At 68.5% G+C, this 56,803-nt stretch carries 55 protein-coding genes, 1 pseudogene and 1 riboswitch (1 of these 57 cut by a window edge); of the genes and pseudogenes, 19 read left to right on the top strand and 37 right to left on the bottom strand.

Going from position 1 to position 56,803, the window contains the following annotated elements; translation table 11 throughout:
• Both NL1_RS13850 and NL1_RS13845 read right to left on the bottom strand, forming a co-directional pair.
• Positions 1 to 729 carry the 5' portion of a DUF2252 domain-containing protein gene (locus NL1_RS13850; RefSeq protein WP_067839018.1) on the bottom strand. The gene continues 663 nt to the left of window position 1, outside the view, so 729 of the gene's 1,392 nt are visible here — the first part of the coding sequence; it begins with the start codon at positions 727 to 729; its stop codon lies beyond the left edge, outside the window.
• A gap of 54 nt (positions 730 to 783) precedes the next feature.
• Positions 784 to 2,478: a GMC oxidoreductase gene (locus NL1_RS13845; protein WP_067839015.1), complete on the bottom strand. Its 1,695-nt coding sequence runs from the start codon at positions 2,476 to 2,478 to the stop codon at positions 784 to 786.
• Positions 2,479 to 2,606: 128 nt separating this feature from the next.
• Here NL1_RS13845 and NL1_RS13840 point away from each other — a divergent pair, with 128 nt between their 5' ends.
• The 7 genes from NL1_RS13840 to gcvP all read left to right on the top strand — a co-directional run bounded on the left by NL1_RS13840 (position 2,607) and on the right by gcvP (position 10,015).
• Positions 2,607 to 3,248, top strand: coding sequence for a CDP-alcohol phosphatidyltransferase family protein (locus NL1_RS13840; protein ID WP_373862556.1), 642 nt, complete (start codon positions 2,607 to 2,609; stop codon positions 3,246 to 3,248).
• A gap of 42 nt (positions 3,249 to 3,290) precedes the next feature.
• Positions 3,291 to 3,689, top strand: coding sequence for a glycine cleavage system protein GcvH (gene gcvH / locus NL1_RS13835; RefSeq protein ID WP_067839012.1), 399 nt, complete (start codon positions 3,291 to 3,293; stop codon positions 3,687 to 3,689).
• Positions 3,690 to 3,853: 164 nt separating this feature from the next.
• On the top strand, positions 3,854 to 4,339 hold the full coding sequence (gene odhI, locus NL1_RS13830) for an oxoglutarate dehydrogenase inhibitor Odhl (RefSeq protein ID WP_067839009.1): 486 nt from the start codon (positions 3,854 to 3,856) through the stop codon (positions 4,337 to 4,339).
• 145 nt (positions 4,340 to 4,484) lie between these two features.
• Positions 4,485 to 5,288, top strand: coding sequence for a transcriptional regulator FtsR (ftsR, locus tag NL1_RS13825; protein ID WP_156094836.1), 804 nt, complete (start codon positions 4,485 to 4,487; stop codon positions 5,286 to 5,288).
• A gap of 224 nt (positions 5,289 to 5,512) precedes the next feature.
• A complete protein-coding gene (locus NL1_RS13820) occupies positions 5,513 to 5,986 on the top strand; it encodes a bifunctional nuclease family protein (protein WP_067839003.1) in 474 nt (157 codons plus the stop codon).
• A 198-nt stretch (positions 5,987 to 6,184) separates the two neighbouring features.
• Positions 6,185 to 6,778: a MerR family transcriptional regulator gene (locus NL1_RS13815; protein ID WP_067839000.1), complete on the top strand. Its 594-nt coding sequence runs from the start codon at positions 6,185 to 6,187 to the stop codon at positions 6,776 to 6,778.
• 132 nt (positions 6,779 to 6,910) lie between these two features.
• Positions 6,911 to 7,009, top strand: a riboswitch (glycine riboswitch).
• A gap of 183 nt (positions 7,010 to 7,192) precedes the next feature.
• Positions 7,193 to 10,015: an aminomethyl-transferring glycine dehydrogenase gene (gene gcvP, locus NL1_RS13810; protein ID WP_067838998.1), complete on the top strand. Its 2,823-nt coding sequence runs from the start codon at positions 7,193 to 7,195 to the stop codon at positions 10,013 to 10,015.
• Between the two features lie 70 nt (positions 10,016 to 10,085).
• On the opposite strand, the gene NL1_RS13805 is transcribed toward gcvP, so the two are convergent.
• Positions 10,086 to 10,667, bottom strand: coding sequence for a TetR/AcrR family transcriptional regulator (locus tag NL1_RS13805; RefSeq protein ID WP_067838995.1), 582 nt, complete (start codon positions 10,665 to 10,667; stop codon positions 10,086 to 10,088).
• Between the two features lie 60 nt (positions 10,668 to 10,727).
• Here NL1_RS13805 and NL1_RS13800 point away from each other — a divergent pair, with 60 nt between their 5' ends.
• Both NL1_RS13800 and NL1_RS13795 read left to right on the top strand, forming a co-directional pair.
• A complete protein-coding gene (locus NL1_RS13800; protein WP_084510565.1) occupies positions 10,728 to 12,215 on the top strand; it encodes an ABC-F family ATP-binding cassette domain-containing protein in 1,488 nt (495 codons plus the stop codon).
• Entirely contained in the window at positions 12,202 to 13,065 is an 864-nt protein-coding gene (locus tag NL1_RS13795) for a virginiamycin B lyase family protein (RefSeq protein ID WP_067838993.1), read from the top strand. The genes NL1_RS13800 and NL1_RS13795 overlap by 14 nt, the downstream gene beginning before the upstream one ends.
• 363 nt (positions 13,066 to 13,428) lie before the next feature.
• Here the strand turns inward: NL1_RS13795 and NL1_RS13790 are convergent, their stop codons facing one another.
• From NL1_RS13790 to NL1_RS13770, 6 genes are all read right to left on the bottom strand, one after another.
• Positions 13,429 to 15,045, bottom strand: a complete 1,617-nt coding sequence (locus NL1_RS13790; RefSeq protein WP_245673239.1) for a VWA domain-containing protein — start codon at positions 15,043 to 15,045, stop codon at positions 13,429 to 13,431.
• Positions 15,046 to 15,226: 181 nt separating this feature from the next.
• Entirely contained in the window at positions 15,227 to 15,499 is a 273-nt protein-coding gene (locus NL1_RS13785; RefSeq protein ID WP_067838990.1) for a WhiB family transcriptional regulator, read from the bottom strand.
• Between the two features lie 23 nt (positions 15,500 to 15,522).
• On the bottom strand, positions 15,523 to 16,068 hold the full coding sequence (locus NL1_RS13780; RefSeq protein ID WP_067838986.1) for an HNH endonuclease: 546 nt from the start codon (positions 16,066 to 16,068) through the stop codon (positions 15,523 to 15,525).
• 92 nt (positions 16,069 to 16,160) lie between these two features.
• The gene (locus NL1_RS39915; protein ID WP_281180822.1) at positions 16,161 to 16,283 is read right to left on the bottom strand and encodes a hypothetical protein; all 123 of its coding nucleotides are present in this window, start codon (positions 16,281 to 16,283) and stop codon (positions 16,161 to 16,163) included.
• A gap of 126 nt (positions 16,284 to 16,409) precedes the next feature.
• Positions 16,410 to 16,955, bottom strand: coding sequence for a DM13 domain-containing protein (locus NL1_RS13775; RefSeq protein ID WP_067839119.1), 546 nt, complete (start codon positions 16,953 to 16,955; stop codon positions 16,410 to 16,412).
• Positions 16,956 to 17,027: 72 nt separating this feature from the next.
• On the bottom strand, positions 17,028 to 18,164 hold the full coding sequence (locus NL1_RS13770) for an acyl-CoA dehydrogenase family protein (RefSeq protein ID WP_067838983.1): 1,137 nt from the start codon (positions 18,162 to 18,164) through the stop codon (positions 17,028 to 17,030).
• A gap of 93 nt (positions 18,165 to 18,257) precedes the next feature.
• Here NL1_RS13770 and NL1_RS13765 point away from each other — a divergent pair, with 93 nt between their 5' ends.
• Positions 18,258 to 18,950 carry a winged helix-turn-helix transcriptional regulator gene (locus NL1_RS13765; protein WP_218024408.1) on the top strand — a complete coding sequence of 231 codons (693 nt, stop codon included), beginning with the start codon at positions 18,258 to 18,260 and terminating at the stop codon, positions 18,948 to 18,950.
• A gap of 25 nt (positions 18,951 to 18,975) precedes the next feature.
• Here the strand turns inward: NL1_RS13765 and NL1_RS13760 are convergent, their stop codons facing one another.
• The 5 genes from NL1_RS13760 to NL1_RS13740 all read right to left on the bottom strand — a co-directional run bounded on the left by NL1_RS13760 (position 18,976) and on the right by NL1_RS13740 (position 24,083).
• Positions 18,976 to 20,130, bottom strand: coding sequence for a hypothetical protein (locus NL1_RS13760; RefSeq protein WP_067838977.1), 1,155 nt, complete (start codon positions 20,128 to 20,130; stop codon positions 18,976 to 18,978).
• Between the two features lie 195 nt (positions 20,131 to 20,325).
• Positions 20,326 to 21,615 carry an acyl-CoA dehydrogenase family protein gene (locus tag NL1_RS13755; RefSeq protein WP_067838974.1) on the bottom strand — a complete coding sequence of 430 codons (1,290 nt, stop codon included), beginning with the start codon at positions 21,613 to 21,615 and terminating at the stop codon, positions 20,326 to 20,328.
• A 2-nt stretch (positions 21,616 to 21,617) separates the two neighbouring features.
• The gene (locus NL1_RS13750) at positions 21,618 to 22,256 is read right to left on the bottom strand and encodes a TetR/AcrR family transcriptional regulator (protein WP_067838971.1); all 639 of its coding nucleotides are present in this window, start codon (positions 22,254 to 22,256) and stop codon (positions 21,618 to 21,620) included.
• Positions 22,253 to 23,302 carry a zinc-binding dehydrogenase gene (locus NL1_RS13745; protein WP_067838967.1) on the bottom strand — a complete coding sequence of 350 codons (1,050 nt, stop codon included), beginning with the start codon at positions 23,300 to 23,302 and terminating at the stop codon, positions 22,253 to 22,255. The genes NL1_RS13750 and NL1_RS13745 overlap by 4 nt, the downstream gene beginning before the upstream one ends.
• Positions 23,303 to 23,342: 40 nt before the next feature.
• On the bottom strand, positions 23,343 to 24,083 hold the full coding sequence (locus tag NL1_RS13740) for an SDR family NAD(P)-dependent oxidoreductase (protein WP_084510564.1): 741 nt from the start codon (positions 24,081 to 24,083) through the stop codon (positions 23,343 to 23,345).
• Positions 24,084 to 24,348: 265 nt separating this feature from the next.
• Here NL1_RS13740 and NL1_RS13735 point away from each other — a divergent pair, with 265 nt between their 5' ends.
• The 6 genes from NL1_RS13735 (at position 24,349) to NL1_RS13710 (ending at position 31,104) form a co-directional block, all read left to right on the top strand.
• Complete coding sequence (locus tag NL1_RS13735; RefSeq protein ID WP_067838963.1) at positions 24,349 to 26,529, top strand: malate synthase G; 2,181 nt, start codon at positions 24,349 to 24,351, stop codon at positions 26,527 to 26,529.
• Between the two features lie 115 nt (positions 26,530 to 26,644).
• Positions 26,645 to 26,815: a ribbon-helix-helix domain-containing protein gene (locus tag NL1_RS13730; RefSeq protein ID WP_067838960.1), complete on the top strand. Its 171-nt coding sequence runs from the start codon at positions 26,645 to 26,647 to the stop codon at positions 26,813 to 26,815.
• Between the two features lies 1 nt (position 26,816).
• The gene (locus tag NL1_RS13725; RefSeq protein WP_067838957.1) at positions 26,817 to 27,158 is read left to right on the top strand and encodes a glyoxalase/bleomycin resistance/dioxygenase family protein; all 342 of its coding nucleotides are present in this window, start codon (positions 26,817 to 26,819) and stop codon (positions 27,156 to 27,158) included.
• Positions 27,159 to 27,163: 5 nt separating this feature from the next.
• Entirely contained in the window at positions 27,164 to 28,018 is an 855-nt protein-coding gene (locus tag NL1_RS13720; protein WP_067838952.1) for a class I SAM-dependent methyltransferase, read from the top strand.
• A 558-nt stretch (positions 28,019 to 28,576) separates the two neighbouring features.
• Entirely contained in the window at positions 28,577 to 29,491 is a 915-nt protein-coding gene (locus NL1_RS13715) for an ABC transporter ATP-binding protein (RefSeq protein WP_067838950.1), read from the top strand.
• Positions 29,488 to 31,104, top strand: coding sequence for an ABC transporter permease (locus tag NL1_RS13710; protein WP_067838947.1), 1,617 nt, complete (start codon positions 29,488 to 29,490; stop codon positions 31,102 to 31,104). Before NL1_RS13715 ends, NL1_RS13710 begins: the two co-directional genes overlap by 4 nt.
• 59 nt (positions 31,105 to 31,163) lie before the next feature.
• Here NL1_RS13710 and NL1_RS13705 read toward each other — a convergent pair whose 3' ends face one another.
• The 4 genes from NL1_RS13705 to NL1_RS13690 form a co-directional block, all read right to left on the bottom strand.
• Positions 31,164 to 31,451 carry a hypothetical protein gene (locus tag NL1_RS13705; RefSeq protein WP_156094835.1) on the bottom strand — a complete coding sequence of 96 codons (288 nt, stop codon included), beginning with the start codon at positions 31,449 to 31,451 and terminating at the stop codon, positions 31,164 to 31,166.
• A gap of 269 nt (positions 31,452 to 31,720) precedes the next feature.
• Positions 31,721 to 32,638 carry a DUF302 domain-containing protein gene (locus NL1_RS36470; protein ID WP_218024407.1) on the bottom strand — a complete coding sequence of 306 codons (918 nt, stop codon included), beginning with the start codon at positions 32,636 to 32,638 and terminating at the stop codon, positions 31,721 to 31,723.
• A gap of 18 nt (positions 32,639 to 32,656) precedes the next feature.
• Entirely contained in the window at positions 32,657 to 33,181 is a 525-nt protein-coding gene (locus tag NL1_RS13695) for a flavodoxin family protein (RefSeq protein ID WP_067839110.1), read from the bottom strand.
• A 383-nt stretch (positions 33,182 to 33,564) separates the two neighbouring features.
• Positions 33,565 to 34,194 carry a TetR/AcrR family transcriptional regulator gene (locus NL1_RS13690; RefSeq protein ID WP_067838941.1) on the bottom strand — a complete coding sequence of 210 codons (630 nt, stop codon included), beginning with the start codon at positions 34,192 to 34,194 and terminating at the stop codon, positions 33,565 to 33,567.
• Between the two features lie 352 nt (positions 34,195 to 34,546).
• Between NL1_RS13690 and NL1_RS13685 the strand changes: the two genes are divergently transcribed.
• Positions 34,547 to 35,338, top strand: coding sequence for a hypothetical protein (locus NL1_RS13685; protein WP_067838938.1), 792 nt, complete (start codon positions 34,547 to 34,549; stop codon positions 35,336 to 35,338).
• 45 nt (positions 35,339 to 35,383) lie between these two features.
• Here NL1_RS13685 and NL1_RS13680 read toward each other — a convergent pair whose 3' ends face one another.
• On the bottom strand, positions 35,384 to 36,355 hold the full coding sequence (locus NL1_RS13680; RefSeq protein ID WP_067839107.1) for an NAD(P)-dependent alcohol dehydrogenase: 972 nt from the start codon (positions 36,353 to 36,355) through the stop codon (positions 35,384 to 35,386).
• Between the two features lie 202 nt (positions 36,356 to 36,557).
• Positions 36,558 to 37,151, bottom strand: coding sequence for a hypothetical protein (locus NL1_RS13675; RefSeq protein ID WP_067838935.1), 594 nt, complete (start codon positions 37,149 to 37,151; stop codon positions 36,558 to 36,560).
• Between the two features lie 116 nt (positions 37,152 to 37,267).
• Between NL1_RS13675 and NL1_RS13670 the strand changes: the two genes are divergently transcribed.
• Positions 37,268 to 37,564, top strand: coding sequence for a chorismate mutase (locus NL1_RS13670; protein ID WP_218024406.1), 297 nt, complete (start codon positions 37,268 to 37,270; stop codon positions 37,562 to 37,564).
• Between the two features lie 137 nt (positions 37,565 to 37,701).
• The gene (locus tag NL1_RS13665) at positions 37,702 to 37,941 is read left to right on the top strand and encodes a hypothetical protein (protein ID WP_067838929.1); all 240 of its coding nucleotides are present in this window, start codon (positions 37,702 to 37,704) and stop codon (positions 37,939 to 37,941) included.
• 397 nt (positions 37,942 to 38,338) lie between these two features.
• Here the strand turns inward: NL1_RS13665 and NL1_RS13660 are convergent, their stop codons facing one another.
• The 17 genes and pseudogenes from NL1_RS13660 to NL1_RS13580 all read right to left on the bottom strand — a co-directional run bounded on the left by NL1_RS13660 (position 38,339) and on the right by NL1_RS13580 (position 56,135).
• Positions 38,339 to 39,064, bottom strand: coding sequence for a PaaI family thioesterase (locus NL1_RS13660; RefSeq protein ID WP_067838927.1), 726 nt, complete (start codon positions 39,062 to 39,064; stop codon positions 38,339 to 38,341).
• 89 nt (positions 39,065 to 39,153) lie between these two features.
• The gene (locus NL1_RS13655) at positions 39,154 to 39,789 is read right to left on the bottom strand and encodes a DUF305 domain-containing protein (protein ID WP_067838925.1); all 636 of its coding nucleotides are present in this window, start codon (positions 39,787 to 39,789) and stop codon (positions 39,154 to 39,156) included.
• Positions 39,790 to 39,791: 2 nt separating this feature from the next.
• Positions 39,792 to 41,366 carry an LVIVD repeat-containing protein gene (locus tag NL1_RS13650; RefSeq protein WP_067838922.1) on the bottom strand — a complete coding sequence of 525 codons (1,575 nt, stop codon included), beginning with the start codon at positions 41,364 to 41,366 and terminating at the stop codon, positions 39,792 to 39,794.
• Between the two features lie 516 nt (positions 41,367 to 41,882).
• The gene (locus NL1_RS13645) at positions 41,883 to 42,278 is read right to left on the bottom strand and encodes a MarR family winged helix-turn-helix transcriptional regulator (RefSeq protein ID WP_156094833.1); all 396 of its coding nucleotides are present in this window, start codon (positions 42,276 to 42,278) and stop codon (positions 41,883 to 41,885) included.
• A 102-nt stretch (positions 42,279 to 42,380) separates the two neighbouring features.
• On the bottom strand, positions 42,381 to 42,779 hold the full coding sequence (locus NL1_RS13640) for a DUF1330 domain-containing protein (RefSeq protein WP_067838917.1): 399 nt from the start codon (positions 42,777 to 42,779) through the stop codon (positions 42,381 to 42,383).
• A 162-nt stretch (positions 42,780 to 42,941) separates the two neighbouring features.
• A complete protein-coding gene (locus NL1_RS13635) occupies positions 42,942 to 43,994 on the bottom strand; it encodes an AraC family transcriptional regulator (protein WP_067838913.1) in 1,053 nt (350 codons plus the stop codon).
• A 24-nt stretch (positions 43,995 to 44,018) separates the two neighbouring features.
• Positions 44,019 to 44,402 (bottom strand): annotated as a pseudogene (locus NL1_RS13630) (AMP-binding enzyme); the annotation flags it as partial.
• Between the two features lie 248 nt (positions 44,403 to 44,650).
• Positions 44,651 to 45,733: a zinc-binding dehydrogenase gene (locus tag NL1_RS13625; RefSeq protein ID WP_067838907.1), complete on the bottom strand. Its 1,083-nt coding sequence runs from the start codon at positions 45,731 to 45,733 to the stop codon at positions 44,651 to 44,653.
• The gene (locus NL1_RS13620; protein ID WP_067839104.1) at positions 45,733 to 46,293 is read right to left on the bottom strand and encodes a 2,4'-dihydroxyacetophenone dioxygenase family protein; all 561 of its coding nucleotides are present in this window, start codon (positions 46,291 to 46,293) and stop codon (positions 45,733 to 45,735) included. The genes NL1_RS13625 and NL1_RS13620 overlap by 1 nt, the downstream gene beginning before the upstream one ends.
• A gap of 177 nt (positions 46,294 to 46,470) precedes the next feature.
• On the bottom strand, positions 46,471 to 47,697 hold the full coding sequence (locus NL1_RS13615; protein WP_067838904.1) for an NAD(P)/FAD-dependent oxidoreductase: 1,227 nt from the start codon (positions 47,695 to 47,697) through the stop codon (positions 46,471 to 46,473).
• Between the two features lie 79 nt (positions 47,698 to 47,776).
• A complete protein-coding gene (locus NL1_RS13610; RefSeq protein WP_067838901.1) occupies positions 47,777 to 48,565 on the bottom strand; it encodes a glucose 1-dehydrogenase in 789 nt (262 codons plus the stop codon).
• A gap of 68 nt (positions 48,566 to 48,633) precedes the next feature.
• Positions 48,634 to 49,488, bottom strand: coding sequence for a helix-turn-helix transcriptional regulator (locus NL1_RS13605; RefSeq protein ID WP_067838897.1), 855 nt, complete (start codon positions 49,486 to 49,488; stop codon positions 48,634 to 48,636).
• Between the two features lie 65 nt (positions 49,489 to 49,553).
• Positions 49,554 to 50,609, bottom strand: coding sequence for a 3-methyladenine DNA glycosylase (locus NL1_RS39430; RefSeq protein WP_245673245.1), 1,056 nt, complete (start codon positions 50,607 to 50,609; stop codon positions 49,554 to 49,556).
• A gap of 172 nt (positions 50,610 to 50,781) precedes the next feature.
• On the bottom strand, positions 50,782 to 51,846 hold the full coding sequence (locus NL1_RS13595; RefSeq protein WP_067838894.1) for a hemolysin family protein: 1,065 nt from the start codon (positions 51,844 to 51,846) through the stop codon (positions 50,782 to 50,784).
• Positions 51,839 to 53,224 carry a hemolysin family protein gene (locus tag NL1_RS13590; protein WP_067839101.1) on the bottom strand — a complete coding sequence of 462 codons (1,386 nt, stop codon included), beginning with the start codon at positions 53,222 to 53,224 and terminating at the stop codon, positions 51,839 to 51,841. The genes NL1_RS13595 and NL1_RS13590 overlap by 8 nt, the downstream gene beginning before the upstream one ends.
• A 264-nt stretch (positions 53,225 to 53,488) precedes the next feature.
• Positions 53,489 to 54,925 carry a GuaB1 family IMP dehydrogenase-related protein gene (locus tag NL1_RS13585; RefSeq protein WP_067838892.1) on the bottom strand — a complete coding sequence of 479 codons (1,437 nt, stop codon included), beginning with the start codon at positions 54,923 to 54,925 and terminating at the stop codon, positions 53,489 to 53,491.
• A 364-nt stretch (positions 54,926 to 55,289) separates the two neighbouring features.
• Complete coding sequence (locus NL1_RS13580) at positions 55,290 to 56,135, bottom strand: DMT family transporter (protein ID WP_067839098.1); 846 nt, start codon at positions 56,133 to 56,135, stop codon at positions 55,290 to 55,292.
• Positions 56,136 to 56,803 lie beyond the last annotated feature (668 nt).

The raw sequence follows: 56,803 nt of genomic DNA, 5'->3' as shown, positions 1-56,803 counted from the left end.
GCTGACGAATCGGTGCTTGCTGATATCGGTCTCGTGGTCGTCGAGGTGCCTGGTCCACTTGGCGGCGACCTTGGCGCTGGTGTTCTTGCGCGCCTTCTTGGCCGCCTTCTTGAAGTCGTCGAGCAGGGCGTCGGCCTTGGCCCTGCTGATCACGGATTCGTCGGGCAGGGCGGACCAGGACTCCATGAACGGCATGTCGGCGAGTGCGTCGACGGCGATCCGGTAGCTGCGGGCGGCGTCGCGCGCGGCCTTGCGGCAGTCGTCCTCGTCGGCGCCCGACTCGCGCCCGGCCAGCACCAGGCTGGCAGCGAGGCGCTCCAGATCCCACTCCCACGGCCCGGCGATGGTTTCGTCGAAATCGTTGATGTCCATGATGATTTCGCCGCGCGAGGTGCCGTAGAGGCCGAAGTTCGCGGCGTGCGCATCGCCGCACAGCTGCGTGTCGAGCCCGCTGACCGGCCCGCCCGCCAGATCGGCGGCCATCAGCCCGGCCGCGCCGCGGTAGAACGTGAACGGTCCGGACATCATGCGCCCCACCCGCAGCGGCACCAGGTGCGGGAGCCGGTCCGCGTGCGCGGCGCGCAGGAATTCGAGCACCTCCGGCCGCCGCGCGCCGGTGACCTCGCGGTCGCGTGCGGTCACCGGGACGCGCTCGCGCAGGGCGCGCCCCTGTTCCCGCACCTTCTCGGCGGAGACGTAGGAGCGCAGATCAACACCACTGTCCGACACAACGGATCACGCTAGCCTGCCGACGCCTGTTCCCGCGCATCGTCGGCACCGAGCTCAGTTCGCGGGCACCGGGGGATCGGCGGGCGTGATAGGCAAGTGCAGCGCGCCCGGCGCCGCGGCGGGCACGGCGGGCCTGGCGGGCGCGACCGGATCGATGCGCAGGTAGCGGTCGCCGAGCGCGGGGCGCGGATCGTGCTGGCCCTTGTTGGGCCAGAAGGCCATGGCCCGCTCGGCCTGGGCGGTGATGGTCAGCGAGGGGTTCACGCCGAGATTCGCGGTGACCGCCGACCCGTCCGCGACGTGCAGACCCGGATGCCCGAACACTCGCTGATACGGGTCGACCACGCCGGTCTCCGAGCTCTCGCCGATCACGCAGCCGCCGATGTAGTGCGCGGTGGCGGGAATGTCGAAGACGTCCATGATCAGGCCGTGGGTGTCGCCGTCGACCTTGTCGGCGAAGCGGCGGCCGACGTCGTGCGCGAGCGGGATCCAGGTCGGGTTCGGCTCGCCCGTGCCCTGCCTGGTCTTGAGCTGACCGCGCTTGCGGAACGAGGTCAGCGAGTTGTCCAGCGACTGCATCACCAGCAGGATCACAGACTTCTCCGACGCGTGCCTGGCGTTCAGGCTGCGCAGAAACACCAAAGGATGCAACAAGATCGCCAGCAGGAACCGCAGGAACCGGAACGCGCCGCCGTCCACGATCGGCACCGACATCGGGAACAGCGCGTTCTGTCCCTTGCCGTAATGGCAGACCTCGATGTGTGTGTCGGCCTCCGGGTGGATGGAGGAGGTGATCGCTATGCCCTCGGCGAAATCCCGGCGCGAGCGGCTCACCACATTGAGAATTGCCTCGGAGTTGCTGCGGGTGAGCTCGCCGAGTCGCGGTGAGAGCTCGGGCAGCACCCGTTCGTCGCGCATCCGGTGCAAGAGCTTCTGGGTTCCCAGCGCGGCGCCTGCGAACACCACCTGCTCGGCGGTGAACGTCTTGCGCTGCTTGCGGATCCAGCGATCCGAGCGCTCGGTCTGCACGGCGTAGCCGCCGCCGGAGAGCGGGCGCACCGCGGTGGCGGTGGTCAGCGGATGCACCTCGGCGCCCGCCTGTTCGGCCAGGTACAGGTAGTTGGTGGGGGTGGTGTTCTTGGCATTGTGCGGGCAGCCGGTGAAGCACCGCGCGCAGTGCACGCAGCCGCGCCTGCGCGGGCCCGCGCCGCCGAAGTAGGGATCGTCGACCTCGGTGCCGGGATCGGACTCGTTGAAGAAGACGCCGACGTTCGTGGCGTGGAAGGTGTCGCCGACCCCGAGATCGTCGGCGATCTCTTTGATCACCGCGTCGGCGGGCGTCATGCGCGGGTTGGGCGCGACGCCGAGCATGCGTTTGGCCTGGTCGTAGTAGGGCGCCAGTTCGGCCTGCCAGTCGGTGATGTGCGCCCACTGCTTGTCGGTGTAGAAGTTCGGCAGCGGCTCGTAGAGGGTGTTGCCGTAGATGAGCGAGCCGCCGCCCACTCCGGCGCCCGAGAACACCGCGCACTTGCCGAGGATGCTGATCCGCTGCGGTCCGGTCAGGCCGAGGCGCGGGGCCCAAAGGGATTTGCGCACGTTCCAATTCGTGCTCGGCAGGTCGTCGGGCGTCCAGCGCCGCCCGGCCTCCAGCACGCCCACCCGGTACCCCTTCTCGGTCAGCCGCAGGGCGCTCACGCTGCCGCCGAACCCGGAACCGATCACTACCACGTCGTAGTCGAATGCGGGCATGACATCCTCTCCTCATCTACTGATGATGAGATAGTTTCATAGTCATTCTTTCAGGGTGGGCGTTGTGGCGTAAACCCGCGGCGAGCCCGGATGGCGGCGCCGGGGGTTCGTGCGGTAAGCACTGGCGTGTGACAACGGAATCGGGGACGACCGAACCGGGCGAGCGCGCCGACACCGGCGGCGGGGTGTTCGACGACCGCATCCTCACCGTCCCGAACGTGCTGAGCGTGCTGCGGTTGATCGGTGTGCCGGTGTTCTTGTGGCTGCTGCTCGTCGAAGAGGCCGACGGCTGGGCTTTCGCGCTGCTCGTCGCCAGCGGCGTGACCGATTTCCTGGACGGCAAGCTGGCCAGGCTGCTCGACCAGGGCTCGCGCCTCGGCGCGCTGCTCGACCCCTTCGTGGACCGGCTGTTCCTGGTGACCACCTTGCTGGCCTTCGTGATCCGGGGGCTGCTCCCGTGGTGGGTCGCGCTGCTGCTCGTCGGGCGCGATCTGGCGCTGACCCTCACGCTCTCGGTGTACAAACGGCGGAACCTGGACCCGCCGGAGGTCATCTATCTGGGCAAAGCCGCCACTTTCGCGCTGATGTCCGCGCTGCCCTGGTTGCTTGCCGGACAGATGGATTGGGCACTCGACGGTTTCGGAAGGGCCTTCGGTGGGGCATTCTTGGTCTGGGGCACGGCGGTGTACCTGTGGACCGGCGTGCTCTACGCGGGCAAGGCCATTGCGGTGGCGCGAGCGATACCGGCTGTGGGGCACCGTCACCCATAACCGATAAGGTTGCGTGCAACGTTCACTACGAAAGGACGCCTAGTGCCCCTAACCCCCGAGGATCTGCGGTACACCGAAGAGCACGAGTGGGTGCGCCGGGTCGCCCCGAACCGGGTGCGGGTCGGTATCACCGACTATGCGCAGTCGCAGCTCGGCGACGTCGTGTTCGTGCAGCTGCCCGAGGTCGGGAAGGAAGCGAGCGCGCGCGAGGGCATCGCCGAGGTCGAATCGACCAAGAGCGTTTCCGACATCTACGCCCCGCTCGCCGCGAAAGTTGTTGCGGTGAACGAAGAACTCGCCCAGTCTCCGGAGCAGCTGAACACCGATCCGTACGGTGATGGGTGGCTGTTCGAGCTGGAGGCCGACGACGCCGCCGGGCTCGATGTCACGCTGGGTGAACTGCTGGATGCAGCAGGTTATCAAGGAGTTATCGGGGGCTGACGCGGCCTTCCCAGTTCCACCTGCACGGGCACGCCCCGGCAGGGTACGGTCAAAGCCAACAGATCTACCGGCATCCGGTGCCGGTGTTCTAGCGACACGACCTGTCGTGTCGGCGAAGCATCACCTGCTTGCATGGATAATCAGGTTCGAGGAGGAGAGAAACGGTGAGCGAGAACAAAGACCCGGGTTACCAGGAGACCGCGGCCGAGACGACGTCGGTCTTCCGCGCGGATTTCCTGAACGAGGTCGACGCGTCGCGCTCCGGTGAGCAGACCGGCGAACAGCCGGTCCAAGGGGTCGAGGGCCTGCCGGTTGGCGCCGCCCTCCTGGTCGTCAAGCGCGGACCGAACGCGGGATCGCGATTCCTCCTGGATCAGCCGACCACCTCGGCGGGCCGCCACCCTGACAGTGACATCTTTCTCGACGACGTCACCGTCAGCCGTCGGCACGCCGAGTTCCGGCAGGACGACGACACCTTCCAGGTGGTGGACGTGGGCAGCCTGAACGGCACCTACGTGAATCGGGAGCCGGTGGACTCCTCGGAGCTGCAGAACGGCGACGAGGTGCAGATCGGCAAGTTCCGTCTCGTGTTCCTCACCGGACCGCGCGCCTCGGTGAACGAGCCCTCGGCGGGTGCGGGCAGTCTATGAGCATTGGTTCGGATGGCGGCGTTCGCGGGTCCCTGCATGGTCACGCTCCGCTCCCGCCTCCGGGCCCGTCGCTCGCGCCGCGGGCGCCGAGGTGTGTGAAGGACTCGGCGCTGTGACGGGCGCGGCGCAGTGGGCGCGCGGAGGGATGTCGATCGGCTCCGTGCTCGACCTACTGCGACCCGATTTTCCCGACATCACCATCTCGAAGATCCGGTTCCTCGAGTCCGAGGGCCTGATCCGACCGGAGCGCACGCCGTCCGGCTACCGCAGATTCTCGATCGCGGACTGCGAACGGCTCAGGTTCGTGCTGACCGCGCAACGCGACCAGTACCTGCCGCTGAAGGTGATCAAGGAACAACTGGAAGCGATCGACAGCGGGGCGGCCACGCTCGGTGTGCGGGAAGCCCGCGCCCGGGCGCACTCCGGTCGCCCCGGCGGTGCGGAGTCGGGGCCGGTCACGGCCGCCGATTCCGGATCCGCCGTCGCGCAGGGCGGCCGCGTCTCGCGGCAGGCCGCGCCGCGCAGGCTCGGCGTGGTGCCCAGCGAGGTCTCGCCGGACGAGTTGCGCTTCGATCACGAAATCCGGCTCACCCGAGCCGATCTGCTGGAGCAGGCCGAGATCGATGAGAAGTTCCTCAACGATCTGATCCGCGCCAACCTGATCACCCCGGGTGCCGCGGGTTTCTTCGACGGCGAGGCGGTGACGTTGGCCAGAACCGCCCGCGCCATGGCCGAATTCGGCCTGGAGGCACGGCATCTGCGCGCCTTCAAGCTGGCCGCGGACCGGGAGGCCGCGCTGGTGGCCCAGATCGCCGCGCCGATCGCGAAGAGCCGCGACGCGGGCGCGCGAGCAAGGGCCGAGGAAACCGTGCGCGAACTTGCGGCACTGTCGCTGACTCTGCACACCTGCCTGGTGAAGGCCTCGGTACGCAACTCTCTCGGAAGCTGACTTCCGCACCTGTATTCCACCCCGGCAACACGCCGATTTCGGCTGTGCACACCGATCGCAGCACCGCTGGGGGTTCGCCTAGACTCGTGGTACGGCGAGCTCTGCAGCGGTCAGGTGGGGCGGCCGGCGAATATGGGAGGCAGTGCTATGAGCGAGCGCAGCGAGCGAATCATGTTTCAGCGTGCTTCGCGCATGCCGGGGCCGAGCGTTAGCGAGGCGCAGGCATGAGTGAAATGCGCGTGATCGGCATCCGCGTCGAGCAGCCACAGAATCAGCCTGTGCTGTTGCTGCGCGAGGCATCCGGGGACCGGTACCTTCCGATCTGGATCGGGCAGGCCGAGGCGACCGCCATCGTGCTGGAGCAGGAGGGGGTGACGCCCATCCGCCCGCTGACCCACGATCTGATCAAGATCTTGATCACCGAACTCGGACACACCCTCAAGGAAGTCCGGATCGTGGATCTGCAGGAGGGCACCTTCTACGCGGATCTGGTCTTCGACAACGAGCTACGCATCTCGGCACGCCCGTCCGACTCGGTCGCCATCGCTTTGCGGGTGGGTTGCCCGATCCATGCCGAGGAAGCGGTCCTCGAGGAGGCGGGTCTGGTGATGCCCGACGAACGCGAGGACGAAGTCGAGAAGTTCAAGGAGTTCCTCGAGTCGGTGTCGCCGGACGACTTCAAGGCCACCGACAGCTGAGGTTCCGAGAATCTTCTAGACCTCAACTACAGCTGAAGACTTTTACCGCGCGTCGCGTTTGGTCCGATGATGTCGCTCCCGAGACAATCAACGGGAGTAATCTCGATAGTTGGGCCACGTCCGGAATGACGGGTTGTTGGTCATCACGGAGCCGGGCCATCGATGAGGCGAGGCGTCTGCGGAGCAAGGGAGTGGTCAGTGGCAGAGCAATCGCAGGATGTGCGGCGGCCGGATGTTCGTCCGACCGAGGGCTCAGAGGTGCAGCCCGGCCTGTTCCCGGACGACTCCGTACCGGATGAACTCGTCGGCTACCGAGTGCCGAGCGCGTGCCAGGTCGCTGGGATCACCTACCGGCAGCTCGACTACTGGGCGCGGACGGGACTGGTCGTGCCGTCCATTCGCGGCGCGGCGGGTTCGGGTAGTCAGCGGCTGTACTCGTTCAAGGACATCCTGGTTCTCAAGATCGTGAAACGGCTGCTGGATGCGGGGATCTCGCTGCAGAACATCCGCATCGCCGTCGATCATCTGCGCAGCCGGGGCGTCCAGGATCTGGCGGGCATCACCCTGTTCTCCGACGGCACCTCGGTGTACGAGTGCACCTCGCCCGAGGAGGTAGTCGATTTACTGCAGGGCGGGCAGGGTGTCTTCGGTATCGCTGTCAGCGGCGCGATGCGCGAGCTGACCGGCGCCATCGCGAACTTCCCCGCGGAGCGCGCCAGCACGGCAACCGAGCGACCGGAGGACGAGCTCGCCTTCCGGCGCAAGGCGAGGATGAACAGAGCCACCGGCTGAGACCGGGCGGCATCCGGCCACCGTCACCCACGCGGGACGGTGGCCTTTCGCTGTCCGCGGAACGGAGTGACGAGGGCGACACCGGGGCGGAGGCGTCGTTTCGCGGACAGGCGACATAAACTGACGGTGCGTCGCCGCCGTGCGGGAGAGTTCCGGTCTCGAGCAGACCGGGCGCCGAAGGAGCAGCACCTCCCCGTCAATCTCTCAGGCAACAGGGACCGTACGGGCTTCGGCGCCTCTGGAAAGCGGTGGTCTGCGCTGTGCGCAGGGCCGCCCGCCCATGGGGAAAGGGAACCGGTTTCGGCCGGCGCCCGAATCTCTCAGGCACCACGACAGAGGGGGAGGGCTGGTAATCGTCGACACCGCGTCAACCGAACGACACGGCTCGACCCGCCCGACCATGGAGCTGCTGCCGTGACTCGATCATTCGCCGACCGTCATATCGGACCCGACCGGGACGAACTCGCCCGGATCCTGCCCGTCGTCGGCGTCGGATCACTGGACGAGCTCGCCACCGCCGCACTACCCGCGAGCATCCTCGACGACTCCGCCGCGGGCGCCCTCGCCGGGCTGCCGCCCGCGGCCAGCGAACACGAGGTGCTCACCGAGCTGGCCGCCTTGGCGCACGCCAACACCGTGGCCACCTCGATGATCGGCCTCGGCTACTACGACACCCTCACCCCGCCGGTGCTGGTGCGCAATCTGCTGGAGAACCCGGCCTGGTACACCGCGTACACGCCCTACCAGCCGGAGATCAGCCAGGGACGCCTGGAGGCGCTGCTCAACTTCCAGACCATGGTCTCGGATCTGACCGGGATGGAGGTGGCCAACGCGTCCATGCTGGACGAGGCCACCGCTGCCGCGGAGGCTATGACGCTGCTGCGCAGGGCGGGCCGGTCGAAGTCGGCGCGGCTGCTCGTCGACGCGGACCTTTTCCCGCAGACCCGCACCGTGCTGGAGACCAGGGCCGAGCCGCTGGGCATCGAGATCGTCGAGGCGGATCTGTCCACCGGCGTGCTTCCGGAGGGCGATTTCTTCGGTGTGCTGCTGCAGGCGCCGGGTGCGTCCGGCCGGATCGTCGACTGGACGGCTGTGATCGCAGCGGCGCACGAGCGTGGCGCGCTGGTCGCGGTGGGCGCCGACCTGCTCGCGATGACGCTGATCACCCCGCCCGGCGAGCAGGGCGCCGACGCCTGTTTCGGCACCACCCAGCGCTTCGGCGTGCCGCTCGGATTCGGCGGCCCGCACGCCGGGTACCTCGCGGTGCGCAGCCAGTTCGCGCGGCAGCTGCCGGGCAGGCTGGTCGGCGTGTCGGTGGACGCCGACGGCGACCTCGCCTACCGGCTCGCGCTGCAGACCCGCGAGCAGCACATCCGGCGCGAGAAGGCGACCTCGAACATCTGCACCGCCCAGGTGCTGCTGGCCATCGTGGCCGCGATGTACGCGAGCTACCACGGCGCGGACGGTCTGCGGGCGATCGCGCGGCGGGTGCACGCGCACGCGGCGGCGATCGCGGCGGGGCTGGACGGCGCCGTCGTACACGACACCTTCTTCGACACCGTGCTGGCGCACGTGCCCGGCGGCGCGGAAGCCGTGGTGGCCAAGGCGAAGTCGCGCGGCATCAACCTGCACCTGGTCGACGCCGACCACGTGGCCATCGCCTGCGACGAGGCCACCACCCCGGCGCACGTCGCGGCCGTGCTCGAATCCTTCGGCACCGCACGGTCTTTGGACACCGACGCCGCCGCCGAGCCCGCCGCCTCCATCGAGACGCGCACCTCCGGATTCCTGACCCACCCGGCGTTCACCAGCTACCACACCGAGACCGCGATGCTGCGCTATCTGCGGCGGCTGTCCGACAAGGACATCGCCTTGGACCGCAGCATGATTCCGCTCGGCTCGTGCACCATGAAGCTCAACGCGACCGCGGAGATGGAGCCCATCACCTGGCCCGGTTTCGCCAGGGTGCACCCGTACGCGCCGGTCGAGGACGCTCCCGGCCTGCTGAAGGTCATCACCGACCTGGAGAACTGGCTCTGCGAGATCACCGGCTACGACTCGGTGAGCCTGCAGCCGAACGCGGGCAGCCAGGGCGAGTACGCCGGTCTGCTGGCCATCCGCCGCTATCACCTGGACCGCGGCGACACCCACCGCGACACCTGCCTGATCCCGTCGAGCGCGCACGGCACCAACGCCGCCTCGGCGGCCATGGTCGGCATGCGCGTGGAAGTGGTCAAGTGCCGCGACAACGGTGACGTCGACCTGGACGACCTGCGCGCGAAGATCGCCGACCACGCCGACCGGCTGGCCTGCATCATGATCACCTACCCGTCCACGCACGGCGTGTACGAGCACGAGGTGGCCGAGCTGTGCGCCCTGGTGCACGACGCGGGCGGCCAGGTGTACGTGGACGGCGCGAACCTGAACGCGCTCGTCGGCCTGGCCCGCCCCGGCCGGTTCGGCGGCGACGTCAGCCACCTGAACCTGCACAAGACCTTCTGCATCCCGCACGGTGGTGGCGGTCCCGGCGTCGGCCCGGTGGCGGTGCGCTCGCACCTGGCGAAGTACCTGCCCGGCGACCCGCTGGAGCGCGGTTCGTACGCGGTGTCGGCGGCCGAGTACGGCTCGGCCTCGATCCTGCCGATCACCTGGGCCTACATCCGGATGATGGGCGCCGACGGCCTGCGTCGCGCGACGCTCTCGGCCATCGCCTCGGCCAACTACGTGGCGCGCAGGCTGGACGAGCACTTCCCGGTGCTCTACACCGGCGAGAACGGGATGGTCGCGCACGAGTGCATCCTCGACCTGCGCGAGATCACCAAGAGCACCGGCGTCACCGTCGACGATGTGGCGAAGCGCTTGGCGGACTACGGTTTCCACGCACCGACCATGAGCTTCCCGGTCGCGGGCACGCTGATGGTCGAGCCGACCGAGAGCGAAAACCTCGCCGAGCTGGACGATTTCATCGAGGCGATGATCGCCATCCGCAACGAGATCGATCAGGTCGGCGCGGGCGTCTGGCCCGTGCAGGACAACCCGTTGCGCGGCGCGCCGCACACCGCGGCCAGCCTGGTCGGCGACTGGGATCACCCCTACAGCCGCGAAATCGCCGTCTACCCACGGGGTCTCGCGCACGCCAGGGCCAAGGTGTGGCCGCCGGTGCGGCGCATCGACGGCGCGTACGGCGACCGCAACCTGGTGTGCTCCTGCCCGCCGCTGGACGCCTACGCCGACTGACACCTGATGAAGGCCGCCGCGCCGAGGACAGCACCTCGACGCGGCGGCCTTCGCGTACTCGGAAGCCGGCTCACCGGGCGCGGGCGGCGGCGAGGGCCGCGTCGGCGGCTTGGCGAGCGTCCTCGGCGGTCACCGGTTCGCGGGAGATGAACAGGCGGTAGAAGATCGGCGCGACGGCGAAGCGGACGACCTGCTCCGCGTCGATCTCGGGCGGGAGTTCACCGCGGTCGACGGCCCGCCGCACGATCTCGGCCGACTGCCGGTGGCGCGCCTGATAGAAGTCGTGCAGCGCGGTCGCGGCGGCGGGGTTCTGCATGGCGGCGGCGATGAACGCGGTCGCGATCGGACCCGCTTCCGGGTCGGCGAAGCCGGTCCGTACCAATTCGGTCAGCGCGCGCAGGTCTTCGGCGAGCGTGCCCGTGTCGGGAAGGGGCCACGGTTCGGCGGCGGCCAGGTCGAGCGCGTCCGCGATCAGGCCTTCGGGACTGCGCCAGCGGCGATAGACCGTGGTCTTGTGCACCCCTGAACGCTGGGCCACCGCGTCCACGGAAAGTCTCTCGTAGCCGTGCTCGGTGAGCTCAGCCAACGTGGCCGTGCGCACCGCGTCGCGGACCCGTGCGCTGCGGCCGCCCGGACGTTTCTGGGTCTCCAAAGACAACTCCTGTTGCGTTAGGGCGGATCGTTTGTTAGCTTAAAGCTACACAAGTAGCGATTGGAGTTCCACCTGACCACCCAACTGACCCTTCGGGGTGTTGCGAAGTCCTACGGCGACCGCCGCGTGCTCGACGACGTCACGCTGACGGTCCGGCCCGGTGAGCGAGTGGGCATCGTCGGCGAAAACGGTTCGGGCAAATCGACATTGCTGCGCGTCATGATCGGAGCCGAGCGCGCCGACGACGGTGTCGTAACCGTCGACGCGCCGGGCGGCATCGGCTATCTCGGCCAGACACTGGCGGGCGAGACCGTCGCCGACGCCATCGATCTGGCCCTCGCCGAACTACGCGACCTGGAGCGTCGGATGCTGGAAGCCGCTGCCGCGCAGGACATGGACGCCTACGGCGAGCTGCTCACCGCCTTCGAAGCCAGGGACGGCTACGACGCCGACTCCAGGGTCGACAAGGCGATGCACGGCCTCGGACTCGCGGGCATCGGACGTGAGCGCGCCGTGGCGAGCCTGTCCGGCGGGGAACAGGCGCGGCTCGGGCTGGCCTGCCTGCTCGCGGCCTCCCCGGAGATCCTGCTGCTGGACGAGCCGACCAACCACCTGGACGAAGCGGCCCTGACCTGGTTGGAAGACCGCCTGCGCACCCATCGCGGCACCGTCGTGGTGGTCTCGCACGATCGGATCTTCCTGGACCGCGTGGTGACCGCGATCATCGAGGTCGACCACGGCGGCGTCACCCGATTCGGCGGCGGCTACACCGGTTTCCTGGCCGAAAAGGCCGCGGCACGGCAGCGTTGGGAGCAGGCGTATGTGCAGTGGCAGAGCGAGATCCGGCGGCTCGAGGAATTCTCCGCGACCACCGCGCACCAGGTCGCGGCGGGCCGGAACATGAAGGACAACAACAAGATGGCCTACGACCGCAACGCGGGCCGGGTCCAGAGTTCCATCTCCTCGCGGGTGCGCCAGACGGCCGAGCGCTTGCGCAGGCTCACCGACGACCCGGTGCCGCCGCCACCGAAGCCGCTGCGCTTCCGCGGCAGATTCGGTGCGGCACAGGCGAAGTCGTTCGAGATCGGCGGGCTCACGCTCGGCCCGCGCGACCGGCTGCTGATCGACGGGCCCAACGGCTCCGGCAAGTCGACGCTGCTGGACGAGATCTACGCCGGCATCAGGGGACGAGTCGGCTACCTGCGCCAGGAGGTCGCGTTCGATCCGGCGCAGACCGTCGCGCAGGCCTACGGCCACGGCCGCGAGGCGCTGCTGTCGACCGGTCTGTTCCACCGCGGCGCGCTGGACGTCCCCGTCGGCGCCCTGTCGGAGGGGCAGCGCCGCAGGCTCGCGTTGGCTGGAGTGCTGGCGGGCGAGCACGATCTGCTGCTGCTGGACGAGCCGACCAACCACCTGTCGCTCGCGCTGGTGGAGGATCTGGAGCAGGCGCTCGGTGAATATCCGGGCGCGGTAGTGGTGGTCAGCCACGATCGGGCGCTGCGCCGCCGGTTCCGTGGTGAACAGAAGGGAGTGCATGAATTTGCCTGAGATCCGCACGACGATCGAGGCGCCGGGTGCGCCGTACGGCGTCACCGTCGACAAGGCGGGCGCGCTCTGGTTCACGATGGCCGCACAGGGTTCGGTCGGCCGGTGGGCGGGGGAGGGCATCGAGACCTTCGCCCTCGACCCGGCCGACGGGCAGCCGACGGTGATCGTCGCCGGTCCCGATGACGCGGTGTGGTTCACCGAGTTTCGCGGCAACCGGATCGGCCGGATCGGCGCGGACGGCGAGCTGTCGTTCGTCGCCGCCGACGCGCCGTACGGTCTGTGCGTTGGACCCGACGGCGCGCTGTGGTGCACCGAACTCCAGTCCGGTCACATCGGGCGGTTGTCCGGCGACGGCACCATCACCCGGTACCCGGTCGACGGCATGCCGTCGATGATCACCGCGGGGCCCGACGGCGCGCTGTGGTTCACCCTGAATCAGGCGAACGCCATCGGCCGGGTCACCACGGATGGTGCGATCACCACGTATCCGCTGCCGACCGAGCAGGCGAACCCGGTCGGCATCACCGCAGGCCCGGACGGCGCGCTGTGGTTCGTGGAGATCGGCGCAGGGCAGATCGGCCGAATCACCGTGGACGGCGCGATCGAAGAGTTTCCGCTGCCCGACCGCGCTGCGCGTCCGCACGCGATCATCGCGGGACCCGATGGGGCGCTGTGGTTTACGCAGTGGGGGAGCTCCCGGCTCGGCCGGATCACCACCGCGGGGGCGATCAGCGAACTCGACCTGCCCGGCGCGGAACCGCACGGCTTGGCGGTCGGTCCGGATGGGGCGATCTGGTTGGCCATGGAGTCGGGCGCGCTCGTGTGTGTCGAACCGGACGGCCGCGAATAGCCGTCCGACCTCGCACGAGGTTCCACCGGCAGGCTCCGCCGGGTCATCACCGCCGGGGCGATCAGCGAACTCGACCTGCCGGCGCCGAACCGCACGATTTGGCTGGCGACCCCGATGGCGCGATCGGGGTCGCCATGGGGTCGGGCGCGCTCGCCTCAGTCGAACCGGACGGGCGCGAATAGCCATCTGATTCGCCTCCGGGTACAACCGTGCACGCCAGCCCTACCGTCTTGGTCGGCCGGTCGGGTTCGTTGGAGTGTGGCCTTGGTAAATTCACGCGTGATTCCGGGCTGACGCGCGGTTCCACCGGTGGGCGCCCTCCGCAAGGGCGGCGCGCCGACGATGGAACCGCGCTCCGGCGACCTACGGCGTGGTGAGCGCTTGGACGACCGCGCTGCCGAAGCTGAGGTCGTTCGAGGTGGTCAGCCGGACGTAGCTGCCGCCGGTGCGCTGCGCGGCGGTTTGCAGCGTCTCGGTGCCGCCGCCGCCGATCACGATGATGTCGACGCGCACCGGGCGATCCGGATCGGCGGCGGCGGTGAGGTCGGCGAGCAGTTGTGCGCCGGTGAGCGTGGAGTCGTCGTCGGGCCCGTCGGTGATCAGCAGCACCGAGTTCGTCCGGCCCTCGGTGTAGCCGGTCACCGCGCTGCGGTAGGCGGCGAGCAGCGCGGGGTAGGCCTGATCGGTCCGGGTTTCGGTGGCGCGGACGGTGCTCAGCGCGGTGTCGATCGTGGTGCGCTGGCCGTCGGCGAGCGCGGCCGTGCGGGCTTGCACCCGGTAGGGATTGGCGCCGTCGAGGTTCTTGCCGAAAGTCCAGACACCGAGGCCGAAGTCCGGCGGCATGACGTTCATGGTGGAGCGGAGCGCGCCGAGTGCGTTGGCCAGGCGGGTGCTCGCACCCTCGGCGGTCGACATGGACGAGGAGACGTCGAGCAGCACCGTGGACTGCACGCCGAGCACCGGGTGCGCGAGGGTGGCCCGCACCTTGTCCAGCGCGGCGCGGGAGGCACCGGGACCGGTCGGCGGGGGCACCGCGGTGAAGCCCGCGGTGGTGAAGAACGGCGACTGTTCGGGGTTGCGCAGATAGTCGACGAAGAGCCCGGCGATCAGGTTCTGCGTCTGGTCGACCCACGGGCCGGATATGAGCGCGGCGGGGTGATCGGCCACCGGCGCGGTGCCCGCGGGCCGGAACACGGCGACGCCGGGCTGCCCGGCTATTTGCTGCTCGGTAGCGACTACCGCGTGGATGGCGGAACTCGCGCCCTGGGCCGGATTCGCGACCGCGACCAGCGCGGCGGCGGTGTCCGCGACCTCCGGCGCCCCGGACGCCAAGCCGGAGATCGCCGCGACCACCTGGCCGGACTGCGCGCCCGCGTCGGACAACGGCTCCTCACCGGCCACGGCCGACCCGACCGCGACCGCCGCGGCCACGGTGCCGTCGCCGGGCGGCAGCGCCAGCCGCAGCCCGCCCCAGCCGGACAGGCCGATCTCGTCGAGCGAACCCTGTTGCAGGCGAGGCAGATCGCCCCACGCGATCCGCGCGCTCTCCAGCGCGGCGCGCACCTGCTCGGGCACGCCGAGCGCGACCGGGCTGCCCGCGATCGGACTCGGTTCGCCCGCAACGAGTCCCGGCACTCGCATGGACTCGACGGCGCGCGAGGAATCCGGAATCCACAGCGCGGGTTGCGGTCCAAGCGCCGCGTTCCACGTGCCGCCCGCGCGGAACGCCTCGGCCACCGCCGCCGAGGGCCGCACGGTCACGGCGACGCGCGCGCAGTGATCGCGCACCTGCGGCTCGGTCGCGTTGTACTTGTCGGCGATGGCGCGTACCGGCGCCTCGATGTCGGGATCGACGGTGACGAACAGCGTCGAAGGCCCCTCGACGCATTCCGCGGCCGCCGCGCTGTCGCGGTCGGCGGCCCGGTCGCTGAATTGGAACCAGGCGAAAACCGCGGCAACGAGTAGCAGAATGGCCACCACTGCGATAACCGGACCTTTGCTGATACCTCGAGATCTGGTCCCGCTGCGATGAGTGCCCACGGCGATCAGTGTATGGTCACCGCCGGTTCGGCCGCCCGCCGAGTCCACGGACCGGTACGCGAGGCCCCTCGACGCACGCGAACCGCCGACGCTGCGGTGCGTCGGCGGCTCGGGCGGCCGGTTATTCGCGGATCATCCGCCCGCGGTCGAACTCGTGCCCGCCCCACACGCCGGACTGGCCGGTGCCGGCGGCGAAATCGGCGCAGGCCGCCCGGATCGGACAGCTCCCGCAGATGCCGCGCGCGTAGTCGAAGTCCTGCGACGGGTACGGAAACCAGGCTTCGTGATTCGGATCACCTCGGCACGCGGCCCGGTGCCACCCTCGGGCATCCGAGAGCGGGAGCAGGTCGCCGAGCGTCGGCTCGGCCCCGGTCGGCAATGTTCGGACGGTCATGATCCTTACTCCTTTCTCGGTTCTCAGGTGCTCGCCAGCTGCTTCCAGATCTGGCGTTGCCGCTTGGCGAGGTGATCGGGCGCCTTCGGTTCCCACAGCAGCCGCATGCCCGCCTCCTCCGGCGTGCGGTCGGCCTTGAGCGTGTTGCACGGAGCGCAGGCCGCGACCAGGTTGCTCCAGGTGTTGGGGCCACCGCGGCTGCGCGGACGGATGTGGTCGACGGTGCGGGCCCATCCGGCGCAGTAGCCGCACCGGTGCGCGTCGCGGCGCAGCACGCCCGCCAGGGTGGCGCGGCTTTCGTCGTGGACCCGGGTGATGTGCTCGATGTACACGTAGCGCAGCAGCCGGATGGTCTCCGGCAGCGCGATCTCCATCTGCCGCGACCGGATCGGGAAGTACGGCTCCCTGTCGGCGACGGATTCGGCGGCGCCGCTGATCAGCAGCACGACGGCGCGCTCGGCGGCGACCTCGTCGAGCGCCTCGTAGGAGGCGTTGAGGACGAGGACGCCGGTGTGTATCCAGTTGTCGGCGGTCACCGCCGCCGGATCGGCGGCACGTCGGAACATCATGGGGCTCACCATGTTTCGTGAAGGAGGTGGAAGATTCGGCGGAGCGCGGCGCCGTCGGGTGCGCGGCGCGCTCGGTTCGGGGAACCGGGAGGTCAGCGACCGGCCGGGAGGTGGCCTGCCGCGCCGCCATCGCCGCGCGACGGCTGTCCGTTCTCGACGGTCGAGAACCGCTGTACGGCTTTGCTGTTCGCCGAATACGCGATCGTCTGATGCACGGGCCACCTCCTCCTTCCAGGTACTCGCCGGATCGCCCCGCCGGTCGGGGCGATCATCGTGGAATCACATGGTGGCACAGGGAACCCGCGTTTGTCGGGTCATTTTTTTCGCGGGATGCGAGCGCGTCAGATCGCGTGCAGGGCCGCCGCGCCGAACGAGACGTCGAACCGGTCGCACCAGATCGAGACGCTGGTCAGGGCGGTGAGATCGACCTCGGCCGGGATGGCGTAGTTCTGGCTGCCCTTGTTGCCCTTCAGCTGCCCGAGATCGGTGTGGCGACCGTCGTCGAAGACGCCCCAGCCCGCCCTGCCTTCGAGCACCGGGGCGTCGGTGAGCCAGACATGCAGGTCCGGTCCGTCGGAGGTGTCCAGATTCTCCAGGCGCAGCACCCGGCTGCCGTCGGCCAGTTGCAGGACGCTGACGGCGCCCGAGGTGCTGTGCTCATGGGAGACGAACGTTCCCGTGGCGAGCGTGCGCGGCTGCGTCGGTGGGTCGATCTGCGGCATGCCCCCCGGCGGCCCCACCACGGTCGGGACCGCCTCGTTCACCGTGGTGTCGGTGACGAGCCGCCAGGGCTGGAACAGGGCGAGCGCCGCGCCGAGACCGGCTACGACGAGCACCGTGAGTACCCAGGCGATCGGGGATCGAGCGATCTTGCGCACGGACACCATGGTCTTCCTTCCCGCGGGCGAATCACGGCCCTGCTCCATCATCACCGAACACGGGCGAATCGTTCACGCGGTTCAGCCGAGCGGGGTGTGTCCGAGCAGAACGTGACCGCTGAATCGGATCTGCTTGGCCCGCGGCAGTGGATGGAACAGGCAGCCGTGCACGTCGCGGTAGCGCATCTCCAGCTCGCAGGCGCGCGAGTAGCCGACGCCGCCGACCGTCTCGATGGCCAGCCGCACGGTCTCGATGAGGGCATCGGCTGCGACGGTCTTGCGGCTCAGGGTGCGGGCGGCGTTGGCGTCGGTGTTGGCGAATCCCAGATTCTCGGACCCGGTGAACATCGCCTCCACGAGATCGGCCGCGGTGGTGTGCGCGTTGGACAGCTCGCCGACGAGCTGCACGATGTGCGAGTCGCCGCGCCCGGAGACCAGCTCCAGCGCGGTGTGCACCGCGTCGTCGGCGATACCGAGATAGGCGGACATGACCAGCGGCAGCGCCGCGCCGATCACCACGTTCAACAGCGGCGGCCAGACATCGGCGGGCCGGATCAGCGAGATGGCGGCGTCCGGCACGAATACGCCGTCCAGCACCACCGTGTGCGAGCCGGTCGCACGCAAACCCATGGTGTCCCACGTCTTTTCGATGCCGACGCCGGGCGCGCTCATCGGTATCGCGCAGTGCAGCACCTGCGGGCCCTCGGGTCCGTCGTCGTATCGCACGCTGGTGACGAGCACGGTGCCGACCTCGCAGCCGCTGGCGGGCGCCTTGCGCGCGTGCACCACGTACCCGCCGTCGACTCGTTCGGCGCGGCCGTTGGAGCCGACCCAGTCCGAGGCGCCGGTGCTGACCAGCAGTGCGCCGTCGACCACCTTCTGGAACAGCGGTGCCGCGTCGGCGCCGTGCTTGTGCCGCCACAGCTGGGTGGCGACCAGGTGGGCGTGCATGGCGAACGCCACCGCGGTGGACGGGTCGTGGCGGCCGAGTTCGCGCAAGATCTCGCCCATGTCGCGGTGCGTCGCCCCACCGCCGCCGTATTCGGCGGGCACCAGGGCGGCCGACAGGCCGGTGGTGCGCAGCAGGTCGAAGGCGGGTGCGGAGATCTCGCCGGTGCGGTCGCGTTCGGCGACCTCGGCGCGCAGGGTCTCGCCGACCGAGCGGGCGCGCTCGATCCAGCCGGTTGCGGTCGTTTCGGGGGTAGCAATAGTCGTCATGTTTCGAAGCTACGAAGCCTCGCGATAACCGAATAGTGCAGAAAGTGGACTCACCCGGTCCACGAAATGGACCAAGGAATCGCGAGGTGCGGCGTGACGACAACGACGGCGGGCTACGGACAGTACTGCCCGATCTCCCGGGCCCTCGACCTGCTCGGCGAGCGATGGTCGCTGCTCATCCTGCGCGACCTCCTCGTCGGAAGCACCCGCTTCAACGATCTCGCCCGTGGCCTGCCCGGGCTGTCGCGCACCCTGCTCACCAAGCGGCTGCGCCAGTTCGAGCGCGCGGGCCTGATCGAGAAGATCGGCGGACGGTATCTGCTCACCGAGGCGGGCCGGGACCTCGAGCCGATCCTGTTCGGCCTCGGCGCTTGGGGCGCGCGCTGGACCTTCGGTGAACCCGACCAGGAAGAACTCGACGCCGACCTGCTCGTCTGGTGGATGCACACCCGCCTGGACACCTCCTCGTTCCCCGGCATCCGTCAGGTGCTCGCGGTGCGGTTCACCGACGACCCGCGCCGCTATTGGATCGTCGTGGAACGGGGAGCGCCGTCGGTGTGCGTCACCGACCCGGGTTATCCGGTGGACGTCACCATTCGCTCCGACGTCAGCTCGCTGTACCAGGTGTGGCTGGGCCGCATCCCGGTGCTACACGCCCTGCGCACCGGACGCCTCGAATTCACCGGTCCGACGACTCTCACCCGCCGTATGCCGACCGCCATGCAACTGAGTCCCGTCGCGCCGTACTCGGATTCACGCGCCGAACTGACCTCGATGTCGGCCTGAGCGGGCCGCCCGCCGCTCATCGACGCTAGGGATTCCGTGCGATATCGATGCGAACGGACTCACTGTCCTTGATGACGAACACGCGGTCGCGCTTGGACTGCCACTGCTGCGGGAGCAGGTAGTAGCGATCCGAGGTGCGTGCGAGCAGCCACAGCCCGCTGTACACGTACCGGTACTTCTCGTTGGGCGCGCTGATCTCGCCCGCCTGGGCGCCTGTGCCCTCGATGCCGAGGCGGTCGACGCTGAACACGACGATGGACGGGCGGTCGACGAAATGCACCGTCTCCTGGTGAACGGCCTCGTCCTGGCCCTTGCGGACCGCGAAGTCGGCGACGGCCCAGGTGTAACCGATCATGGCGACAGCGACGAGCGCGATGGTCCTGACCTGCATCACCGTCCGTTTCGGCCGCCGGATGCCCAGCACGGCCGGGTACCGCCACAGCAGCCAGCTCGCGTAGCCGAGCGTCGCCGCACCCGCGATCAGCAAGAACGGCGCCTCGTCTTCGAGCGGAGCGGCCAATGATGTCGGCGTGGACGTGATGACGGCGACCACGGCGATGAGCAGCGTGCCCGCGGCGGCGGACAGGCCGACCCACCACCGCAGCGTGGTACGCGGGCGCCCGCTTTTGAGCGCGTGCCAGACCGGTAGCTTCCGGACTGCGAGCAGGGCGAGTATCCAGAAAAGGGTCGAAAGCAGGGGTAAGAACATCGCGCCGACGCTGAACAGGACGTAGTCCTGGGTCGTGAAGCCGAGCATTCCGGCGGACACGCCGAAGTGGCCGTAGAAGGCCCGGCTGTACGCCCAGCCGAAGTAGTAGAGCACGCCGGTGACGAAAGCCACCTGCGAGGCGATGGCTCCGAGCAGCGGAAGCAGCGCGAAGGCGCGCGCGTCGTTCGCGGTGGTCACCGGGATGGCGGGGCGGGCGAGGGAGTTGGCTCCACCTGCATGCCCGTCGGCCCCAGCGGGGACGTCAGGACCGGCGCAGACCGTGTCGGGCTGAGGGTCGAAGGCGGTCCGACCGTGGAGATGGTCGACGTCGGCCGACTGACGGGTGTGGCGGTGTTCGGAATCAGACCCGTATACGTAGGCGAGGCCGCGGTTGTCAGCGTCGGTGTGACCGAGAAGGTCGTCGGCGGCGTAGTCGTCGTGCGACGGTCTCCGATCTCCTCGGTAGCGCACCCGATCGCGCCGAGACCCAACGCCAGTAGCGCCACAGCGACGCCGTATCCAGTACGCACGATCGGAAATCCCCTCGCCGTCCGACCCACAACCTGCACCGGAAATTGTGGCACGAGACCGACTCCAGGCGGGACCGTTCGCCGAGACCGGAATTCCGCCGGGACCACGGCACGACGGTCCCGGCGGGGCGTCCGGCTACAGGTTGCCGACGATGTGCTCCAGCCGCCGCGCGACCAGCTCCCGCGCCTGCTCCCGCAGGGCGGGCCGGTACCCGCTCGGGTAGACGGGATCGCCGGGCGCGTAGTTCTTCAGCACCTCCTTGGCGAGGGTGATCTTGTGGACCTCGGTGGGCCCGTCGGCGATCGCCATGACCTCGGCGTAGTTCATCATGTCCACGAACGGCAGGTCCTCGCTGACGCCGAGGGCGCCGTGCAGGTGCAGGGCGCGCTGGGCGATGTCGTGCATGACCTTGGGCATGGCCACCTTGATGGCGGCAATGTCCTTGCGCACCTTCAGGTAATCCTGTTCCTTGTCGATGCGCCATGCGGTGCGCAGTACGAGCAGCCGGAACTGTTCCATCTCGATCCAGCTGTCGGCGATGCGCTCCTGGGTCATCTGCAGCCCGCCGAGCGGTCCCTTGCGCATTTGCCGCGAGACCGCGCGCTCGCACATCATGTCGAAAGCCTTGCGCACCAGCGCGACCGTGCGCATGGCGTGGTGCACACGGCCGCCGCCGAGCCGGGTCTGGGCGACGACGAAGCCCTGACCCTCGGCGCCGAGCAAGTGGTCGTCGGGGACCCGCACGTCGGTGAAGCGCAGGTGACCCTCGTGCTCGCTGAAGCCGTGCACGTGGAAGTTCTTGACGATGTCCAGGCCGGGCGTGTCCGCGGGCACGATGAACATCGACATGCCCTGGTACGGGCTGACATCCGGATTGGTGACGACCATGACGATGTGGAAGCTCGCGAACTGCGCGTTGGAGTTGAACCACTTCTCGCCGTTGATCACCCAGTGATCACCGTCGCGCACCGCGCGCGTACGGAACAGCGTCGGGTCCGAGCCGCCGGTGGGTTCGGTCATCACGTAACAGGAGCCGATCTCACCGGCCAGCAGCGGCTCCAGGTACTTCGCCTTCTGCTCCGGGGTGCCGTAGTGCGCGAGGATCTCGGCATTGCCGGAATCCGGTGCCTGGCAACCGAATACCGACGGCGCCCAGGCCGAGGTGCCGAGCACCTCGTTGAGCAGCGCCAGCTTCATCTGTCCGTAGCCCTGGCCGCCGAGCTCGGGGCCGAGGTGGCAGGCCCACAGTCCCTGTGCCTTTACCTGTTCCTTGAGCGGCCGCATCAACGCCATGGCTTCGGTGTTGCTGCGGTCGTAGGGATTCGGGTAGAGCAAGTCGAGCGGCTCCACCTCGGTGCGGACGAACTCCGCGGCCCAGTCCAGTTTCTTCTGGAACTCCGGGTCGGTCTCGAAATCCCAAGCCATGGTCAGCCTTTCGTGTCGTGGTGGGTGACGACGCCGTCTAGGACGGTGGCGGCGAGGAGGTCGGCGATCTCGCCGGGGGAGTGGCCGCCGTGCGGGCGGTACCAGAAGGTCACCATGTTCAGCATGCCGAGCACGCTGTTGGTGATCACGTGGTCGGCGGTGCGCAGCAGGCCCGCGGCGTATCCCGCGTCGAACACCTGCTGCCAGTGCAGTTGAATCCGGTCGCGCAGTTCCTGGAGCTGCGCGCCCCGCGCACCGGTCAGCGCGCCCACGTCGCGCAGCTGGATGGCGACCTCGCGACGATGTTCGACGATCAGCTCGACGTGGCTGTGCATCAGCTTGCGCAGCTTGGTGATCGGGTCGTCGTCGCCGCTCGTGATGTGTTCGGCGTCGGCGAGCATGAGCTGGGTGTAGTCGCGCAGGATCTGCCAGAGCAGCTCCTCCTTGGACCCGATGTGGTAGTACAGCGCACCGCGCTGGACGTCGGCGCGGTCGCCGATCTCCGCGACGCCGGTGCCGTGAAACCCCTTCTCCGCGAACAGTTCCACCGCCGCGTGGACGATGCGATCGCGGGTGTCGCCCGCCGACGATTCGGAGGCGGGCGGGCGGCCGCGGCGGCGCGCGGGCGCTATGTCGTTCATTGCCACGGATCCAGGACGATCTTGCAGACCTTGTCGGCGCGATCGGCGAACAGGCGGTACGCCTCGGGCCCTTCCGACATCGGCATCCGGTGCGAGACCACCGCTTCCGGGCGCAGCCTGCCCGCGGCGGTGAGTTTCAGCAGCGCGGGCAGTTCGTACTGGATCGAGCACAGTCCGATGTGGAACTCGAGCTCCTTGACCTGCGCGAGCGGCAGGTGGAACGGGTAGGCCCGATTCTGGCTGACGCCGACCACGCTGACCCGGCCGCGATGGCCGACCACACTCGTCGCCAGTGCGATGGTGGCGTCGGCGCCGACGGCCTCCAGCGCGACATCGGCTCCGCCGCCGAGCATCTCGCGCACCGCGGTCTTGGGATCATCGGACTCGACGGGTTCCGCGCCCAGCTCGGCGGCCCTGGCTCGGCGGTCCGCGACCAGGTCGACGCCGAGCACCCTGGCGGCGCCCATGGCGAACGCGGACTGCACCGCCATCAGCCCGACCGGGCCCAAACCGATCACCACCACCGTGTCGCCCGGCGTGATGCGCGCCCGGCGGGCGGCGTACCACGCGGTGGGGGCGTTGTCGGTCAGCACGATGGCCGCCTCGTCGCCGATCGCGTCGGGCAGGCGCACCAGGTTGCCCCCGGCATGCGGCACCGCGAGCAGCTGCGCCTGCGCTCCCGGCAGGGAGCCGCCGAGCCCGTAGCAGGCGTCGACCGGCAGCGGCTGCCGCTCGCACGCCGCGACGATGCCTGTCCGGCACCGGCCGCAGCGGTCGCAGCCCGCCGAAGCGGGCACCAGCACGCGGTCGCCGACCGAGAGTCCGTGCGCCTGCGGGCCGAGTTCCACGATCTCACCGACCGCCTCATGGCCGACTCCGTAGCCGGTACCCGGCGTGAATCCGTGGCCCGCGTAGATGTGCAGGTCGCTGCCGCAGATTCCGGCTGCGGTGACCCGCACGATCGCCCCGTCCTGGCCGGGCAGCGCGGGATCGTTCGTCTCGCCGAACGAGATCGTTTGCGGCCCAGCGTAGGTGAGTGCTTTCACGAGAGATTTCCGCCGATCGTGTTGGTGTTTGCGGTTTCGGTCATCGCCAGCCTCCGTCCAGTGCGAGGGTGGCCCCGGTGCAGAAGGACGACGCATCGGTGGCGAAGTACATGGCGGCGCCGACGATTTCGTTCGGCCTGCCGACCCGGCCCATGGCGTTGTGCTCGGTCAGCGCGCTGCGAAGTTCGTCGGGCCAGGCCTTGGCGATGTCGGTCTCGAACGGTCCGCACTGGATCGTGTTCACCCGCACCTTCGGTCCGTAGGTCTGCGCCAGACCCGCGGTGAGCGCGTTGAGTCCGGCTTTGGCCGCCGCGTAGGGCACCGCGAGCGGTTCCGGCCTCGCGGCCTCGATGGAGGAGATGTTGACGATGCTGCCGCCGTCGCCCGCGGCCATTCTGGTGGCGACGAGCGCGGAGAGCCGGAACGGCCCTTTGAGGTTCACGCCGATGACCTTGTCGAACATCGCCTCGTCGACCCGGTCGAGGCTGGGATAGAGCAGGGACATGCCCGCGTTGTTCACCAGCACGTCGACCCGGCCGAACTCCGCGTAGGCGGACTCGACCAGCGCATCGCACTGATCCCACTCGCTGACATTGCACGCGACGGGGAGGGCTCGGCGGCCGCGCGCGTTCTTCACCTCGTCGGCCAGCGCTACACAGCCGTCGAGTTTGCGGCTCGCGATGACGACATCCGCTCCCTCGGCGGCGAAGGCCAGCACCATCTCCCGGCCGAGGCCCCGGCTGCCGCCGGTGACCAGAACGACCTTGCCGGTGAGCGGCACGGGCGCCCCTTCCGCAGTAGAAATGTTCCGATCAGTACATTAATTGCGGTGGGCGCTACGATCAAGGGGTTGTTCGGCCGACCGCCGACACCAAGTGACGCGCCGATCGATCGACCCCGATCGACGGCGTGGCGAAATATCTTGGGCAGCCATCGCGTTCACCCGACGCACTCGGCGTGCGCTGGCCCTCCGCAGGGAATGGGCCTACCGACGGGTAACATGAGACCGTCTATTTCAACCGGCTTTCTCAGAAGTGAGGCAGTAGATGACAGAGCGGATTCAGGTCGGCGGGCTCCAGGTGGCCAGCGTTCTTCACGAGTTCGTCGAGAACGAGGCGCTCCCCGGTACCGGCGTAGATTCCGCCGCGTTCTGGGCCGGTGCCGGGCAAGTGATCAACGACCTCGCCCCGCGCAACCGCGCCCTGCTGGCCGAGCGCGACGAGATCCAGGGCAAGCTCGACGCCTGGCACGCCGAGCATTCCGGCGCGAAGTACGACAAGGCCGCCTACAAGAGCTACCTGACCGAGATCGGCTACCTGCGTCCCGAGCCCGCCGATTTCCAGATCGAGACGCAGAACGTGGACGCCGAGATCGCCTCCACCGCCGGCCCGCAGCTGGTGGTCCCGGTGATGAACGCCCGCTTCGCGATCAACGCCGCCAACGCGCGCTGGGGCTCGCTCTACGACGCGCTCTACGGCACCGACGCCATCTCCGAAGCCAACGGCGCGGAGAAGGGCACCGGCTACAACAAGGTGCGCGGCGACAAGGTCATCGAGTGGGCGCGCAACTTCCTCGACGACTCCGTCACCCTGATCACCGGCTCGCACATCGGCTCCACCTCCTACAAGATCGTCGACGGTGAGCTGGAGGTCGGCCTCGAGGACGGCACCGAGATCGGTCTGGCCGATCCCTCGCAGCTGGTCGGCTACCTCGGTGACCCGGCATCGCCGACCTCGGTGCTGCTGAAGCACAACGGCCTGCACATCGAGATCCAGATCGACCCGAGCTCGCCCATCGGCAGCACCGACACCGCGGGCGTCAAGGACGTCGTGCTGGAGTCCGCGATCACCACGATCATGGACTTCGAGGACTCGGTCGCCGCGGTCGACGCCGAGGACAAGGTGCTCTGCTACCACAACTGGCTCGGCCTGATGACGGGCACACTGGCCGAAAAGGTCAGCAAGGGCGACAAGACCTTCACCCGCACCATGAACCCGGACCGCGTCTACACCGCGCTGGACGGTTCCGAGCTGGTGCTGCACGGCCGTTCGCTGCTGTTCGTGCGCAACGTCGGCCACCTGATGACCTCCGACGCCATCCTGGACAAGGATGGCAACGAGGTGCCCGAGGGCATCATGGACGGCCTGATCACCTCGCTGATTGCCAAGCACTCGCTGGGTGGCGACACCGAGCTGAAGAACAGCCGCACCGGCTCGGTCTACATCGTGAAGCCGAAGATGCACGGCCCCGACGAGGTCGCCTTCGCCAACGAGCTGTTCGGCCGCGTCGAGGACGTCATCGGCCTGGACCGCAACACCCTCAAGGTCGGCATCATGGACGAGGAGCGCCGCACCACGGTGAACCTGAAGGCCTGCATCCAGGCTGCGAAGGAGCGGGTGGTGTTCATCAACACCGGCTTCCTGGACCGCACCGGCGACGAGATCCACACCTCCATGGAGGCCGGGCCGATGGTCCGCAAGGCCGACATGAAGGCCCAGCAGTGGATCCTGTCCTACGAGGACTGGAACGTCGACACCGGTCTTGCCGCCGGCCTGCCCGGCAAGGCGCAGATCGGCAAGGGCATGTGGGCCATGCCGGACCTGATGGCCGACATGCTGGTCCAGAAGGTCGGCCACCCGAAGGCGGGCGCCAACACCGCGTGGGTGCCTTCGCCGACCGCCGCCACCCTGCACGCCACCCACTACCACTTGGTGGACGTGTTCAAGCGGCAGGCCGAGATCGCCAAGGGCGGTCGCCGCGCCACCGTCGACCAGATCCTGGAGATCCCGCTGGCCGCGGACCCGAACTGGACCGCCGAGGAGAAGCAGCAGGAGCTGGACAACAACTCGCAGTCCATCCTCGGCTACGTGGTGCGCTGGATCGACCAGGGCGTCGGCTGCTCCAAGGTGCCCGACATCAAGGACGTCGCGCTCATGGAAGACCGTGCGACCCTGCGTATTTCGAGCCAGCTGATGGCGAACTGGCTGCGCCACGGTGTCGTCACCGCCGACGAGGTGGTGGCCAGCCTGGAGCGGATGGCCCCGGTCGTCGACCGCCAGAACGCGGGCGACCCGAACTACCGCGCGATGGCCGCGGACTTCGCGGGCAGCATCGCCTTCCAGGCCGCCAAGGAGCTCATCCTGGAGGGCACCAAGCAGCCCAACGGCTACACCGAGCCGATCCTGCACCGCCGCCGCCGCGAGGCCAAGGCGCTGGATTGCGTGTAATGCGCTGAGCGACAAGCGAATCCCCCGGTCGACCGAGTCGGCCGGGGGATTTTTGCGTTACGGGGCGGACGAAGTGACCCGCTGGGCTACCTTGCTAGTGTGCTAGCATTCTAGCGTGGGCGACGAGGATGTGAAGCAGTTCAACGTCTACCTGCCGATCGGGCTGATCAAGCAGGTCAAGTTCCGGGCGATCGAGTCGGAGATGTCGCTGTCGGCGCTGGTGGCCGAGGCACTGCGCGCTTACCTCGACGACACCCACTCGCAGTCAGCGTCGGGAAAGGATTGATATGAAGACCGAGGGCATCGAGGCCGTGTTCCTCGAGACGCACAATTGGGGCAAGCAGGCCAGGTTCCTGCTGGAGCTGGGATTCGAGGTCGAGTTCGAGACCGACCACGGCTCCGGCCAGTTTCGAAACGGCGACGGCCCCTACGTCTTCGTGGCCGAGGTCCCGCCGACCCAGGATCCGCGGACGTTGCTGGTCCTGAAGGTCGCCGACACGCAAGACCGTCCCGGTCGCGACGTCGAGATCGTCACCGAGTTCGAGGAGACGCACTACGGCACCCAGGAGATGACCGTTCGCGACCCCGACGGGCGAATGTGGAATCTGCAGGCGCCGGGCAAGGAGTGAGTGTAATGGCAAACGAGCAGCTGGTCGCTCCGGATCACACCGCGGTCCGGGTTGCGCTGTGGCGGGCGCTGCACAGGCAGATCGATGCGCCCCCTTATGTTTTCGACGACGAGATCGGGCTGCGGCTTGCGGCGCCCGAGGACGGCTGGCGAGATCGCCCGGATATGGATCCGCAGATCACGAGCCCGATGCGCGCGGGCATGGTGTCTCGTGCGCGCTTCGTGGAGGATCTCCTCGACGAGCACATCGGCCGCGGCGTGGATCAGTACGTCCTCCTCGGCGCCGGATTGGACACCTTGGTGCAGCGCCGGACCGACCTCGCCGCACGGGTGACCGTGTTCGAGATCGACCAGCCCGGCACGCAGGCGTGGAAGCGGCAACGCCTCACCGAGCTCGGATTCGGCGTTCCGGACCGGTTACGGCTGGTACCCGTCGATTTCGAGGTCGACTCCTGGTGGGAGCGGCTCCTCGCCGCCGGTTTCGATCCGGGCCGTCCGGCGGTCGTGGCCTCCACCGGTGTCTCCATGTACCTCAGCAGGGAGGCGAATATGGCGACCCTGCAACAGCTTTCGGTGCTGGCACCCGGCTCGACGCTGGCCATGACATTCATGCTGCCGCTCGAACTCGTCAACTCCGGCGAACAGCAGATGCGCCGGTTCGCCGAGCAGGGCGCCCGCGCATCGGGCACTCCGTTCATCAGCTTCTTCGACCCTGACGAGATCGTGGCGCTGGCGAAGGAAGCGGGTTTCGCTGCTGCCCAGCATATTTCGTCTGAGGAGCTGACCCGCCGCTACTTCGCCGACCGCGCCGACGGACTGCGGCCCGCGGAGTCGGAGCAGATCCTGGTGGCGGTCTCCTGATCCTCGGTGGCCGAGTACTCCGCTGCGGCGGGTCGCCTCTTGCCCCGGCTGGCCGCTGTCGGCAGCGTCGAGCCCAGATGGGCGAAGGCCTTGACGCCGGGGTGCCGAGAATGACTCGATGAGCAATTCGGCGGGGTTGCGGTCGGTCAATTCGGTGACTGCCGAGACCCGGGTGGAGCCTCGCGGGCGATCCGCCGCGCGCTGTCCGCAGCCTGGTGCCCGCGGTTGCCGAAGATCTCGATGACCGAGGGCGCCGCGCTGCTGCATGCGGCGTTGCCCGTGGGCGGTGTGGTGGGCAACTACGGGTTCGGCGGGGTAGGGGAGACGGCCGTGTCGGTCCGATTCCCGCCCTGCTGCCCGGATCGAAGTTGTATTCTGGCGACCCCGACGATCCCCTGGTCTTCCGTTTCTACTTGGCCGGGTGCGGTCTCGGCACCGGCAGGATCGTGTTCGGCCGCAGACCCGCACCGGGAGGATGGCGATGCACTTCGACCTGCTTCCGCTGATTCCGCGAAACTCCGTGTCTTTGTCGTCGGCGCGACCGAAAAGAATGTCGCGATGACCGGGGATGCCGCCATTTCGATCGCGGGCCTGACGAAATCGTTCGGTGCGGCCATAGCCCTCGACGGCCTGGACCTGACCGTGCACACCGGTGAGATTCACGGATTCCTGGGTCCGAACGGTGCGGGCAAGACGACGACGATCCGCATCCTGCTGGGACTGCTGCGCGCAGACTCCGGGACGGTGCGCATGCTCGGTGGAGACCCGTGGTCCGACGCGGTCGCGCTGCATGCACAATTGGCCTATGTGCCCGGCGAGGTCACCTTGTGGCCCGGGATCACCGGCGGCGAGGTCATCGACTTGATGGGGCGCTTGCGCGGCGATATCGACCGGCGGCGTCGTGACGAACTGCTGGACCGGTTCGACCTCGATCCGCGGCAGAAGGCGCGGGCGTATTCCAAGGGAAACCGGCAGAAGGTCGCGCTCGTCGCGGCGCTGGCCTCGGATGCGGAATTGCTGCTGCTCGATGAACCGACCGTCGGCCTGGACCCGCTGAAGGAGGCCGAATTCCAGCGCTGCATCGCCGAAGCGAAGAACGAAGGCCGGACGGTGCTGCTGTCCAGCCACATACTCGCCGAGGTCGAGGCATTGTGCGACCGGGTGAGCATCATCCGGCGCGGGCGCACGGTGGAAACCGGCACGCTCTCCGAACTCCGGCATCTGACCCGCACCACCATCACCGTCGAAACCACCCGGCCACCGACGGACCTGGACGAGGTGGCCGGTGTGCACGATCTCGTCCTCGACGGCACACACGCCAAATTCGCGGTCGACCCCGCTCACTTCGACACCGTCATGCGGATACTCGCCGATCTGGGTGTGCGCAGCCTCACCAGCACACCACCCACCGTGGAGGACATCTTCCTGCGTCACTATGGCGCCGCTCCAGGGGCCGGAGGGGACGGACCATGACCCTCACGGCGCCGTGGACGCCGCTGCGGGCGCACACCTCCGGCGTCGCCACGCTGGTGCGATTCGCGTTCCTGCGCGAGCGATTCTCCCTGCCGTGCTGGCTGCTCGGCGCGGGCGCGCTGATCGCTTTTCAATCCCTCGCCAGTCAGCGTTTCTATGACACGCCCCAGAAGCTCGCTCAGATTCGCGAGACCATGGGCGCCAGCGCGGCCGGCATCGCCATGGGTGGACCGACCCGGCTGCTGGACACGATCGGCGGGGAGATCGTCTTCGAGATCTTCGCCTACCTGGCGGTCGTGGTCGCGGTGATGAATATGTTCCTGGTCGGACGGCATACTCGCGCGGACGAGGAAACGGGACGGGCGGAACTGCTTCGTTCGGCACGGGTCGGGCGCTGGGCACCCGCCACCGCCGCGCTCGCAGTGGCCGGGCTGGCCGACCTCGCCGTGGTGCTGGTGGTCTTCGCGGCCGCAGCGGGGACCGGGCTTCCCGTGGCTGGGTCGCTGCTGCTGGGGGTCGCCACCGCAGGGGTCGGGATCACCTTCGCCGGTGTCACCGCCGTCGCGGCTCAGGTATTCGAGAACCCACGCAGTGTGTACGGGGCGGTCGGACTCGCTCTGGCGGCCGCGTACGTGGCACGCGCTGTCGGCGATGTCGGCAACGGCGCCGCGTCGTGGACTTCACCCATCGGGTGGGGCCAGCGGAGTTACCCGTATGCGGGTGACCGGTGGTGGACGGTGCTGCTGTTCGCCGCCGCGACCCTCACGCTCACCGCCGTCGCGTTCTTCCTGCTCGACCGGCGTGACTTCGGCGCGGGACTCTTCCCGTACGGCACGGGGCGTGCGACCGCCTCCTGGGCGCTGCGGTCACCGCTGGGCTTGGCGTGGCGGCTGCAGCGCGGGTCGCTGGCAGGGTGGGCGGTAGGGATTTTCGCCTTGGGCGCGGCATACGGTTCGTTCGCCGACAGTATCGAGGACTATCTCACCGACAATCCCGAAATCGCCGCCTACCTTCCGGGAGGCGCCGCCGATGCAGTGGATTCCTATCTGTCCCTGACGGTTTCGGTCGTCGCGCTGCTCAGCGCCGCGTTCGGTATCACCAGTGTGTTGCGTGCCCGCGGGGAGGAGACCGCGGGCCGTGCGGAGCCGATTCTGGCCACGCCCGTGAGCCGGGATCGCTGGCTGGCCAGCCACCTCGCGGTCGCGTTGGGTGGTGGGGTGTTCGTGCTGGTCTGCGGGGGCTTCGGCATGGGGCTGTCCTATGGTTTGACGATCACCGACGCCGTCCAGCCGCTCCGAATGATCGGTGTGGCGCTGGTGTATTTGCCTGCGGTATGGTCGATCGCCGCGGTCACGACGCTCGGCTGCGGCTGGGTGCCCAGGGCCGCTGTCCCGCTGGCGTGGTCGGTCTTTGCCTACTGTGTGGTGGCTGTCGTCTTCGCGACGACCTTCGATCTGCCCGAGTGGTTCGATGAGGCTTCGCCTTTCGCGCATCTCCCGAAGGCGCCGCTGGAAACCGTCACTGCCGCACCGTTACTCGTCATCACCGCGATAGCCGCGGCCGGGCTGGCGGCCGGATTCGCCGGGTTCCGCCGCCGCGACACCGGATACTGATCGCGGCGTGCGGGACCCCGGCTCAGTCGTGTCGATCGGCGGTAGTGCCCTCCCGCTCGTCACTCCGGGGTCGGCGCTTCGGTCTGGACCGGGACCCGGCGTTGGGCGAGACGGCGCAGGCGCTCGTGCTCGAGCCAGAACACCGCGACGCTGCCGATGAAGCACAGCGCGGTGGCGATGGCGCCGAGCGCGACCCATCGGGTGAATCCGGACCCTGCTGTGGTGAGCGTGGATGCCAGGCCCACCACTCCGGCCATGAAGAGCACGATGCCGGGGATGTTGTAGATGTCGGCGAGGCTGTCTCCCGGCTTGGCGTGGTAGGGCTGGTCGGATGTCATGTCGCTCACGGTGATTCCTTTGGGTGTCGGTTCGTGCGGGCCGCGGCCCGGGGGGATGCCGCGGCCCGTGTTCACCATGCCCGCCGAGGCGAATCCGAGAGCAGAGTCCTTGGTCCCCGCGAGGCCGGACCAAGGTCGATGCAGTCCAGGGACCATCAGGGGCTGGATCGCGAAAGATGTTGTCCTGCAACCTCGGACGAATGGCATCCCGCCGTTGACCGATGAACCTTCACGTTGCCACCGGTGTGGGCGATGGGCCCGGTCGCCGGGGTAGGAGATCAGTGGGCGTCGCCGGGGGTGTCCGAAGCCGGGGTGGTGCTGGGCGAGTCCGTCGGGCTGGGCAGGGACGTGCGCACCCGCGCCAGCGCAGCGACCAGACTGTGGCGGACCTGTCGCGCAAGGGGGTTCCACGCGTGGGTGCGGGTTTGCTCGACCATGGTGAGAGGGTCGGCCGCTTCGATGACGCTGTTGCGGCCCTCGGCGCGGACGACGAGGGCGCAGTTCATCATCAGTCCGATACGCCGGTCGATGGTCAGTGCGCGCGCTGCCAGTTCCGGATTGCACGCACCGAGGATCACGTAGTCGGCGATCTGCCGGCCGGTGCGGGCGGCGGCGTGCACGTCGAGCTCCTCGAGCACGCTGAAGCCGTACGCGGCGAGTGCGTCTCGGACGATCGGCACGGTGTCGGCGACCGTGGCCGCGACGGTCACGCTCAAATCCGTTGGCGTGACCGGGATGCGGATCTCGGTGACCAGGTCGTGGGCGCTCACCACCTGCTCGGGCGCGACCAGATACACCTCGGTGGGTGGCCCGACCGCCCGATACGGCGCTGCGCCGAGCCAGGTTTCGAGTGCGCGGTAGGCGTCGGTGATCGTCTGGTAGCCGCCGCGGTGGACGGTGCGCGCATACCAGCCGAACTCGGTGGCTCGTATCGTCGAGTCCTCGGTCTCCGACGAGGAATCGCCCGCGCCGACGGGGAGCGTGAAGTCGACCTCGACGGTGGTTCCGGGGCGGAAGTCGCCGTGGTAGGTCGTCGACGGCGCTCCCGAGGCTGTCAGGCCGGTGGCGGCCGCGAGAGCGTAGAGCGCGTCCATGCCTGCGCCTATGTCGTCTCCGGCGTGGTCGGCGCGGATGGTGCGGTGCAGTTGTAGCACCGTGTGGGGCACCGATTCGACTACCGCGACTTGGTAGGGCATGACCGGGGTTCCTTTCGCTCAGCCGCGGTGAGCGCTGCGCTCGAGTTCGCGAGCGAGTTTTTCGCCCCACCGGCGGACACGGTCGAGTTCGCCCGCGCTGAGCGGCCCGGTCATCGCGTCGACCAGGAAATCGGTGGGGTCGCCGACGAGTCGATAGCCCAGCCCGCGCAGGCGTCGTCCGATACCGCGCGCCGCCGAGCCGGGCAGCCACCGCGGATGGGCGGCTTTGGTGCCGAACGCCGCGGCGCGTGCGCCCTCGGGAACCGGCAGTGCGCTGTCGAGCCATTCCCGGATCCCGGTGTCCACCGCGACCGGTGCGGTGGTGCGGGTGGCGGCGTCGCGACGTGTGCGGACCCGGCTGAGCCCGAAGACATGGGTCGGGCCGCCGACCACCAGAAGATCGACCGCGGGCTCGGGCGCCTGAGCCGCGGTGGTCACCTCGAGCACCTCGACGGCGGCGTGCGCACCCAACCCTTGCGCGATTGCCTCGGCAATCGTCGCGGTATTGCCGAACATCGACTCATAGACAACGCGGACCCTCATCGGAGTCTCCTTCACGCCTCGGATTCGCGGCTCTCCGGACTCGACGCTACGCCGGGCTTCCTCTCGGCCAACAGTGCCGAACCGCCATCCCGATAAGGACCTTCGTCGCCGAACAACCGGCGCACCGCGTTCCTGCCACAGGTCTCGTCACCTTGGCGTCCGTGATGTCGCCGACATGGTCGAGACTGCGCCGGGGATCAGTGAATCCGAGGTTCGAGCGGCCACCGGGGCTGACTTCGCGGTTGCGGCAGACATCGAATCCGTCCGTTGACATCGGGTCGGGTAGCCGAGGCTCGCACCGCGTTTCGTGCCGCCCTGCGGTGAACGGGCGACGGAAGGCAGGGCGCGGTATCAATGGACGCGGCGGGACGTACTGTGCCTCCTCATTCCGGCATGCGGTACAGGGTGAGGGTGTGGTCGATGCAGCGGGTGATGAAGGCGCCGTCGAGGGGTCGGTCGCCGACCAGGATCCGGAAATACAAAGGGGCGGAGAGTGTTTCGAGGACCTCGCGGGGGTCGACGTCGCCGGGTAGTTCACCGCGTTCGACGGCTCTGCGGATGACGTGCGAGGTCCGTTCGAATCGCTCGTCCCAGAAGCGGTGGCGTGCGGCGGCGACGTCCGGGTCGGCGGACAGGGCGATGGTGGTGCCGAGCAGTCGCGCGATGCCGGGGCGGGAGATCAGGTGGGAGATCTGCTCGGCGAGCTGGTGGAGGTCTCCGCGCAGCGTGCCGGTGTCCGGCGCGGGGTTGCCCGCGGCCGCCAGCTCGGTGACGGCTTCGGCGATGAGGGCCGTGCGGGTGCCCCAGCGCCGGTAGATCGTTGTCTCGGCGACACCGGCTCGGGCGGCGACGTCGCCGATGGTCAATCCCTCGATGCCGTGCTCGGCGACCTGGTCCAGCGTCGCGGTGAGCACGGCTTCCCGCACGCGCGCCGAGCGTCCCCCGGTCCGTTTGCGCGGAGCCAGGGGCGGTGTGGGTTGCTCGTTCTCGGGATCGTGCCCACGCTGGTTCATGGCCCTGTTCTACTCGACGGCGCCTGGTGCGCGCTGAACGGTGTGGGCCTGCGCGTCGAGGGCGATCCGGCAGGCTCGGGCTGATCAGCGCAGGTATGCGGTGATCCAATTGCTGAATTCGCAGGCCAGATGCCACTGCGGTTCAGGGCGGTAAAAGCTATTCATACTTGCGTTTGCGCCCTGGCTGAGGCAGGCTAATGCAAGTTCGACTGGCGTTAACTGCGTGGAGTGGCGTCGCTGTGCCCTCCGGGCGGCGTGGGTCTCGGGTGACCGTTGCCTCGGAGAGGGGAACCATTGCCCACGAGCTAACCGTCGAGATCGGATCACTGGAACAGGAGAGGCAGGAACCGCCATGGTCGATCCCATCGAGATCCGTGCGATCGTGGGTGCGGAGAAAGTGTCGCGCGAACAGGTGCGGGCATGGGAATCACGCCGGGCCGCGGCGGTGCTCGGGAAGTTCGCCGCGCGCCTTGGGCGTCGCGGGATGGCTGAGCTCATGCCGGACCGTGCAATCGACGAGCTGCTCGGCGCGCCTCTCGATGTGCAGCGGTCCGCGCTGACGACGCTGAAGATTCGGCTGGGCCACGCCGGCGTTTACGCCATGCTCAGGCGCGAACTGGCCCTCTCCGAGCGAATGGCGCGGATGGGTGTCGCCGTGAGCAGGGGGCGCACCAAGCACGCCGCCACCTGTCTCGAAGTACCGAACTACTCCGCCGAGCGGTTCGCCACCTGGTTCGACAATCTGACCGCCACCAACGCCGAAACCGACATGATCGACGCCTGCCCGGACCACTACCTGCTGCGCGGACTGCCCGACGGCCGCCTGGAGGTCGTCGAAACCACCGGTGGATCACCGGCAGCGGCGCGGTTCCTCGTCGACTACAGCGGGACCGAAAACCTCACCATTCCTATCGATCCCAGCTACCCCATCCAGATCGCGGGCCAAGCCCTCCTCGACGACGGCTTGGTCATCGGCGGGGTCCGTCACCAATTCCGTGACCGCGATGGCACACTCGAGGCCCTGCTGACCGTGGAATTCCCGGGTACCCTGCCCGCCAGGCTCATTCGCCAACACCAGTGGCATCTGGCATGCGAGTTCAGCAATTGGATGATCGCGGCGGCTCCGGTCGCGGCAACATCGTGACGACAACGGGTGCGTGCCCGCCACAGGCAATCCTGTCACTCTGCCTCAGGTCTCGGCGGTGATCGAGATGGTGACGTTGCCGCGTTTGTGTCCGGTCTCGACGTACCGGTGTGCTTCGACGATCTGGTCCAACCGATAGTTGCGGTCGATGACGATGTGCAGCTGTCCGCCTTCGATGAGTTCTTTGATGAAGGCGAGAGCAGCGCGCTTGTCGATCGACATGCCGGGCTTTACCTTCCGGCCGCCACGTAGCGCGGTCCATCCGGCGATCGCCCAGTTCCGCAGTTCGGTTGTCGGGACGTAGCATCCGGTGGGGGTCAAGGCGCTTCGGCATTGTCCGAACGAGCTCGCGGTAACAGTGTCGAAGATGACGTCGTAGGCGTTGCGTCGCGTGGTGAAATCGTCTGTGGTGTAGTCGATCACGTGGTCGGCGCCCAGCGAAGTGACCAGCTCGGCGTTCTTGGCGCTGCAGACCGCGGTGACTTCGGCGCCGAAGAACTTCGCCAGCTGCACCGCGTAGGTCCCGATGCTTCCGGAGGCGCCGTTGATCAGGACGTGCTGACCCGCGCGGACGCGCGCGACGTCGCGAAGGAAATACAGCGCCGTCGTCGCGCCGTCGACCGAGGCGGCGGCCTGCTGGTAGCTGGTGTTGGACGGTTTGAGTTCCAGGGATGCCGTTGCCGGCATGCATTTGTACTCCGCACACGCCCCTACGCCGAACCCGGTGAATCCGAAAACCTGGTCGCCCGGCGCGAATCGTTCGACGTCCGCGCCGACGGCCACGATCTCTCCGGACAGCTCCAACCCCGGTATCCGGAGCATTCTGCGTGGGCGAGCCAATCCCAGGATGACCCGGCCCCACAGTGGTCGCCCCCGGCGTATCAGGATCTCGGCCGCGGTCACGGTCGTGGCATGCACCTCGATCAGGACGTCGCCACGCCTGGGGACGGGTCGATCGACCTCGCGGAGGGACAAGACCTCCGGGGCTCCGAACTTGTCGTGAACTACCGCTCGCATTCGCTTCGCCTCGTGGTTCGTTCGGGGGATCTCCGATTCACTCAGGATGACCGACAACCGGTTGCTCCTTACGTTGCTACACGGCATCAGCGTGTCGTCGGTCACGAAGCATTCGGCCACAGCACGCGCAAGCGAAACCGCGGGCTGCGGGCGAGCTCGATAGTCACCGCACGGCGCTCAGCTGATTGTTGGAAGCGTCGGTTCAGAACTTGCCGGTGTGGCGTTCGATTCGGTGCCCGAGTCGGGCTGCGAATTCGGTGATGAAGCCCTCGGCGAGGGGCGGCCAACCCCAGAAGTCGAAGGCGAGAGTGCCCAGGGCGAAGCCGTCTGCCCATTGCCAGGTGGTGATGGGGCTCGGTGTGGTGCAGGAGGGGCAGATTGCTGCGCCGGTGCCTGTTTGTTTCCAGGCGTCGATCGCGTCCGAGAACGGCTGCCATACGGCGGGATCGGCTTCCCATTGTTGCGGGTAGTCGATGATCACGGTGGTGGCCTGGCAGCGTGGGCATGCCGCGGAGGCCGGTTCGATGCCGCCCTGTCCGGGATTGTGGTCGTGGCGGCCGACGATGACGGCGACGGGGCCGGGGATCCAGTCGGCGCCCCATTCGTGGGTGATCTGCGGCCAGTCGGGGCCTGGCACATAGCCTTCGTCGACTTGGAGGCTGTACATCGCGTCGCGCGAAGTCTCTCGAAGCAGCCATCGCCGCGACACCATCCAGTCCACCATGTGCTCGGCCAGCGTGCTCGCGTCGGCCGAGGCTACATCGAGGTCGACGATTCGTTCGAAATAGTCACCCACACCCGCATCCTGCCACCGAGGACCGACGCCCGTACCCCGAGCCGGCGGTGCGCCGAGTGGCCTTCATCTGAGCGGCGTTCCACGGCAACATGATTCGACTGCTAGTGTCGCCATCCGTGAATACTCCGTCCTCCCTTGCCGAGGTTCGTGCCGAGATCGATGCGATCGACAGCACGATGATCGAACTCCTCGCGACCAGGCAGGAACTCGTGCGGGCGGCGGCGGCGTTCAAACGCGACGAGCACGCCGTCCGCGCCCCCGACCGCTTCGCGCAGCTGATCGCATCGGTGCGGGAGCGGGCGGACGCGGCGGGCTTGTCGGCCGATGTCGCGGAGACGATTTGGCGCTCGATGGTCGGCGCGTTCATCGAACTGGAGCTGGCCGAACACAAGTCGCTCCAGGCGAGCGAGTAGCCGCCTCGGCTGACGACCTTCTTCACCAGGGTGGCGACCGAGCGGGCGCAGGTCACCAGAGCCAGCCGTGCGAGCACATCCGTTGCCGGGGTGAGGTCACGGTGCCGCGGCGAACACTCTCTGGGTACAGTCTGGGCATGTTCGCCCGAGATCGCCTGGACCTGAAGCTGACCCGGCTCGAGCGCAAACTCGACCTGATCATGAAGCATCTCGGTATTCCCGATCCCACTCCGGCGACGGACTGGTCCGACATCGACGACCTGATCCGGCGCGGCAAACTGGTGCACGCGATCAAGTGCTATCGAGACCAGAACCAGGAGGCATCGCTGGTGGATGCCAAGGACGCCGTCGAAGACAGGGCCCGGCAACTCGGTTGAGCGTCGAGAAGACTGCGCTCAACGGGTGCTGGGCAATGGAGTCGACAGCGGCTGCGTCCAAGGCCGCCGTGACTCGAGGAAGGGGGCGGATTCCCGTGCGTTGGCACACTGTTGGCACACTGGCAGTGCTCGCCGCTCACCGTGGAGTGGGAAAACTACTTCTGACCTGGCTCGATTGAACCAGGTCGGCGAGCGCTTACAAATGTGAGAGGTAAGGAAAGTATGGGAAGCACCGTTCTCGACATCGTCGCCCTGATCACCAACCGTGCGGCGGCCTTCTGGAATTGGCTGGCCACCGGCTCGGCGGGTTTTCCTCCGCTGTGACAGTGCGCTGATCGAGCACGACAACCCCTGGTCCCTGCGGCCGGGGGTTTTCCTTTTGTGCGGGGCGCGTCGCTTACTGTTCCCGCGGCTCGATCCAGAGCGCTTCGGAGATCGCGCACAGCTCGCCCGCGGCGCTCGACAAGGCCACGCCCACGGTGTATTTGCGGCCGTCCTGCGCGATCGGCCACGCGTGGGCGATGTGTGGTTCGCCCGCTCGGATCGGTCGCAGCAGCGTCGCGGTGAGGGCGGCGGTGACCGCGCCGCGGCGCATGCCGGACAGCAGGAATCCCGCAATGCCGCCGGGGCAGTCCAGGGCGGCCCAGGCGTTCTCGGTGGAGAGGGTGCCGTCCGCCGCGCCCAGCGCTGGATCCGGGACCCAGGCGGCGGCGGCGAGATCGCGGCCGGGCAGTGCCCAGGGGAACAGTCGCAGGCCCCGGCCGGGGGCGCACGCCGCACCGCAGCCGTAGCAGTCGGTGACGGGGCGGTCGCCCGAGGCGAGGACGCGCGCCGTGAGCGCCTCGGCCTCTGTCCAGCTCGGTGCGGGCGGGATGTCGAGAGACAGCGTCGCCGGGCTGATTTCGGCGAGCACCTTTCCCTGCGCGTCGGTGAGGGCGGTGCCGTTCACCGCGGTGCGAGTCAGTGACAGGGGCGTGCCGACCGGCACCTTGGCGCGGAAATCGACCCGCGCGGTCGGTACGGGGCAGTGGGTCGCGAGCACGCCGGCGACGAAACCGCCGAAGGCGACGTCCGGATAGCCGTGGATGTGTTCGGGAAGGGTGATCTCGTCCACCTGAATCATCTACCGCACCACAACCCTCTCCCGCCCGTGGCGTCCATCGGCACCGACGATACCGGCGGCCCCCGATAGCCTCGACGGCGGCCGCTCGGTTACCGCGGGAGCAGCGCGCCGCCGAGCTGGGTGAGCAGCAGGCTCATCACACCGACCTCCTGGCCCTGGGACTGCACCATCGCACGCGCCGTCTCCTTGACCGGTCCGCCTTCGAGCTGCCGATCGGCCGCCATCGCCATCGCGATCCCGCCCTGATGGTGGCGAATCATGAGTTGCAGGAACAGGATTTCGGCGTCGCGGCCCCGCGTCGCGGCCAGTGTGTCGAGTTCGGCCGTGCTCGCCATGCCGGGCATCGGCGCGTCCGGTTGGTGCGTCGAATGCCGGTGCGCCGCAGCGGTATCCGTCATCCACGCCATCGGTCGCGACGGCAGCGGCGACGCGTCGGCCAAGCGCAACCAGCCCAGCATGGTGCCGATCTCGATCCGCTGGGTGTCGGCCAGCTGCTCGGCGATCCGGCGGACGGCCGGTGCCGCGTCGGGATCGAGGCGCTGGGTCATCAGCAGTGCCTGCTGGTGATGCGCCGTCATGTCCTGGGCGAAGCCGATCTCGACGGTGTCGAACACCGGTGCGGCCGTGTGTTTTTCGGGTATAGCCAGCGGCCGCAACGCCGCCCCGATCGCCAGCAGCATCAGGGCGACCGAGGCGAACGCGGCGATCCGTGCCGCGCGGGGCATCCTCACGAGCCGACGATCGAGCGCTGGTCCGCGGGCGGGGTGTACACCGCGTCGTCCAGCCGCAACACCATGAACCCGTTGTCCGAGCACGCGACGTAGAGCTCGTTGCCGCGCCATTCCGGCGGGGAGAAGCACCAGTCGGTGGAGACGTCGCCGAAGGCGAGCCGCCCGGTGCGCGGGGTGAGCGCGTCGCCAGGATTGAACTGTCCTTCCAGCACCGCGCGCGCCGCGGGCGGCGCACTCATCAGCGGGACGCCGATGATCGAGGCCAAGGCGTGCGGGGAATTCCAGAGCTCGAGATTGCGGCCGGTGCGCGCGGGCGGGTTGAAGTAGGCGATCTCGCGCACCGCGAACGGGTCGCGCACGTCGAAGACCCGGATGCCCGAGGAGATCCACCCGCAGGCGAGTGCCGTGGGATTCTCCTGCCGGTCGGCGGCGCAGTAGTGCGATTCGTAGGCGAAGGCCGAACCGCCCATCGAGGACCCGATATTGGCGTCGATGTGCTGGGGCAGGTTGATCTCGAGCTTGAGCTTGTTGGCGACCTTGGGCGCGTTGTCGTTCGAGACGTCGATGAGTTTCACGCCGCCGGAGCCGCCCTCGTCGACAGTGAACAGGTACGGCTTGCCGTCGTAGCTGACGGGAATGCTGTGCTGGGTCGCCCAGCCGTCGGTCCAGAAGGTCCTGCCGATGTGATGCACCTGCGGGTTCGGGTCGCGGCGCTGCACGGCGCTGATGTCGAGCACGGTGAAACCGCCGAGCGCGGACAGGTACATGCGGTTGCCGTCCGGGCTGATGCCGAAGCCGTGCGCCTCGATGCCGGTCAGCCCTTGCCAGACGACGCGCGGGTTGGCGGGATCGGTGAGGTCGACCGCGCTGACGAAACCGGGGGCGATGCCGGACGCCCAGTAGGTGCGGCCGTCGGGGGAGAAGCCGCCCTCGTGCGTCGTGATCGGCAGGGGCATCAGCAGATTGGTGCCGGGGCCGGGGTTGAGCAGGCGCGGATGAGCACAGTCGGAGATGTCGTAGACGGAGAGATAACCCACGCCTGCGCCGATCGGGACGCCCGTGCCGACCAGTAGTTTGCGCTCGGCGTTGACCTTCAGGCTCTCCCAGGTTCCCGCGAGCATGGCGGGCTCGGTGAGGCTGACGGTGGGGCGCGGGCTGGCCGGATCCGAGACGTCGAGCACCTGGACGCCGCGGCCCTCGCTGATCAAGTCACCCGGAAAGAACGAGCCCATGTAGGCGCAGTGTTCGAAGCTGGTGGAGGTGATGCCCGCTCCGCGCCCGGCGAATTGGCCGACCATCGACATATTGCACCGGTAACCCTGGGTGCTGCGTCCGCTGTCGCGGTCGGCGGCGGGCACGTCGCCCTGGAGGCCGGGTTCCGGCATCGAGCCCGGTCCGCAGTCCGCGCGCGGTACCGACTTGCGCCCGACATCCAGGAATTCCTGGACTGCGGTGGCGATGTCGGATTGCAGATCGGCCGAGGCGCTGCCGGGCACCATCATCGCGGTGATCACCGCCGCGGTGAGCAGCGCGACCGGTCTGATGCGGCGCAATCGTGACAGAGAGTGCATCGTTGCGACCCCCCACTTCCTTGTTCGCGGTCGTCACGCGCCACCTGACTGGGACAGTGGTGCGATCTGACTGAATGGTAGTAATGGGGAGTAACTTGTGGAAGCGAATCGGGAGATCTCCCAAACGTTCCGCATTTTGCTTGCGTTTCGCCGCCGCGCGCTGCGTGGCTGATCCGCAAGGGGATTCGTCGGCGCCGACCAGTACTCGGGCATGGCTGCCGAGGGGGTTGTCGCTGGCCTGGATCGCGCTCGCGTCGCGGAATCGTGCTGGACGGAAGGTTTTTGGCTGGGCCGTGGAATCCCCGTCCGGAGCGTTGATTGTGACCTATGGTCGCATCTACTGGGACAGATCCTGGTGTCCAGGGGGCTTTCGAATTTGTCGCGTGAGGGGATCGGAACGCCGCCGATTTGTGCGGTGAACCAAGGTCCGCCGCGGCGACGCTTCGATGGACTTGCTGCCCAAGGCTTTTGGCTACGGGACGTGGGGTGCGCCTGGTGGGTGTGCTGACCTGATCTCTACTCCTCGGTCATCAGTTGCAGCAGGTTGCGCAGGTCGCGACGCTGGTCTTCATCGAGGGCGGCGAGCGGGTTGCGGGCGAAGCGCAGACGGCTGCGCAGGTCTTGGGCTGCTGCTTTCCCGGCGTCCGTGGTGGCGAGAAGCTTGATTCGCCGGTCGTTGGGTTCGGGCCGGCGTTCGACGAGGCCCCGGTTCTCCAAGCGGTCCACGATGCCGGTGAGGTTGGACGGTTCGGCTCCCAGTCGTTCGGCGACGCGACGCATGGGCAGAGGGGCCTCGTCCAGGACGATCAGTGCCTTCGCTTGCTGAGGGGTGAGGCCGTGGCGAGCCGCGGCGGCCTCGTACTCGCGGGTGTAGCGGTCGGTGACCTTCGCGAAAAGGTGGATGGAGCGCAAGGACGAACGGGGACCGGGTGGCCATGGACGAACGCGACGGCCTCGGTCGGGTCGGCGTCGGCGGGACCGCCGACCGCCTCGGATCGGCGATCGCGTGGATCGTCAGATCTCTGCGGGCCACGGGTTTGTCGCGATGAGGCCGGAGGTTTCCAGCGCCTCGGTGCGGTGCACGGAGATCGCCTGATAGCCGGGGTCGAGCACCATTTCGAGGAATTTCGCCCGCGACGGGTACCGAACGATCAGGATCGTGTCCCACCACGGCTTGGCCCCCTCGCCGATGACGACCTGGGCGGCATCGGCCACGCACACGATCGTGGCACCGACTCGGTCGAGGTGGGGCTGCACCTCGGCGGCATAGCGCAGGTAGCTCTCGCGCCCGCCTGCGTCGTTGAACGCGAGCAGGTTCACCATCATCACCGGTTCGTCACTGGCCTTGGCGGCCTCGGCAAGCGTCTTCACCTGCTGCTCGGTCGGGTCGATGTGGCGTGCTGTCGCGGTCATGGCTCTCCCTAACACTGTGATCGGCGTCTCTGCCGCCCCCAATAATTCGTGACCCATCCCATGGCCGTCTTGACAGTGGAGGACAAATAGTTGGCCCTAGAGGACATGTCCCATGACGCGTGGTCGAAAACCGACAGTCGGATGCGCTGACAATGACCGGCTCTACGGGCTGGTGCTGTCGTGCCCGCCGGCGGGAAGCGAATTCGGGACGCCGGACGGAACAGTGCGTAACCATCGCCGGTGAGCGGCGGGGCCGCGGCCGAACCAGCGTTGGCAGGAACGAGTCAGAACGCTCTGTTCGGCGTATCCGAGTTCGTGGGCCAGGTGGACGAGACTGATATCGGTGTCGCGCAGATACCGCTCGGCTGTCTTCCGGCGGACTTCGTCGACTACGGTGGCGAAATTCGTCCCTTCGGCGGCCAGTCGTCGCTGCAGCGCCTTGGGGTGCAGGTCGAATTGCGCGGCAATGACTTTCAGGTTCGCCGAACCGGTGGGCAGCAACTGTCGGACGATGTCGGGCACCGATCCACCCATGCCCGGTTCGCGCCCGCTGACGATCGTGTCGAGGTACTGAACCACTGCTCGGTGCGCGATCTCGTCCCGGGCGAGGGTGCGAGAGAGATCAGAGGTTCGAAGGGTGAAGCCGGTGATCCGTTGCGCGAAGTGCGGGGTGCAGCCGAAATACTGCTGGTAGTCGTCGGGCGGGGTGAGTGGTTCGTGCGGCAGGTACACCCCGAGCGGTACGTAGTCGGCACCCAGCAGGAAACGGAACACCTGCAGTATGGTCCCCAGCGACAATTCCGTCGCCTGAGCATGCGGCGGCAAGTCCGTCGTCAGAATTTTGAACTCGAACAAGGAACGCGCGGGGTCGTCGAGCGCAGCGATGTGCCCGCTGATCGCCGGACTGTACGCGGCCATGTAGGTATCGAAGATGGCAAACGCATCGGCCACGCTCGCCGCGGTACGCGCGGCGACTCCGACCGGGCCGAGGATCTCGATGCCCTGTCGCAGCGCGAGCCGGCGACCGAAGTCGGGTGCCAAGCTCGCGCCGAGTTCCACGGCGCGGACGACGCGCCGATAGGGCAGAAACACCTCGCTGTTACCCGCATCTTCCTGCCGGATGCCTGCCGAGCGCAGCAGTTCGACAGGGTCACCACCGAGTTCGGAGACCAGACGCCGGTATCCACTCAGTGCTGTGCCGCGGATCACAGTCATATCTCTAGTGGTCCTTCTTTGTCCTCAACTGTCAATACGTCGGTGAGCTGGATCGCGCATTGTGGCCAGCACAGTCTCCGGATCGGCCAGTACGGAGGGGTCCTCGAGGGTCGACGGCACGGCGTAGTGCTCGCGCGAGGCGATCTGGCGCATGATCTTGCGCAGAATCTTGCCGGATCGGGTCTTGGGCAGGGCCGCGACGATTGTGACGTCGCGGAAGGTCGCCACGGGTCCGATCTGGTCGCCCACCATGGTCACCAGTTCGGTGCGGAGGGTCTCCGGGTCGAAATCGGCGCCGGATTCGAGTACCACGTAGCCGCTGGGGCGTTGGCCCTCGGGGGCATCGTGCAGCTCGATCACCGCGCATTCGGCGACGGCCGGGTGCGCCGCGACAACGGCTTCGATGCTGCGCCGATAGACCTCGGTGTAGCGGCTGCGGGGCGCAGTCGATCGTGGCTGCACGAGCGCGTCTTCCTTTATCGGGCGGTGTGTGCGCGAGACGCCGGGGATGGCCGAGCCAACTGGGGCGATGTGGCGCTGAGGGTGCGCCCAGCCTCAGTAGCGCTGTCGTTCAAGGGAATCGGTGGCGCGAGTGGTCCCGCCCGCCGTCGGTTGTGTTCGACGGCACGCGGGCGGGACCGGACCACGTCTGTGGTTCAGAGGGTCGGATCGATGAGGATCTTCGCGTCGGCCGGTGAGGTGCGCAGTCGCTCGAAGGCATCGGCGACGGCGTCCATGCCCACGGTGCCGGTGAGCAGCGGGGCCACCTCGAGCTCACCTGCTGCGAGGTGGGCGAACGTCGCCGCGAACTCCTCCGGCGTGTACATCAGCACGAACCGGATGTCGAGTTCCTTCAGGATCGCCTGCGCAGGCTCGAAAGTATCCGTGGTCATGCACAATCCGGCCACGACGATGCGCGTCCCGGCGGGCGAGCCCGCCACCAGCTGCTGGATGATCCCCGGGACACCGACACATTCGAACGCGACGGTGGGACACAGCGGCAGCGGGCCGGCCAGCGTGGTCGGGGCCGCCATCTTGTCCGGATCGTCGGTGGCCGCTGCGGCCATCCACACCTGGTACGGGTCATCGACAGCGGGGTCGACCACCACGTCGGCGCCCAGCCGCCTTGCCAGCTCGCGCCGTTCGGGAGACAGATCCGCGGCGATGATCGGACCGCACCCGCGCATCCGCAGAATCGCGATCACCGCCAGCCCGATGGGACCGCACCCGACCACGAACGGGACGGCGTGCTGTGCGAGTTCGGCCTTGGCCACCGTCCGATAGGCCACCGCCAGCGGCTCGGTCAGTGCCGCCAGCTCGGTGGGCACGTCTTCGGGTACCTCGATGAGCAACGCCTCGGACAACACGATGCGCTCGGCATACGCGCCGGGCGCCTCCGGACCGGCGAAGCCGAGATAGACGGGCTGATCCCGCAGCAGCGCCGGCATCGACACCACGCGGCTTCCGATCGGGATCCGCTGGGCGGTGCCCGGTCCGTAGGACACGACACGGCCGACGAACTCGTGGCCGAACACGACCGGCCGGGCCAGGTCCATCAACTCCACGCCCAGCGCGGTGCGCGTCGCCGCGTTGAGCTCGGCGCCATGGGCGGCGCAGTGCAGATCCGAACCGCAGATCCCGCAGGCCAACACCTCGACGAGCACCTCACCGGCCCCCGCAACGGGTTCGGCGACCTCTTCGACGCGCAGCTTGCCGTCCTGCATCACCACTGCACGCATCAGGACTCCCGCGCCATGAAACCGGCCGCGCCGCCGCCGAGGTAGTCGACCGGGGCCACTCCCTGTGCCACCGACAGCTGCTCGGTGAGATGACGGATCGTGACGGCATCGAGAATCGAGTGGAACTGGCCGTCCTCGGAGAAGTTGACGTTTCCACCCTCGACGCGGATGAACAGTGTGGTGTCCTCGGTGTTGGACTCCGGGCACACGAAGGTGTGCACGGACCCGCCCGGTTCGTACAGATACGATCCCGCGGTCTGCAGCTGGTCGGGGTATTCCAGATAGTGCCAGCTGCCCGACAGGGTGTACGCCTCGGCGATGCCGGTGTGGTAGTGCAAAGGCACTTTCGCGCCGGGGCTGAACCTCGCCAGCACTACCCAGCAGCCCGCCTCGAGATCCAGACGCAGCGGCTTGAAGTGCACACCCGGACCGAGGGCGTCATGGATCAGCGGGATGTTCTGCTCGTTGACGGTCAGCAACTCGCCCTGCGGCAGAGCGACGAGCGGCAACGGCGCCCCCGAACTGGTCTTCATCGGCGCCGGGCTGATCTTCAGGGTCATCGGATTTCCTTCCGCGAGTGAATTCACCCGCAAGCGGTCTCGTCGTAGCGGGGTGTCGTTCGAATCGACTTCCCCAACAATGCGTGACCTACCTCACTCTCGTATTGACGAGAGAGGACGATGATTTGACAGAAGAGGACACGTGGGCGGCCTGTCAGGCGTGCCCGAATACTCGGGTCAATGCCCGGGCGCGGCCTGCAGTTCGGGCGCGGCGGCGGCCAGCAATGCGTCGCGGTCGCGGTTCAACGGAGGATAGATACGCCGGGTGTTGATGGCGCGCTTGGTGTTTTTGGCCTCCTCGCCGCACGCGACCACCTGGCGGTCCCAGCCCTCGGTATACACCGCGCCTGCCGTTCCCAGATCGAGAACCGTTACATACCAAGGGATCCGCAACGGCTTCATGGGCTTGCCCAGAAGATCACCGATGACGTTGTATCCGGCCCATCGGCCCATCGGGCGGCTGTGCTGGCAGGACATCACCGACATATGCTCGTCGTCCATTTTTGCGGCGGCGACGTCACCGGCGGCGAATACCCCGGGCACGCCGCAGACCCGCAGGAAATCGTCGACGGGGAGTCGACCCAGCCGGTCACGGTCGACCCCCAAGTCTGCGGTCAGCGGGTTGGCCCGCATGCCTGCACACCAGACGACGGTGGCGGCGGTCACCACTTCACCCGAGGAGAGCGTCACGGCGCGCTCGTCGATGGCGACGACCCCGACGCCCACCTTGGTCTCTATCCCGATGCAGGCCAGCGCTGCCTCGATGACCGGTCGCGCCGATGCGCCCATGTCCGAGCCGACGAACGGGTTGCGGTCGATCAGGATGACCCGCGGTGCGACGGCACGCGTGGCAAAGGCGTCGGCGAGCATCGCGGGCAGCTCAGTCGCCTCTTCGATCCCCGTCAAACCTGCCCCGACGACAACTACTGTCGCGGCCGCCGGGTCAGCGGGGCCCTCGGCAAGCCGGCGCAGGTGGGCTTGCAGTCTGGTCGCTGCGTCATGGGTGTCGATATCGAAACCGAACTCCCGCAGGCCAGGGATATCGGGCTTGACCACCTGGCTGCCCAGCGCGAGCACCAGCCGGTCGTAGCCGTGCGCGCCCGCGGTGGATTTCACGACCCGCGCCACAGGATCGATCGCCGTCACTTCGCCGAGGATGTGCTCGATTCCCACCGGATCGAGTAGAGCGCTCAGCGGGATGCGGGATGCGCTCAGATCGGTCTCGTAGTCGCGCACGCGGATGTCGTGGTACGGCGTGGAACTGATCATCGTGACATCGACGGTTCCGACCGCCACACCGAGCTCGTCGAGCCGCCGGGCCGCCGCGAGCGCCGCCCACAGACCCGCAAACCCGGACCCGAGAACCACGACACGCGAAGGATCGGTCGCTGCAGCGCGCTGCACATCGTCATTCTAATCTCGAGTCCGGCACCGGTGGTCCTGGCAGCGCTGGGACGCTCCCTTGCGGCCGAGAAGGTTTCGCCTAGAGGAGCTTGCCCGGGATCGACGCGACCAGCCCGCCGTCGATGATCAGATCCTGGCCGTTGATGTACGACGCTTCGCCGGAGGCGAGGAACGCCACGGCGTCGGCGACGTCTTCGGCGGTGCCGATGCGTCCGGCGACCACCTCGCCGACGACGACGGCCTGCGCCTCGGCGGACACTTCGGCGTGGAACATCGGGGTCTCGATGTAGCCGGGGCTCACCGAGTTGACGCGGATTCGCCTCGGCCCCAGTTCCGCGGCGAGGGTGTGCGCCAGGTTGTGCACCGCGGCCTTGGTCGCCGCGTACAGCGAGCCGCCCGGCATGCCGCGATGCAGCGTCCAGGAGGCGTTGACGACGATCGCCGCGCCGTCGGACAGCAGCGGCAGCGTCTTCTGGAGGGTGAAGAACACGCCCTTGAAGTTGATGTCGACCACGCGGCCGAACTCGGCCTCGGTGACTTCGGCGTGTGGCTGGAACGAGGCGACGCCCGCGTTGGCGAAGACCACGTCCAGGCGTCCGAAGCGCTGCCGGATCGCGTCGGCGAGCGCGTCGAGATCGGCCAGGCTGGATGTGTCACCGGGGACCGCGAGGACATGAGCGCCGCCGCCGAGTTCTTCGACGGCGGCATCGAGGCGGCTCTTGTCGCGGCCGGTGATCACCACCGTGGCGCCCTCGGCGAGCAGCCGCCGGGCGGTGGCCAGGCCCATCCCGCTGGAGCCGCCGGTGATGAGCGCGATCTTGCCCTGGTAGCGGGAGCTGCCGGGCGATTGGGAAGTGCTGTGCGTCATGGCATTCAGCCTGCCTAGCGCGGCGCATGGCAAACAGTGCGTGGTGAACGTGGGTCTGGCAACACCAGTCAGGCCGACGTGGCCACCGGGGTGCGCAGGAGCTGAGCGACGCGCTGTTCGGTCGCGGTGCCGGGCTTCGGGTTGTACAGCTCGAGGATGCGATCGGGGCGGTCCGCGACGACCAGGGTGGTCGTATCGAAGTACAGCTCGCCCGCCTCGGGATGGCGCACCGCTTTCACGCCTTGCCCCGGGACGCCGACATCGTGGCGCGCCCACAACTCGGCGAATTCGGTGCTCACCGCGCAGAGTTCGTCCACCACGCGGCGGAACTCGGGATCGCCGGGGGCCCGGGCGGCGTCGGCACGGAAAGCAGCGACGACCGCGGGCGCGATGGACGCCCACGGGTCGTGCATGCCGCGGTAGCGGGCGTTGGTGAAGAACGAGACGAGGCAGTTGTGGTCGGTGTCGTCGTATCCGAAGACGGTGCGCGTCACATCGTTGATCGCGAGCAGGTTCCAGTAGGGGTCGCGCAGGATCGCCGGGCGCGGTGTCCACGCGTCGACCAGCTGCCGAAGCTCCGATGCGACCTCGGTGTCGCGCGTTCCACCGGCCTGCGGCGGATTGAGACCGGCCAGCACGTAGAGGTGCGCGTGCTCGGGCTCGGTCAGGCGCAGCGCACGCCCGACCGCGTCGAGGACCTCGGCCGACACCTTGATATCGCGCCCTTGCTCGAGCCACGTGTACCAGGAGACGCCGACCCCCGCCAGCAGGGCGACCTCCTCCCTGCGCAGCCCCGGCGTCCGCCGTTTGCCCGCGGTGACCAACCCGACGTCACCGGGGGTGAGCCGGGCGCGGCGGGTGCGCAGGAAATCGCGGAGCTGCTCGCGGCGCTGAGTCGCCGCCGCGGGGGATTCGCTGGGCATATGCCACGGTAACAATTGAACGCAGTGGGTGGCGGCCGCCCTGACATGCTTTGCCGTGCAGCGGCTTATCCGACGGCGTGCTCCGCGCCTGCTTCGAGCAGCTTCTCACAGGTGGCGAGCAAAGCGCCGCGCAGGGCCGCGGCCCGCTCGGCGAGTTCGGCCTGTCGGCGGACGTACTCCGCGCGGCCGGACGGGGTTTCGATGGGGATCGGGGTGTAGTCGTACTCGCCGAGGTCGTAGGGGCTGGCGCGCATGTCGAGTTCGCGTGCGTCGCATGCCAATTCGAAGCATTCGAGCAGCAGCTGAGAGGAGACGAGCGGGACGAGCTTGAAACTCCACTTGTAGAGATCCATATTGGCATGCAGGCAGCCGGGTTGTTCCCTGGTCACCTGGTCGGCGCGGGTGAGCGGCTGGGCGTTGCGGCCGACGGCCTCCGGGGTGAAGAAGCGGAAGGCGTCGAAGTGGGTGCAGCGCAAAGACATCGCTTCGACCACCGCGTCAGTGCCCGTCGAGCCGAGCCGCAGCGGGACCTGCCGGTGGCGGACGTCATCGGTGCGGTACACCATCGCCCACTCGTGCAGCCCGAAGCAGGACAGCTGCGCCGGACGGGATGCGGTAGCGCGCAACAGGTTCGCGACGAACTCGATGGTGTCGCGGCGGCGCGCCAGATACGCGGGGTCCGCCGTGAAAACCGGTCCCGGCTCCCGACCAGTCGCGCCCGAGACTCCGCGCTCGCCACCCGGCTCGGCCGCGGCGGACCGTTCGAGTGCCACCGTATGGCCGTATCGATCGTGCGTGGCGACCTGGCTGAATGACTCGGGCGCCGTGATCCGGCTGAACGAGTCGGGCGCCGTGACCTGGTCCGACACCCCAGGCGCCCGGTGGTACCCCCGGGCACCCTTGTACTCGCGCGCACCGGCCAACCCGACGCCGAAACCGGGATGCCACCGGCGCAACTGAGCAGGCTTGTTGCCGTAGTAGGTGAACAGGAAATCGATCACCGGATGCACGGAACCAGCGGCCCGCCGCTCCAGGTACGGCCCGACGAGCTCGTCCAACCGCGCCTGGTAGGCGGCGGCACGCACTCGCCAATCCTGCTCCGCCAATACGCTTTCGACCATCACGCCGACTCCCGAGCGAACCGGCCCGCGTGCCCCTGCGGGTGACACATTCCGAGCGGCAGCCGATCGTCGTCTGCTCGATGGTCCGTGAAGTGAGCGCGTGGCGTGAAGCCGGACCGCGCCACCGTGCCGCACGGCGCGATGCCGCGAGGGAATACGGTGGCGGGGAACATCATTCGGCGATCCGGTGGGTGGTGTCGCGGACCGTGCCGACGAACTCCTCGACCAGGTCCTCCAGCGCGACGATGCCCACGGTGTTGCCGTGGGCGTCGACGACGCGCCCCAGGTGGCTGCTGGTGCGGCGCAGGCGGGCCAGTGCCTCGAACAGCGTCGCGGACGCGCCGACCGTCGGGAGCGGACGGATGTCGGTGCGCGGAATCGGGGTGTTCGGGCCGGCGTCGTCGTCGGCGACCTTGTCCAGTACGTCCTTGACGTGCAGGTAGCCGACCAGCGAACCGTCATCGGCGCACACCGGGTAGCGGGAGAAGCCGGTCTCCGCGACCGCGGTCTCGATGTCGCCGAGCGTGGTTCCGTCGCCGCGCAACGGCACCGAGCGAGTCGTGGCCAGCGGCACCATCACATCGGCGACGATCCGCTCGGAGGTGCCGAGCGCCTGGGTGAGGCGGCGGTGCTCCTCCTCGTCGAGCAGCCCCTCCGAACGGGATTCGCCGATCATCTCGGCGAGCTCCACGCTGGACACGGTGGCATCCAGCTCGTCCTTGGGTTCGATGCGCAGCAGCCGCAGTGACAGGTTGGCCGCCAGGTTGTAGAGCGCGATCAGCGGGCGGGCCACCCGCAGCCACATCAGATGCATCGGAACAAGCAGCAGCGCACTGCGTTCCGGCCCGGCCAGGGCGATGTTCTTCGGGATCATCTCGCCGAAGAGGATGTGCAGGATCACCACGATGGTCAGCGCGACGGCGAACGCCACCGGATGCAGCAGCTGGTCGGGCAGGCCGAGCAGGTCGAACGGCCCCTCCAGCAGGTGCGCGACGGCCGGTTCGCCGACGCGGCCGAGCAGGATCGAACAGATCGTGATGCCCAGCTGCGCGGCGGCGAGCATCATCGACAGGTTCTCGCCGGCCCGGATGACCGTGGTGGCGTTGCGCTTACCCTGAGCGGCCAGCGCCTCGAGCCGGTCGCGGCGCGCGGAGATCAGCGCGAATTCGGCGGCGACGAAGAAGGCGTTACCCGCCAGCAGCACCACCGTGAGCAGGATGCCGAACAGATCACCCATGGCTGTGCTCCTGTTGCGTGCGGGCGATCAGCGCCTCCGGGGTGACCGGGATCAGCCGGACCCGGTCGATGCGGCGGCCGTCCATGCGTTCGACCCTGGCGATCCAGCCGCCGTCGTCGTGGCCATTCGGGTGTCTGTTGGCCGTGGGATTGGGCAGCACCACCTCGTCGCCGACCACGGGTATGCGGCCGAGGCCGGTCAGCACCAGTCCGCCGAGGGTTTCGTATTCGCCCTCGGGCGCGTCGTAGCCGGTGGCGCGGGAGACCTCGTCGATGCGCAGCAGGCCCGAGCAGTCCCAGCCGTCGGAGACCCGCCGCACGTCGCGCTCCTCCTCGTCGTGCTCGTCGCGCACGTCGCCGAGGATCTCCTCGATCAGGTCCTCCATGGTGACCAGGCCCGCGGTGCCGCCGTACTCGTCGACGACCAGCGCGACCTGCATGCCGTCGGCGCGGACGCGTTCGAGCACTTCGTCACCGTCGAGGCTGGCGGGCACCACCGGAACGGGGCGGGCCAGCAGCTGCAGCGGAGTGGTGCGCCGCACATTCGCCGGATGGGTGAACGCCTGCTTGACGTGCACCACGCCGAGTGCGTTGTCGAGATCGCCATCGATCACCGGGAACCGGGAGAAGCCGGTGCGGCTGGCGGCCGCGATCAGATCGGCGATGGTGTCGGACTTGTCCAGCGACTCGACCTTCACCCGGGGCGTCATCAGTTCTTCGGCGCTGCGCTCGCCGAACTGCAGCGAACGGTCCATCACCAGTGCGGTGCGCTGGTCGAGGGCGCCGCGCTGCGCCGAGGTGCGCACCAGCGATCCGAGTTCCTGCGGTGAACGCGCCGAGCGCAGTTCCTCCGCGGGTTCGACGCCGAGGCGGCGCACCACCCAGTTCGCGGTGCTGTTCAGGAAGTGGATCATCCACTTGAACACCACCGAGAAGGCGACCATCGGGCCCGCGGTCATCCGCGCGGTCGCCATCGGCTTGGCGATGGCGATGTTCTTGGGCACCAGCTCGCCGTAGATCATCGACAGCGAGGTGGCCAGCACCAAGGCCAGCGCGAGCGAGACGCCGTTCGCCGCACCCGAGTTCAAGCCTGCCGCGGTGAACACCGGCGCCAGCAGGCGGGCGATGACCGGCTCGGCGATGTAGCCCGTGATGAGTGTGGTGATGGTGATGCCGAGCTGGGCGCCGGACAGCTGGAACGAGAGCGTGCGATGCGCTTGACGCACCATCCGCGAGCGCACGTCACCGGTGCGGGCGTGCGCCTCGACGGTGCTGCGTTCCAGGGCGGTGAGAGAGAATTCGGCCGCGACGAACAGCGCGGTGCCTGCGGTGAGGGCGATGAATCCGACCAGGCTGAGAACGGTGAGGGCGGCGGACACGATCAACACCGCCCGCGGAGCGCGGAACTACGGGACACGCGGGGACGAGCTGGTTCGGGGTGGCTTGCTGCGGGAAGGAGAGCGCCGGGTTTGTCACCCGGCTCGGTAGAGGAGCCCTCCTGTGCGGCGCCCTCGGACGCGGGTGACAACTTGTTCCTTTCGGCATGCGGAAATCGTGGTGCCGGGAAAACCGGCAACCACCATGCTACCGGCCGACGCGGTGGATCGCGTCGCCCGGTATCCGTCCTCTTCGCGTGTCGGTGCTCACCAACCGCTGGGCAGCGGACGTCCTTCCGCGAAGCCCGCAGCGGACTGCACGCCGAGCACGGCCTTGTCGTGGAACTCGGTGAGCGTGCGGGCGCCCGCGTAGGTGCAGGCGCTGCGCACACCGGAGCAGATGTGGTCGATCAGGTCCTCGACGCCGGGACGCTCGGGATCCAGTCGCATGCGCGAGCTGGAGATGCCCTCTTCGAACAGCGCCTTGCGCGCCCGGTCGAAGCCGCTGTCGGTGGCGGTGCGTGCGGCGACGGCGCGCTTGGAGGCCATGCCGAAGCTCTCCTTGTAGGCGTTGCCGTCGCGGTCCACGCGCAGATCGCCGGGCGACTCGTAGGTGCCTGCGAACCAGGAGCCGATCATCACATTGGACGCGCCCGCGGCCAGTGCGAGCGCCACGTCGCGCGGGTGCCGGACGCCACCGTCCGCCCAGATGTGCACGCCGAGTTCCTTTGCGGCCGTAGCACATTCGGCCACCGCCGAGAACTGCGGGCGGCCGACGCCGGTCATCATCCTCGTGGTGCACATGGCGCCGGGGCCGACGCCGACCTTGATGATGTCCGCGCCCGCCGCGGCCAGATCTCGGGTGCCGTCGGCGGAGACCACGTTGCCCGCCACCAGTGGCACGCCGAGGCCGAGATCGGCGACAGCGCGCAGCGTTTCGAGCATCTTCTCCTGGTGGCCGTGCGCGGTGTCGATGACGAGCAGGTCGGCGCCCGCGTCGACCAGCGCCTTGGCCTTCGCGGCCACGTCGCCGTTGATGCCCACCGCGGCGGCGACGCGCAGCGTGCCGTTGCCGTCGACGTTGGGCTGGTAGATGCCCGCGCGGATGGCGCCGGTGCGGGTCATCACGCCGGTCAGCGTGCCGTCCTCGGCGGTGAGCACGGCCAGGTGCGCGTGCTCGGCCTCGAGCATGTCGAACAGGTCGCGGGGGGAGGTGCTGGCGGGTGCGTGGACGAAATCGGTGACGGCCACCTCGCGCAGGCGGGCGAAGCGGTCCACGTCGGTGCACGCGGTCTCGGTGACCACGCCGACCGGCTTGCCCGCGTCGACCACCACCAGCGCGCCGTGCGCACGCTTGTGCATCAGCGCCACGGCCTCCGAGACCGACCGATCCGGGTCCAGCGTGACCGGGGTGTCTGCGGTGAGGGAACGGCTCTTGACGAACGCGATGGTGTCGGCGGCCGCGCTGATCGGCAGGTCCTGCGGCAGGACCACGATGCCGCCGCGCCGGGCGACGGTCTCGGCCATGCGGCGGCCCGCGACAGCGGTCATGTTCGCCACGACGATGGGAATGGTGGTGCCGGAACCGTCGACGGTCGACAGGTCCACGTCGAATCGGGACGCGACGTCGGTCCGGTTCGGGACGAGGAAGAGGTCGTCGTAGGTGAGGTCGTACGGCGGCTGGTGTCCAGGGAGAAACTGCACTTGACCAATACTAACCGGGACCTCGGACCGGCGGGGCAATTCCTCGGCGTCCGGCGGAGCGGTCCCATCGAGCGGGACGGGGTGTCCGTGTGCTGTGTGGCTGCGGAATAGGGGGAGTCCGAACAAGATCGGATGCGGTGGTGGCGGTGTCCCCGGGTGTTGCTGCGTTGGTGGACGAACCAGGAAGGCCGGGCGTGAAGGGCCAGGATGTGGTCGATCAGGGCGGCTGCCCGTGCGCGGCGTGTCGGTGGAACAGGGCGAGCCTGAACAAGATCGGCTGTGCGGGCTTCGGTGTCGCCGGGCGCCGTGCGCTGGACGGTAAGCCGATGACGCTGGGCGGCGCGGCGAGCCGTGATGGGGTCGATCAGGCTGCGGCTTGTGCGCGGGACAGCTGAATTGCGGTGGCGCACATGACGAGCACGGCGATGGCGGTGATCACCACTCCGAAACCGTTGGTGCGCAGGTGTTCGTTGAGCACCGTCAGGCCGAGGAATGCGGCCGCGAGCGGTTCGGCGATCGTGACGGCGGGCAGCGAGGCGGTGAGCGTGCCTGCTTGGAAGGCGCGCTGCTGGAGGTAGACGCCGAGCAGGCCGGAGGCGAGGAGCGCCCAGGTCTGCCAGCTGCCGAGGACGTGGCCGAGACCGTGCTCGAACAGATCGGTGACGTAGGAGGTGAGCGCGGCGGCCAGCCCGTACAGCGCGCCGCCCGCGGCGCCGAACAACAGGGCGCGGCGACCGCCGTCGGCCGTGCCGAGCGCCAGCGCGACCGCGCCGCCGATCGCGCCAAGCAGAATCGCCAGCGGGACGACCCAATCACGCAGCGGCGCAGTCGAATCCCCTTCGGACGGATTGCCGACCAGGAGAAAGCAGGCCAGCGCCCCGACAAGCGCCAGCGCGGCCGCCCAACTGCGCGCCCCGACCCGCCTGTTGTTGAGCCGCGCCGAGAGCGGCAGCGCGAACACCAGCGCACTCACCAGAATCGGCTGCACCAGCAGCACGGCCCCCAGCGCGAGCGCCGCGACCTGCATCGCGTACCCACCCGCGTCCCCACCGATCCCGGCCCACCATCGCGGACTGCGCACGAGCGTCCCCACCAGCGACTGCTCCTCCGGCACCGCCGCCGCGGCCCGCTGCTGCGCCACCGCGGCCACCGCGAACAACAGCGCGGCAACGAGCGCACAGACCACGGCCCCCAGCGGATGATGCGGCACCAACCCAGTTTGCCCTGCGATAGCCGACCCGCCGATCCGCCCGCCCCACCCGGCGCGTCGCCCGTGCATCCCGGGCGTGTCGCGCCTGCCCACAGACCCTTTGCCCGCCTCACATAGGCGGCTCCTGTGTGAGGCGTCCAGAAAGAGTGTGGAACCGGCATACCTGCCACAGGCCTCGGCCGTGCGGGCAGAGTCGCCGCTGTCGCACCGGCCGACGCGGTCACACAGCGTGTGCACGCCTCACAGCCTTGACGCCTGTGTGAGCCGTGCGAAAGGTGTGCGTGAAGGGTTCACCGACACGTGGATCTTGGCGGTTGGGCGTGCGGTGGCGTCCCGACTCCATATCAACCGGCGTCTTCGCAGATCTTCTGTGCGCCTCGCAGAGCTCAGATCGTCTGCGAGGCGTGCACATGGTCTGCGAGGGCACACGTGCCGGTGAACGGGCGTTGGGGGTGGCCCGCGCCGAGGTGACGTCGGTGTAGCGGCGTCCGCCGCATGTCCTAGGGGAAGGAGTATGGGCCTCGGCGCGAGGGGATCCGATCGAGGGATTTGGTGCGGTGGCGATCCGGGGCCATCGCACCGTCCGCAGCGGCGGAACCGGGTAGTGGACAGGCGGTCAGTTGGTGCGGCGGCGTTGGCCGCCGCCTGTGGCGCGGCGGCGGGGCTGG

Origin of the sequence: Nocardia lijiangensis NBRC 108240 (assembly GCF_001613045.1) — a bacterium.
In the GTDB taxonomy this organism is placed as follows: Bacteria; Actinomycetota; Actinomycetes; order Mycobacteriales; family Mycobacteriaceae; genus Nocardia; species Nocardia lijiangensis.
This window is presented reverse-complemented; position numbering and strand designations above follow the sequence as displayed.

Excerpts from the sequence above, each read along its gene's own strand:
- NL1_RS13845 (WP_067839015.1), bottom strand. The coding sequence starts at position 2,478 with ATGCCCGCATTCGACTACGACGTGGTAGTGATCGGTTCCGGGTTCGGC.
- ftsR (WP_156094836.1), top strand. The coding sequence starts at position 4,485 with ATGTCGATCGGCTCCGTGCTCGACCTACTGCGACCCGATTTTCCCGAC.
- NL1_RS13820 (WP_067839003.1), top strand. The coding sequence starts at position 5,513 with ATGAGTGAAATGCGCGTGATCGGCATCCGCGTCGAGCAGCCACAGAAT.
- NL1_RS13795 (WP_067838993.1), top strand. The coding sequence starts at position 12,202 with ATGAATTTGCCTGAGATCCGCACGACGATCGAGGCGCCGGGTGCGCCG.
- NL1_RS13785 (WP_067838990.1), bottom strand. The coding sequence starts at position 15,499 with ATGACCGTCCGAACATTGCCGACCGGGGCCGAGCCGACGCTCGGCGAC.
- NL1_RS13780 (WP_067838986.1), bottom strand. The coding sequence starts at position 16,068 with ATGATGTTCCGACGTGCCGCCGATCCGGCGGCGGTGACCGCCGACAAC.
- NL1_RS13775 (WP_067839119.1), bottom strand. The coding sequence starts at position 16,955 with ATGGTGTCCGTGCGCAAGATCGCTCGATCCCCGATCGCCTGGGTACTC.
- NL1_RS13770 (WP_067838983.1), bottom strand. The coding sequence starts at position 18,164 with ATGACGACTATTGCTACCCCCGAAACGACCGCAACCGGCTGGATCGAG.
- NL1_RS13755 (WP_067838974.1), bottom strand. The coding sequence starts at position 21,615 with ATGGCTTGGGATTTCGAGACCGACCCGGAGTTCCAGAAGAAACTGGAC.
- NL1_RS13750 (WP_067838971.1), bottom strand. The coding sequence starts at position 22,256 with ATGAACGACATAGCGCCCGCGCGCCGCCGCGGCCGCCCGCCCGCCTCC.
- NL1_RS13735 (WP_067838963.1), top strand. The coding sequence starts at position 24,349 with ATGACAGAGCGGATTCAGGTCGGCGGGCTCCAGGTGGCCAGCGTTCTT.
- NL1_RS13725 (WP_067838957.1), top strand. The coding sequence starts at position 26,817 with ATGAAGACCGAGGGCATCGAGGCCGTGTTCCTCGAGACGCACAATTGG.
- NL1_RS13720 (WP_067838952.1), top strand. The coding sequence starts at position 27,164 with ATGGCAAACGAGCAGCTGGTCGCTCCGGATCACACCGCGGTCCGGGTT.
- NL1_RS13715 (WP_067838950.1), top strand. The coding sequence starts at position 28,577 with ATGACCGGGGATGCCGCCATTTCGATCGCGGGCCTGACGAAATCGTTC.
- NL1_RS13710 (WP_067838947.1), top strand. The coding sequence starts at position 29,488 with ATGACCCTCACGGCGCCGTGGACGCCGCTGCGGGCGCACACCTCCGGC.
- NL1_RS36470 (WP_218024407.1), bottom strand. The coding sequence starts at position 32,638 with ATGCCCTACCAAGTCGCGGTAGTCGAATCGGTGCCCCACACGGTGCTA.
- NL1_RS13695 (WP_067839110.1), bottom strand. The coding sequence starts at position 33,181 with ATGAGGGTCCGCGTTGTCTATGAGTCGATGTTCGGCAATACCGCGACG.
- NL1_RS13690 (WP_067838941.1), bottom strand. The coding sequence starts at position 34,194 with ATGAACCAGCGTGGGCACGATCCCGAGAACGAGCAACCCACACCGCCC.
- NL1_RS13685 (WP_067838938.1), top strand. The coding sequence starts at position 34,547 with ATGGTCGATCCCATCGAGATCCGTGCGATCGTGGGTGCGGAGAAAGTG.
- NL1_RS13680 (WP_067839107.1), bottom strand. The coding sequence starts at position 36,355 with ATGCGAGCGGTAGTTCACGACAAGTTCGGAGCCCCGGAGGTCTTGTCC.
- NL1_RS13665 (WP_067838929.1), top strand. The coding sequence starts at position 37,702 with ATGTTCGCCCGAGATCGCCTGGACCTGAAGCTGACCCGGCTCGAGCGC.
- NL1_RS13660 (WP_067838927.1), bottom strand. The coding sequence starts at position 39,064 with ATGATTCAGGTGGACGAGATCACCCTTCCCGAACACATCCACGGCTAT.
- NL1_RS13655 (WP_067838925.1), bottom strand. The coding sequence starts at position 39,789 with ATGCCCCGCGCGGCACGGATCGCCGCGTTCGCCTCGGTCGCCCTGATG.
- NL1_RS13650 (WP_067838922.1), bottom strand. The coding sequence starts at position 41,366 with ATGCACTCTCTGTCACGATTGCGCCGCATCAGACCGGTCGCGCTGCTC.
- NL1_RS13640 (WP_067838917.1), bottom strand. The coding sequence starts at position 42,779 with ATGACCGCGACAGCACGCCACATCGACCCGACCGAGCAGCAGGTGAAG.
- NL1_RS13635 (WP_067838913.1), bottom strand. The coding sequence starts at position 43,994 with ATGACTGTGATCCGCGGCACAGCACTGAGTGGATACCGGCGTCTGGTC.
- NL1_RS13625 (WP_067838907.1), bottom strand. The coding sequence starts at position 45,733 with ATGCGTGCAGTGGTGATGCAGGACGGCAAGCTGCGCGTCGAAGAGGTC.
- NL1_RS13620 (WP_067839104.1), bottom strand. The coding sequence starts at position 46,293 with ATGACCCTGAAGATCAGCCCGGCGCCGATGAAGACCAGTTCGGGGGCG.
- NL1_RS13610 (WP_067838901.1), bottom strand. The coding sequence starts at position 48,565 with ATGACGCACAGCACTTCCCAATCGCCCGGCAGCTCCCGCTACCAGGGC.
- NL1_RS13605 (WP_067838897.1), bottom strand. The coding sequence starts at position 49,488 with ATGCCCAGCGAATCCCCCGCGGCGGCGACTCAGCGCCGCGAGCAGCTC.
- NL1_RS39430 (WP_245673245.1), bottom strand. The coding sequence starts at position 50,609 with ATGGTCGAAAGCGTATTGGCGGAGCAGGATTGGCGAGTGCGTGCCGCC.
- NL1_RS13595 (WP_067838894.1), bottom strand. The coding sequence starts at position 51,846 with ATGGGTGATCTGTTCGGCATCCTGCTCACGGTGGTGCTGCTGGCGGGT.